The organism is Citrobacter portucalensis, assembly GCF_002042885.1.
GTDB classification, from domain to species: domain Bacteria; phylum Pseudomonadota; class Gammaproteobacteria; order Enterobacterales; family Enterobacteriaceae; genus Citrobacter; species Citrobacter portucalensis.
In genome coordinates this window covers 114,436-171,989 of record NZ_MVFY01000005.1, presented here as the reverse complement: position 1 = coordinate 171,989, position 57,554 = coordinate 114,436, and the positions used below count along the sequence as shown (strand labels likewise).

Sequence of the window (57,554 nt, the reverse complement as noted above, 5' to 3'; positions counted from 1 at the left end):
GCCGAAGTCGCTTTCACTGTAGTTTTTGAACAGGGGGAAATACCAGCTATTGTCGTAGCGCACCAGTAGCGGCTTATCATTGGCAATCAGTTCTGAACACAGGCTAAGACCGAACAGCACCAGAAAAATCCACAGCGACCAGTAGCCGCGACGGTTGTGGCGAAAGCGCGCCCAGCGGGCCTGATTGACGGGGCTTAATCGCGACATTAGCGTCCCTCAAAATCAATACGAGGATCGACCAGCGTATAGCTGATGTCGCTGAGGATATTCAGCAGCAGACCGATCAGGGTGAAGATATAAAGCGTGCCAAACATTACCGGGTAGTCGCGTGATACGGTGGATTCATAACCCAGCAATCCCAGGCCGTTAAGCGAAAACATCACTTCAATCAGCAGTGAGCCGGTAAAAAACATGCTGATAAACGTTGCCGGGAAGCCGGCGATCACCAACAACATGGCATTGCGAAACACATGTTTCCACAGAATATTTTTCTCGCTGACCCCTTTAGCGCGTGCGGTGACGACATATTGTTTGCGCACCTCATCCAGAAATGAGTTCTTGGTCAGCATAGTCAGCGCGGCAAACCCACCAACCACCGTCGCCAGCACCGGCAGGGTAATATGCCAAAGGTAGTCGGTTACTTTCTGATACCAGGGCAGGGAGTCAAAATTGGCGGAAACCAGCCCGCGAAGCGGGAACAGGTCGTAGTAGCTTCCCCCGGCAAAAAAGACGATCAGCAAAATGGCAAACAGAAAGGCCGGTATGGCATAGCCGATAATAATAAATGCGCTGCTCCAGACATCAAACCGGCTGCCGTTATGCACCGCTTTGCGGATCCCAAGCGGTATCGACACCAGATAGATGATGAGCGTACTCCACAGCCCCAGCGTGACGGAAACAGGCAGGCTGTCTTTGATAAGCGTCAGCACCGAGGCGCTACGAAACAGGCTGTCACCGAAATCGAAACGCATGTAATCCCAGAGCATTTTGAAGTAACGCTCATGAATGGGCTTATCGAACCCATAGCGGCGAGTGATTTCGGCGATCACTTCCGGGTCCAGACCCCGGCCGCCTCGATAATTACTGTCGCTGATGTTACCAACGCCGGTTTGCGCGTGGCTGGCGCGAACGCCTTCGCTACCCGCGCCGGGTAATGCCCCGCTTTGCCCGAACTCAATGGCGGCGACGGCCTGTTCAACCGGTCCGCCTGGGGCTATTTGCACGATAAAAAAGTTGATGGTGATGATGGCCCAAAGCGTTGGGATCACCAGCAGTAGACGTCGAATCAGATACGCGCCCATTTATTCTCCCTGTCGTCTGGCAGCGGGCAGTTTCGCCGCTTTGTTGACGTCATACCACCAGTTGTCGAGGCCAATGGTGTAAATTGGGCGAATAGCAGGATGTGAAAATTTATCCCACCAGGCGATGCGATCCTCTGCCATAAACCACATCGGCAACATGTAGTAGTTCCAGGTTAATACCCTGTCCAGTGCCCGGCCCAGTGGGATCAATTTGGCTTTATCACCTTGTGCCGCGATGATTTGGTCGATCAGTTTATCAATCACCGGGCTTTGTACGCCGGGGGCGTTGTAGCTGGAATCAATATATTGAGAGGCCCACAGAATTTGCAGGTCCGAACTCGGCCACGGCATCGCGCGATACAACCTCGGCATCATGTCATAGTCGCGACTGCGCAGGCGGTTCGTGATTTGTGAGTTATCCACCTGGCGGATATTCATGGTAATACCTAAGCGCTGCAGGTTGTGCTGGAACGGCAGCACCCACTGACTGTTGCTGCCCGCCGGGAGCAACAGTTCAAAGCTCAGAGGTTTACCGCTGGCGCTGTTTACGCGCTGCTGACCCTTTAGTACCCACCCGGCCTGCTCCAGTAAGGTATCGGCTTTCAACAGGTTGTCGCGGTCGTAGCCATCGCCTTTTGATTTTGGCGGCTGATAGATTTGGCTAAAGACCTCAGAGGGGAGATCTTTTTTCAAGGGCGCGAGTATCACCAGCTCATCTGCGTCGGGGTATTTTGTCGCGGCATATTCGGTATTCTGAAAATAGCTGTTGGTCCGGCTCCAGGCATTATAGAACAGCGCTTTATTCATCCATTCAAAATCAAAGGCCAGCGTGATGGCTTCCCGCACCCGTCGGTCGTTGAATACCGGGCGCTGAATATTAAATGCCAGCCAGCGGGTATCCTGCGCGGATTCGTTCTTTTGTTCATCTTTGATGATGTAGTGATTCGCGAAATTTTTCCCGGTATAGCGCGTCGCCCAGTTTTTGGCATCATTTTCAAGACGCAGATCAAACGCACCGGCCTTAAACGCTTCAAAGGCGACGTTATCATCCAGATAGTAGTCGTAGCGGATGGTATCAAAGTTCCAGCGTCCACGATTGACGGGCAGATTAGCGGCCCAATAATCTTTGACGCGCGAATAGACAATATACTGGCCCATCTTCCATTTCGTAATACGATAAGGGCCGCTGGCGAGCGGTGGCGATGATAAGGGATCGCTGAGCTTATGATCTTTCCAGTACTTCTCTGGCATCACGGGTAACGAAAACAGGCTGAGCATGTCCTCTTTACCCGGTTTGGCTAATTCAATGCGTACGGTTAATGGCGCGATGGCTTTTACCGTTGTTCCCTTGTAGACCAGACGAAACTGCGGCACGCCTTCAGTCATAAATTTGTGGAAGGTGAATGCGACGTCGCGGGCGGTAATGGGTGAGCCATCGTGAAAACGCGCTCGTGGATTAATGGCAATTTCTACCCAAGAATAGTCGTTAGCATAGCGTGCGCTGTCGGCAATGAGCGGGTAATAGCTACCAGGTTCATCGTCAGAGGTCGTAAACAACGTATCGTAAAGCGTTTCGGTACGTGCGCCGGGGTTACCGCGCATCGCATAGCGGTTAAAGTTGTCAAACGTGCCAATGGCGGACAGGGTGATTTGACCCCCTTTAGGGGCTGCGGGATTCACATAATCGAAATGATTAAAGTTAAATGCGTACTTCGGTTCACCCAGTACGGCAAAAGCATAGCTTTCTTTGATGGATTGCGCCTGGGCGCTAAACCCGATGAGGGTAATAAACAGAAGCAGTACGCGAGGGATCATATAAAAGCGATTTCCTTTTCCTGCCACAACCCGACGGGCATCATGCCTGAAAGATAAGGGATGTAGCGGCGAGTGAGAGTATATGAATCGCATACTGCGATCACCACGTCGGCTTATTGGGCTGTGCCATCCAACGCACAAAATCAGCAAGCTTTAATGGTCGGCTAATCCAGTATCCCTGGAAAAAATGCACCCCACGATCGCGCAGCCAACGGGCTTGCTCAGGAGTTTCTACCCCTTCCGCAACCGTCAGCATATTAAGACGTTTAGAAAGTGTCAACACGGCGTCCAGAACCGGAGAGGTCAGGGTTTCCGTCCCGATGGCGTTAATAAATCCGCGATCGATTTTCAGGTAGTCAACGGTAAAGCGTTCCAGATAAATAAGCGCGCTATGGCCGGTGCCAAAATCATCAATCGCAATTTCAAAACCTGCGGAATGCAGCCATTCAAATAGCTTTGTGGCCTCGTGCTGATTGAGCATATCTCGTTCAGTGATTTCCAGCACTATCTGAAAATAGTTTGCGGGAAGTGAAGCGTGCAGGTGCCGGATGTCGTCTTTAAATGTCTCGCCATGCAGATGCGATGGCGCGATATTGATCCCCAATTTTGCGCCAGCGGGTAACACTTTTTGCAGCGCCGGGGCATCCTGGGCGATCAACTTAAAGAGATGCTGAGTCAGCGGGACAATCATTTTCTGTGATTCAGCGTAATGAATAAAGGCATCCGGTGGGATCTCGCCCGTTGTTGGGTGATTCCAACGTAACAGGACCTCGACGCCTTTCACTTCCAGCGTTTGCATCTCTACGACGGGCTGGTACACCACATAAAACTGGTTATGCTTGATGGCGTTGAGGATATCTTTGCCTGGGCGTAAACGGATGCTGTAGATGTAGTACCAGAGGAGAAGGGCGGCAATAATCCCGGCCATGCATCCCAACAAAATAGAATACCAGACGTCGGTATAGCTCCACTCTTGTGCGTATAAGCGAATTTTAAGCGGGATCCCTTCAAGAGTGGCCTGCCGCCAGGAGGTATGAGGAAGAGCGGAGACATCGATGATTCGCGATGAGAATGTCGAAATTGCGGTATTACCGACGATAATTGCAATACCGTCAAAATCATCCTGCCGGGCGGTATAGAGCAGATAAGGTGCCAGATTGATATTCAGTGAGGTAAATACGCCGCTATCGTTGAACGACGCGTTTCGGTGCCAAATCATGATCGCTGGTTTGTCCGGCATCATGGGCGTACCGGGAAGTAATTCCACATCAATATTTCTGCTGATATCGAGGTTCGGGATCAAATCTAAAATCGGAGTGAACATGGAACCTGTTGCGGAAGAGCAGAAAGCGATACCGTCTTTTACCAGTAAGAAAGCGCGAACGTTCAGGCTAAAGGCTGCACTGGAGGTCAGTTTAGCGCCAACTTGTTGGCAACTGTTGGCAACCAGCGGCTGAAGGGCATCGGTGGTGGTTTTGAGGTCGGTAAAGTAGCTGCTGACGTAATTCTGGATATCGGCAAGGAGCGTGTCGTACTTAACTTCTCGTTTATGCCAGGTGACGAAAAACTGCAGGGTACTCACGAGTATTGCGACGATAAGCCCCGTTAACATACAGGAAAGCAGGATTTTCCGACCGGATGAAGAAGAGCGTCTGAACATAGATCCTTATTTTACCTGATTTAACCGCTTACTCTGTATGAATATAACCTGAAATGACTCATGTTGTGAGATTTTTCTTAGTCGCAGGGGGAAACAAAAAAGCACCGCCGAAGCAGTGCTTTTGGAATGTCTCATCAGGATAGCCAAGGGATAGCTGCCAAACGAAACTAACTGCGGCTCAGAACCCGGCGAGCTTCGTTGTAGCGTTTTTTCCAGTAAGGCTCGTTCATGCTGGAAATGATAACGCCACTGCTGGTCGAGGCATGTACAAACTGGTTGTTACCGATATAAATACCGACGTGACGGCCAGTAGAACCAGCACGGAACAGAACCAGATCGCCTGTGCGCAGATTAGTGCGCGAAACGGATTTTCCCGTTTCCTGTTGTTCATAGGTTGAGCGCGGAAGCTCTAAACCAAATTGCTCGCGGAATGTACGCTGCACGAAGCTTGAGCAATCAATACCTTTTTTGGTGCTGCCGCCAAGGCGGTAACGCACGCCTTTCCAGTCAGCATACTGGTCCATAATACGTGATTTAACATCGATATTACGTACCATATTTTCAAATTCATCCTGAGAGGCTTGCAGTGAAGAGTTATCTCCATTGCCCACAGCATGCGTCTCAGAATGCATATTCTTGGCGGTGTTCGTTGTGCTACATGCAGAAAGCAGAACCGCAACTGCTATCGCGGGTATGCCCCGCAAGATATATCTCAAAATCGGTTGAGATTTGACCATTTTGTTTGTTTTCCCTTGAAGTCCTTAACGATAAATATCGTTATAAAAAATGCCAAACGTGACGAGACTAATTACCATCGCACGATGAGACAATTCCTTAAGGTCAAATCTGTGGCAGAACGCACAAATTTATTCTGAAAGGGAATAATTATCCCGCGAGGCAAAACGAGTTCGAGATTACCCGATCGTTCCGGTCAATGCGAGTGATTTTACGTGATTTCTTATAAGAAAAATTGATACAGAAAGTGAATAAACGGCATTGTCTAAATTAAGAACAATCAGGGTAAAAAATACGCAACCCACTCATTTTAAACATGAATAAGATGACAGGAGAATGACAATCAGAATGATGAAATATTGCCCGGCATCATCAGGGAATCAGAAGTATCCCTGATGATGTTAATTACTCTGCGTTATTTGTTTAAAAATTGTTTGTTTTTGCCGGGTAGATAATTCACGAACAGAGTGACTAATCGGTCGCTTAATGGCGTCATTAGCCACCAGGGAAGGCCAATCAAGACCACCGTCATGGAACCAACCACGATATCGGTGAGCCAGTGGGCGCCAATCATTACGCGCGGGAAGGCAAAAACCACAGCAATAATAAGGCCGATTATTCCTGCGACTTTTCCGAAATAACGCAGCATGAATGCGGAAAAAATAAGCAGCATCATGCCGTGATCGCCAGGAAAACTGTCTTTCGACGCATCTTTGGTCGGAATATGCAGCAGTTCGCTGACGCGATAAATATTATCCAGCATAAGCGTGGGGCTGGCGCGTTTAACGGGAATAAGCGCCTGGCCCAGCTGGTTTAATACTACTGCAGTGAGCAGCATAACCAAACCAATTGCCACAATGCGTCGGCGACCTTCCGACGTCTCTTTGAGCCAAAAGTGCAGCATCAATGCGCCCATAGCCAGCAATGAGCAGCCATCAAATGCCCGATTATTGGTAATAGCAACAACCCATAGGAACAGCGGGCTTTCCACCAGTTTATGATTAAAGAAGCGGAAAACGCCCGTATCGAGTGAAGACCAGAACCCATGCCCGGCTGGAATATACCAGGACAGAAACAGTGCCAGACCAGCAATATTAAGCAGGAGGATTAAAGGGTATCGGGTTTTCATCGTCGTTTACCATTGCTAAAAACGAAGGCAACCTTACGCGCTAGCGTCTAAACGAAGTCTCAACAACGCGCTCTGTAACGCATTCCAGTCAGTCTCGGTATCGGCGATGAGTTCAATACGGCTATCCGGTGGTGCGACGTTTTGCGTCTCTATATGCCAGTCGTCTCCCTGGCGGTTAATGCGTACCAGTCCTTCTTTAATACGCATTACCCCCTTCACGCGCCCAACCGGGGCAAGACGCGACCATTCCAGCAGACCGATGGTATCGAACACCGTATCGGCGTCAAAAATCCAACCGCAGGCCTGATGGCCCTGACCGCTGTTCAGGCTACGACGCCAGCGCTGCTGTGCGGGTAAGCTCAACGCTGCCAGCCCCTTTTTGTTGGCATGGCTATGGTCGTGCTCCGCGCTTGCAGGAAGCTCCGCCAGGTTTAGTCGGGGTAAATCCAGTAGCTGTCCGTCAATTTGCCCATGGTCGGCATGAACCAACTGTCGATTACCGCCGTAGTGTTGCCACCAGCTTTGCAGGGCGTTTTCGCTTTCCGTCGTGGCACGGTCGGTTTTGTTGGCAACAATGATATCAGCAGCGGCCAGCTGATCGCGGAAATTGTCATTGGCGACGCTTTTCTCATCCAGTAACAGGCGAGGATCAAGGATACAAAGGGTTGCGCGCAGATCGATCCACGGCTCATAAACCGGTGCGGTGAGTAAATCCAGAATCTGTTTGGGATGCCCGAGGCCGGTGGGTTCAATCAGCAGGCGGTCGGGTTTCCCCTGACGCAGCAGCGTATTGAGGCCAACCTGCATTGGCAGACCGTTAACACAGCACATACAGCCGCCAGGGATCTCTTTTAGCAGCGCACCGCTGTCGGCCAGCAACGCGCCATCAATGCCAACTTCGCCAAACTCATTAACCAGCACGGCCCACTTCTCAGCAGGGTCTTTGTTTGCCAACAAATGAAGAATAGAGGTGGTTTTGCCACTGCCGAGAAAACCGGTGATGAGATTGGTTTTAGTCACATTTACTCCAGAATCATAAATTACCGTAATGGCATTTAACAATCCTGGCGAAAAACGGGGAAAAAGAGAAGGGGTGAAAGGACGAAGAGGCGCTTCGTCCTGCTTAATGGCAGAAATCGTTAACTTTTTAACGTCTCAATGACAGCCTGATGCGCACCGTATTGGGCAATGCGTTGCCAGGCCTGCTGAATGGCCGCGACAAACTGCGGATTCTGTACGAGATCGGTGGCGAAAATCTCGCGCAGCGAAAGCAGGGCGTTGACGCGTTCTGACTCTGTGCTCTGTTTAACCAGAGCGGCAATTTTCTCACTCAACGGGTCACGAACATCAATAGCGGTGCCTGAATCATCCACGCCGCTCACATAACGCATCCAGCCTGCGACGCCGAGCGCCAGCAGTGGCCACTCACTTTGGCGGGCTAAATGTACGCGGATCCCTTCCAACATGCGCTGGGGTAATTTCTGGCTACCGTCCATCGCGATTTGCCAGGTTTTATGTTTCAACGCTGGGTTGGCAAAACGCTCCAACAGGCTTAGGGCATACTGGTCTAAATCCACATCGGTAATTTGCAGCGTAGGTACCTGTTCGTTGAGCATCAGGCGGTAAGCGGCTTCACGAAATGCGCTGTCCTGCATACAGTCGCTGATGTGCTGGAACCCGGCCAGATAGCCGAGATAAGCGAGAAACGAATGACTGCCGTTCAGCATCCGCAGTTTCATTTGTTCCCACGGCAACACATTTTCGACCATCTGGACGCCCGCCGTTTCCCATTGTGGGCGGCCACACACAAAATTATCTTCAATCACCCACTGGATAAACGGTTCGCAGCTGATTGCGCAAGGATCAGCAACCCCCAGCTCGCGGGCAATTTCGGCCAGTGACTCTTCAGTGGCGGCAGGGACAATGCGGTCGACCATGGTGCCTGGGAAACTGACATGCTCCTGAATCCAGGTTGCCAGTTCTGGTGAACGTTTCTCCGCCATTCCAAGGACGGCGTTTTTTACCACATGACCATTGTCCGGGATGTTATCGCAAGAGAGGACGGTAAACGGCTGTAGCCCGCGTTCACGTCGGCGATGTAGGGCTTCAACAATAATTCCGGGGGCAGAGTGCGGTTCAGTCGGTGTTTGCAGATCGTGAGCAATACGTGGATTACTGAGGTCTAACGAGCCTGTCGCCGGATCGATGCAGTAGCCTTTTTCTGTGATGGTTAGCGAGACAATAGCCACCTGAGGTTCGCAGAATTTTTCGATAATGGCCGCCAGCGAATCCAGCCTGGCGTTGAGACATTCGTTGACGGCGCCGATAACAATTGGCTGGTTGCCGTTGGCCCCTTTTTCCAGCACGGTAAATAAATGATCCTGTTCGCGCAGTTGGCTCATCAGTCGATCGCCGCTGAACAGACTGATCTCACAAATACCCCAGTCTCCACCCTGCGCATTCAGCACCCTGTCGGTTAGTAACGCCTGATGGGCGCGGTGAAAAGCACCGAAACCAAAATGCACAATCCGCGTTTTTAATTGCTGGCGGTCGTATTGCGGCATCATGACATTTTCCGCCAGTGGCGCTGAGGCAATAGTTTTCATTTAATACACCTGATTAACCATAAATTAACAATGGCAGTATAAAGTTATATGACAACAAATTGAATTGGTGTGCCTTATTTATCCGGGGAATGTGAGCTTGATCAACCAATCATCGGCAATGTGTTGATCAGTTGACGGATGCCTGTATGGTAGTCGTCATTAAGATGATTTAATTTGGTATAACAACTTGTGAGGTGAAACAATGGAACAAACCTGGCGTTGGTACGGACCTAACGATCCGGTATCGCTTGATGATGTGCGTCAGGCTGGCGCAACGGGTGTTGTGACCGCCTTGCACCATATTCCTAACGGTGAAGTGTGGTCGGTAGAAGAAATTCAGCAGCGTCAGGCCATTCTGGCTGAAAAAGGGCTGACCTGGTCGGTAGTGGAAAGTATCCCTGTCCACGAAGATATCAAAACGCGTTCAGGTCAATATCAAACGTGGATTGCCAACTATCAGCAGAGTATCCGTAATCTGGCGACCTGTGGTATCGATACGGTGTGCTATAACTTCATGCCGATCCTCGACTGGACGCGTACCGACCTCGAATATCAACTGCCGGATGGTTCCAAAGCGCTGCGTTTTGACCAGATTGCTTTTGCGGCCTTCGAACTTCACATTCTGCAACGCCCGGGAGCTGAAGCGGATTATACCGCCGAAGAACAACGCCAGGCGCTGGACTACTTCAATGCCATGAGCGATGCAGAAATTGAAAAACTGACCCGCAATATCATTGCTGGCCTGCCTGGTGCAGAAGAGGGCTATACGCTGGATCAGTTCCGTGCGCGTCTCGCTGAATACGACGGCATCAGCAAGGACGATCTGCGCGATAATATGGCGGTATTCCTGCGGGCGATTGTGCCAGTGGCAGAAGAAGTCGGCGTGCGTCTGGCCGTGCATCCTGACGATCCGCCGCGCCCGATCCTCGGCCTGCCGCGTATCGTTTCGACTATCGAAGATATGCAGTGGCTGAAAGAAACGGTCGATAGCATTAATAATGGTTTCACCATGTGCACCGGTTCTTACGGCGTGCGCGCTGATAACGATCTGGTGAAAATGATCGAAACCTTTGGCGATCGAATCCACTTCACGCACCTGCGCTCAACCTGTCGTGAAGATAACCCGAAAACCTTCCATGAAGGTGCGCACCTGCAGGGCGATGTGGATATGGTATCGGTGGTGGCTGCCATTTTGAGTGAAGAGCAGCGGCGTAAAAAAGCGGGCGACCTGCGTCCTATCCCGATGCGTCCGGATCATGGACACCAGATGCTTGACGATCTGCACAAGAAAACCAACCCGGGCTACTCAGCGATTGGCCGCCTGAAAGGCCTGGCAGAAGTCCGTGGCGTTGAGCTGGCGCTGAAACAAACGCAGTTCCGCGATCTGCTGTAAGTCTAACAACAGGGATTGCGCGACAGGCGCGATCCCTGTTTTTCATCAAGGTTGCGCGAGCGCCTGCTCCAGCACTGTCAGCACTTTATTGATCTGCTGTATCTGCAATCCACCAAACCCAAAAAACATAACAGCATCGCTGTTCTCTTTGCGCCATGCGGCTTCTGATCCATTTTCTATATCCGGCAGAGTGTCGAAACGGATCCCGGCCAACAGGCAGCATTGCTGCAACCTGGTGATGAGTTCTGCGTGTCTGGCAATGCGTAACGAGAGGTGCAGACCTGCCGTTGCGCCAGCGATTTTCCCTTCGGGAAACAGAGTGGAAAGGCCATCGCGTAACAGGGTGAGGCGCGTCGCATAGCTGCAGGCCAGCTTGCTGATATGCGTATAAAACACCTGATTTTGCATCAGTTCGGCCAAAAATTGCTGCAACAACCACTGACTGCCGTTGTTATTGAGCGCTTTCATATTCTGTACCGCCGGAAGCAATTCATCAGGGCAAATAAGATAGCCAAGCCGTGCGCCTGGCCCCAGCGTTTTAGAAAATGTCCCCATGTAGATAACCCGGTTGTGATAATCCATGGCTTTCAGCGCGGGAAGGGGATTTTCCCCATAGGTAAAAACGGCATCGTAATCATCTTCAATGATGTAAGCGCCGACGCGTTGCGCCCACGTTAATAATGACTGACGGCGCTCCAGTGAAAGCACGCTTCCCATCGGATACTGATGCGCTGGAGTAACATAACAAAGCTGGGTTTCATACTCGGGTAAATTATCTGTTTGCAGTCCGTGGTTATCTACGGCAATTGACGTAATGTCTGCACCGTAATAATTAAAAAGATGCCATGCGCCAGAATAACAAGGGGATTCCGTCACAATATGGCACTTTTTTTGCTGACTGACAGCATGATGAATAATAAATATTTGGCTGAGCAGTGATAATCCTTCCTGAATCCCGTTGGTAATGATGATGTTCTCTGCTCGGGTATTAATTCCGCGGGATAAATTAAGGTATCTGACCAATTGCTCACGCAGTGAAAATAATCCATTTGGTGAATGGTATCGGGTAAATAATTGTTCTTTAAGTATGCTTGGAGCATTATTCCATTTCCGCCAGCTTGACCAGGGAAAAGCGTTGGGATCGGGGACGCCCATCCGACAGTAGCACTCTCGTCCAGGCTCGGCGTAAACATCGGTTGAGACTCCGGCAGCTTTAGGTTTTGTCGGCGGAGAACCCTGGGTAACGGGCACATGCGTTGGTGTTATACGTACAGGCGTGGTGAATATCACTTCATAGCCAATGCCGTGTCGGCTCTTGATTAACCCTGCTGCCATAAGCTTATCATAGGCCATCACTACCGTTATTTTGGCTACGTTCAATACCTGAGCCTGCTCGCGAATAGAGGGAAGCTTATCGCCACAAAGCAAATCTCCCCGCTGAATAGCCTGGAAATAAAATTGGAAAATTTGCAATTGCAGCGGAGTGCGGAGTTCTCTATTGAGCGTTAATGTAAGCATGAGTAATTCCTTATTAATATATGGCCACTATATTACGAATTTCTCGTTTTTACTATTTGATACACCTCATGGAGTAGCGGCTGTTCCTATAGCTTGCCATCGCTGTCTCTATTTTTGATTTTTATTATCCCTTAGCGTGTCACTATTAAAAAAATGGAGGCAAGCATGTCGTGGATAAGAAAGAACGCATTGTGGTGCGTATTGGCTGGGGCGGTGGCAATGGCCCTGGCTATTTGGGGAACGTGGCAAGGCGTTCATTACACAAGTACCACCGAATTTTGTTTATCGTGTCACTCGATGCGCACGGCTGGAGAGGAATATAAAACCAGCGTGCATTTTCGTAACGCATCTGGCGTGCGGGCTGAGTGTAAGGATTGTCATATCCCCCCGGGCGTTGTTCCAACGCTTATTCGTAAAACTGAAGCCTTAAACGACCTCTATCACACCTTTATTTCTCCTTCTATTGATACTCCTGAAAAGTTTGCTGCCAAACGCCCGGAGCTGGCCCAGCGGGAGTGGGCACGCATGAGCGCGAATAATTCAGCGGCGTGTAAATCCTGCCATAGCTATGAGGCAATGGATCATGGCAAGCAATCGGCAAACGCGGCTGCGCAAATGACCGCAGCGGCAGCAAAAGACAGTAACTGTATCGATTGTCACAAAGGAATAGCCCATCACAAACCCGATATGAGCAGCGGTTTTCGCGATCGCTATAAGCAGCTACAGCGTCAGGGAGATACGCCAACGGATGCGACCACGCTGTTCTCATTAAGCGAAAAATCACTGGCGGCAACGGCAGGGAGTCCGGTCGGGAAGGCGCTGTTATTTCCCGCCACCGAGGTCAAGGTGCTGAAAAAAGAAGGCAGTAACGTGCAGCTCGAAATCACGGGCTGGCGAGAAAGCAAAGGGCGTGGACGGGTGATCACCCAGTATATGGGGAAACGCGTTTTCTCCGCCGTTCTCGATGAGCCCCTGATGGCGAACGTAAAAGTGCTACAAACCCAGGTCGATCCTGACTCACATCAGGAATGGCAGCAAGTGAGCGTCACCGCCTGGACCATCGATCAGGACTTTATCAACACGCTTGCGCCAATCTGGGAGTACTCAGATCAAATGCTGCAATCCACCTGTAGCGCCTGTCATAGCACTCCTCCTACAACCCGATATACCGCTAACGGCTGGATCGCCGGACTGAAAGCCATGTCGACCTATTACCGGCTTAATCCGGTGGAGGAACGTACGTTGTTGAAATACCTCCAGACCCACGCCAGCGATGTGTCTGAAACCAACAAAAAGTAAGGATAATGTATGGATATTCATGACTTTAATCCGTCCCGCCGCCGTTTTCTCAACGGAATGCTGGCGGTGGGGGCTGCCAGCGCACTGGCGCCTAATCCGCTGATATCAAAAGTGTGGGCGGCGGGGGAAAATCCCGAGCAGTGGATCCAATCTGGTTCGCACTATGGCGCTTTTGAAGCCAAAGTGGTCAACGGTGAGTGGACCGAAACCCGTCCGTTCAAACATGACAAATACCCCTGCGATATGCTGAACGCGGTGCGTGAAGTGGTCTACAACCCGTCGCGGGTACGCTACCCGATGGTGCGTCTGGACTGGCTGCGTAAGCGTGAGAAGTCAGATCGCAGTCAGCGCGGAGATAACCGTTTTGTTCGGGTCAGTTGGGATCAGGCGCTGGATCTGTTTTACGAAGAGCTGGAGCGGGTGCAAAAAACCTATGGCTCATCAGGCGTATTTACCGGGCTTGCCGACTGGCAAATGGTGGGCAAATACCATAAAGCGGGCGGGGCGATGGATCGGGGACTTGGCCTGCATGGTAGCTATGTGACAACCGTCGGCGACTATTCTGCGGCAGCGGCACAAGTCATTTTACCGCATGTGATTGGTTCGCTGGAAGTTTATGAGCAGCAGACGTCGCTTCCGCTGGTGATTCAAAACAGCAATACCATCGTGCTGTGGGGCTGCGATCCGATCAAGAACTTACAGATCGAGTTTTTGGTTCCCGATCACGATGCGTTTGGCTACTGGCAGCAGATTAAAGAGGCGGTAGCGCAGGGTAAGATGCGCGTTATCAGTGTTGATCCGGTGCGTAGCAAGTCGCAAAACTATCTTGGCTGCGAGCAGTTGGCGTTGCGGCCACAAACCGATGTCGCGTTAATGCTGGCGCTGGCGCATACCTTGTACGAAGAAAAACTGTACGACACGGCGTTTATTACCGATTACACCGTCGGCTTTGAGCAGTTTTTGCCGTATCTTCTGGGCGAAACCGATAAACAGCCGAAAAATGCCGAATGGGCGGCAGAAATCTGCGGCCTGACGGCAGAGCAGATCCGAGACTTCGCCCGCCTGTTGGTGAAAGGCCGGACACAGTTTATGGGCGGTTGGTGCGTACAACGCATGCACCATGGTGAGCAGTATCCGTGGATGCTGGTGGTGCTGGCCAGCATGGTCGGTCAAATTGGTTTGCCCGGCGGCGGGGTAGGATTTGGCTGGCACTACAACGGCGGTGGTACGGTAACATCCGCCGGGCCTGTGCTCTCTGGGCTGGGAGGGATCACGAATCCCCCGCAGGCAAAGTACAACGCGGATTTTCGCGGCGTATCGGAGCATATCCCCACTTCGCGTATCGTTGACTGCCTGCTTGAGCCGGGCAAAAAGGTTGCCTTTAACGGCGAGACGTTAACCTGGCCTGACATCAAAATGGCGATCTACAGCGCGGCGAATCCATTTCATGCGCAGCAGGACAGGAATCGCATGATCGACGCGTGGAAGAAGCTGGAAACCGTGGTGGTGTTGGATCACCAATGGACCGCGTCGTGCCGTTTTGCCGATATCGTCCTGCCCGTTACCACCCGCTTTGAACGTAACGATATTGAGCAGTTCGGTACGCATTCGAATAAAGGGTTGATGGCGTTGCATCAGATCGTCAAACCGCAATATGAAGCGCGACATGATTTTGATGTATTTGCCGGGCTGTGTAAGCGCTTTGACAAGGAAGCGGTGTACCGTGAAAACCGTGATGAAATGCAGTGGATACAGGCGCTTTATGACGAAGGCGTGAAGATGGGGGCATCGCTCGGCGTCTCATTACCGGATTTCACAACGTTCTGGCAGGGTGACGGATATATTGAATATCCGCCGGGTCAGCCGTGGGTACGTCACGGTGAGTTTCGCGACCAGCCAGACCTGAATCCGCTGGGAACGCCGTCAGGTCTGATTGAAATCTACAGTAAAACCATCGCGGGCTTCGCCTACGAGGATTGTCCGGGGCATCCGGTGTGGATGGAACCCTTTGAGCGTACCCATAGCGGCAAAAAAGATAAATACCCGCTGCATCTGCAATCCTGCCATCCGGATAAACGTCTGCATTCCCAACTGTGCTCTAGCGAGGCGTTTCGCAACACCTATGCGGTTGCCGGAAGAGAACCGCTTTATATCAGTGAACAGGATGCCACCGCTCGTGGCTTAAAAGCCGGTGATATCGCCCGCGTCTTCAACGCTCGTGGTCAGGTACTGGCTGGCGTAGTTGTCAGTCCGGATTTTTCCCCTGGCGTGGTCCGTATTCATGAAGGCGCGTGGTACTCCCCGCAGGAAGGGGGGAAAGCCGGGACATTATGCACTTATGGCGACCCGAACGTACTGAGCGCGGATATCGGCACTTCACAGCTGGCCCAGGGGCCTTCAGCGCATACCGTGCTGGTGGAGGTCGAGCGTTATCAGCAGAAAGCCCCGCAGGTGACGGCTTTCGGTGGTCCGCAGATTGTGAAAGAGGAGGGGACCAGTGCAGCATAAGCAAATTCATCAGCAGCGGGCAGCTGTGTACCAGTGGTTTTCGCAACTGCTATTTCGTGAGCTGGATGAAAAACAGCTCGCCAGTCTGGAAAACGGCGATAGCCAGGCTTGGATTGCCTCACTGGCGGCGGTTCCTGGAGTGTCTGCCGAGGTTAAACGTTTTGAGCGCAGCCTGGGCCGGGTTTTGCGGCGCGACTCCCGACAGCTGGAGCTGGCAGCAGATTTTGCCTCGCTGTTTCTGCTGGCCCCGCCGGCTAGTGTTTCTCCCTATGCAGGGCACTATCCACACACGACAGCGGCAGAAGAACGTCGGCAAATGAATGTGCTGCTGATTGAGCAAGGTCTGGCAGCGCGAGAGAATGAACCCTCCGATCATATTGCTGTGCAGTTGGCATTAATGGCGAGGATGGTTGCTAAAGAGGAGAGGCTATCAGCGCAATATTATTTTTTGCATCATCATATTCTGTGCTGGGCACCGTTATTTCGCGACGCTTGTCTGGTGCGGGATAACGAGGGGTTTTATCCTCAGGCGGTGAATCTGATAGTGCGTTTTATGCAAGAGGATGAACAGTATCTGGAGTCGTTGCTGATGGATGATTTTTATTTCAGCAGCCAGCGCTGAAAATGAAAAGGGACAGCTGGTGCTGTAATGCCAGCCAGTCAGCGCCTCAGTTTCAGAAAGCTTCAACCTGTGCTGCCCGAGGTAAAGAACATGCTATCTCGGAGATAGAGTTCCGTTCACCTCATGCTCATCGCTTCAACTCTCTGATTTCCAGTTAAATCTGTTTTGCTGTTTAAACAAAAAAGTAGATGGTCAGGTGTGGCTGGTCCGGCTGAAAATTGCCGACGTGTTTCCGTAAGGCCGGGAGAACCCGCAGGGATGCGGGTTCAGGGCGCGCTTTGCAGGGACGCTACCTCGCGCCCGGCCCGATAGCCTGAAGGAAAAAGCGGAGGGTATTGCGTAGCAACAATTTTCCCGCCGGGAGCCGGGATTGTTAAGGGTACGGCGATAGTACCCTTAACACGTTCACAGGCAGTATCGTTTCAGAGAAGTGATATCACTAAAGTGAACGGAACATTTTGCCAGAGACAACATGTCATTATCTTTGGTTCACCTGTAACGACAGGAGCTTAATCTGCACGGCCCATATAGCGACGTTCTTCGATATGAATACGGATTTTTTCACCCGCACTCAGATACTCAGGAACCTGGATCACCAGACCAGTGCTCAGGGTAGCTGGCTTGTTGCGCGCACTCGCTGAAGCACCTTTAATCCCCGGTGAAGTTTCAACGATTTCCAGGTCTACGGTCTGCGGCAGTTCAAGCGCCAGCAGTTGGCCGTCCCAGGTCAGTACCTGCATGTCCGGCATACCGCCTTCCGGCATGAACAGCAGCTCTTCTTCAATCTGGTCTTTGGTGAAGGTATACGGGGTATAGTCTTCTTTATCCATAAAGATGTATTCGTTGCCATCGACGTAGGAGAAATCAACGCCACGACGGCTCAGAGTGACGGTATCGACGATATCGTCGCCTTTGAAGCGCTCTTCAACTTTCAGACCGGTACGCACATCAGAAAAACGCATTTTGTACAGCGTGGCAGCACCACGTGCAGACGGTGATTGAATATCGATATCTTTTACAATCAGCAGCTTGCCGTTGTAGTTCAGTACCATACCTTTTTTAATTTCGTTCGCTCTTGGCATCGAAAAAATCCTGTAGTGGGGAGTGTCTAAAATATCGCGTAAAACTACTCGCGCCGGGGCATTCAGGCAAGCGGAATTCATGCTTTTGCTGGTGCAAAAAAGGTGGTACTGTGCCCTTCCCGCACAATCCGATGGTTTACGATAAAGAGAGTACTGTATGGAATGCCGTCCGGATTGTGGTGCATGCTGCACCGCGCCTTCAATCTCCAGTCCCATCCCCGGTATGCCTGATGGCAAGCCCGCTAATACGCCCTGCGTTCAGTTGGATGAATCCCTGCGTTGCAAAATTTTTGCGTCGCCGCTACGACCAAAGGTGTGCGGCGGTTTACAGCCCAGTGCGGAAATGTGCGGGCGGACGACGCACCAGGCCATGGTTTATCTCATCGAGCTTGAAGCGCTAACCGCGCCTTAAACGTCCTTGATGCGCGCCAGGCACGCGACGGTGGCGACGATCATCACCAGCGCAAACCAGAACACCGCGTGATAGTTCCAAATTTCAGCGGCAATCCCCGCCAGCGATCCAGCAATGATCCAGCCTACGCGAATGGTATTCGTATAGAGGGTGGTGGCTGAACCCGCCTGTCCCGGCATCAGGTCCTGGAAATAGAGCATACCAATCCCGCCGAGAATACCGATGTAAATCGCGTTCAGCAGCTGTAAGCCAAGCAATATCGCCGGAGAGTGAGCCAGCAGCATACCGGCATAAAAGAAGAATCCGGCAACGACGGCAATTCTCATCAACAGACGTTTACCCAGACGCTTTGCAAAATAGCCAGCAATCAGCATGGTTGGGATTTCCAGTCCGGCTGCGGTGCCCATCATGATGCCCGCCAGTTTTTCCGGCAGATGCAGTTCGTTGATGATAAACAGCGGCATATTAATGATATAGAGACTATTGGTTCCCCACATTAATGTGCAGATAACAAACAGCAGCAACGTGTCGCGTCGATTGCGGCGCGGGGCCTCAACTGCGCCTGTCGCGAGAGGCACGTTTTTACTCATTGAGGGTAAAAACAGCCAGACCATTACGCCGCAGACAACAAACGCCACCGCCGCGCTGAGATACATCACCGTAAAACTGAATCCCATGGCCAGCGCGTAGGCCAGCGGCGGGCCAATTACCCAGGCCAGCGAAACCTGTGCACGTAATATTGAGCTGAACATGACGGCTTCCCGACCTGTGCGGTCGGCGTGTTCACGGGCGAGAGCAAACATTTGCGGGTTGGCGGTCGATCCAAAGCTGCTGAGGAATACCCCGACAAACAGCAAGATAAAATAATTACGGTTCCAGGCGAACAGCACGCAGGCCAGCATCCCCAGCACGCAGCAAAACACAATCAGGTTCTTGCGATCGCCTTTTCTATCTGAACGTCCGGCCAGAAACTGACTTACCAGAATACCGATCACAGCGCTACCGGTAAAAAAGAACCCGACCATGCCGGGACGGGCGTGGACTTCATCCGTCAGAAAAAGGCTGAGCGTTGGCGTCTGCAACGCACCGGCGATACCCGTCAGAAATGCGACAAGCAGGAACGCCGAAGACGTTAAATCAAACGCCTTGGGTGTGGCGGCTACGGGGGTGTTATGCATGTTTTGATATCAATGATGTGAAGAGACGCGGAGTTTACGCCGCTTGTCAGAAAATAAACAGGGAGCCAAATCAAAATCGGCATCAAAAATCAAAATAGCATTTCAGTCAAAGAATGCTGTTTGCTGACGTTGCTGAATCAGTCAAGCTGACGGCGTTTTTGCGTCAGCATTTTTTTCTCCTCCGCAGAGAAAATGTGCGTTATCTCTAAATTCAGCAAGTATTTTGTCAACTTTACTTGTGTGCTGAAGAAAAAAGAGCAAGACTTCTTGAAACGTTTCAGCGTCATCTTGCCTTAACTGATGGAGTCGGGTGACGCCTTTTTTCTCATGTTGGCTGAATCGTTTCAATTCAGCGGGAGAGGAGAATCATGTTCCAGTTATCTGTTCAGGATATTCACCCGGGCGAACAGGCCGGGAATAAAGAAGAGGCTATTCGCCAGGTTGCCGCTGCCTTAGTGCAGGCGGGTAACGTCGCGGAAGGCTACGTCGATGGCATGCTGGCGCGCGAACAACAGACGTCCACGTTCCTCGGCAACGGTATTGCGATTCCTCACGGTACGACGGACACGCGCGATCAGGTACTGAAAACCGGTGTGCAGGTATTTCAGTTTCCGCAAGGCGTGACCTGGGGCGAAGGGCAGGTTGCTTATGTGGCAATCGGCATCGCCGCAAGCTCTGATGAACACCTCGGTTTACTGCGTCAGCTGACACACGTGCTGAGCGACGACTCCGTCGCTGAACAGCTGAAATCTGTGACCACGGCGGAAGAACTGCGTGCGCTGCTGATGGGTGAAAAGCAAAGTGAACAGCTGAAGCTTGATAACGAAACGCTGTCGCTGGATGTCGTGGCCAACTCGCTGGTGACGCTGCAGGCACTCAACGCGGCACGGCTGAAAGAAGTCGGTGCGGTTGACGCCATCTTTGTGGCCAGAGCAATCAATGAGCAGCCGATGAATCTTGGTCAGGGGATCTGGCTGAATGACTGTGCTGAAGGTAACGTGCGTAGCGCCGTTGCGGTCAGCCGTGCAGCAACAGCGTTCGATGTACAAGGTGAAGCGGCAGCCCTGCTGGTGACCGTCGCCATGAATGACGATCAACCGGTTGCAGTGCTGAAGCGCCTTGGCGATCTGCTGCTGAATAATAAAGCTGACCGTTTGTTGAAAGCTGATGCGGCAACGGTGCTGGCGCTGCTGACCAGCGATGACGCCTTAACTGATGATGTACTGAGCGCCGAATTTATTGTGCGCAATGAGCATGGTTTACATGCCCGCCCGGGCACCATGCTGGTGAATACGATTAAACAATTTAACAGTGAAATTACCGTGACAAATCTTGATGGAACCGGCAAGCCGGCGAATGGACGCAGTCTGATGAAAGTTGTGGCGTTAGGCGTGAAGAAAGGACATCACCTGCGCTTTACTGCACAAGGTGAAGATGCTGAACAGGCGCTGAAGGCGATTGGCGAAGCCATCGCGGCAGGTCTTGGGGAGGGCGCGTAATGAGCAGACGTGTTGCTACTATCACCCTTAACCCGGCCTACGACCTGGTGGGTTTCTGCCCAGAAATTGAACGCGGTGAAGTGAACCTGGTTAAAACCACCGGTCTGCATGCGGCAGGGAAAGGGATCAACGTCGCTAAGGTTTTGAAGGATTTAGGTATCGATGTCACTGTGGGGGGCTTCCTGGGTAAAGACAACCAGGATGGTTTTCAGCAGTTGTTCAGCGAGCTGGGCATTGCCAACCGTTTTCAGGTCGTGCAGGGCCGTACCCGTATTAACGTCAAGCTGACCGAAAAAGACGGTGAAGTATCTGACTTCAACTTCTCCGGCTTTGAAGTCACCCCGGCTGACTGGGAACGCTTTGTAAATGATTCGCTGAGCTGGCTGGGCCAGTTCGACATGGTGTGCGTCAGCGGCAGTTTGCCAACCGGCGTGAGCCCGGAAGCCTTCACCGACTGGATGACGCGCCTGCGTAGTCAGTGTCCTTGCATTATCTTTGATAGTAGTCGTGAAGCGTTGGTAGCAGGTCTGAAAGCGGCACCATGGCTGGTGAAGCCAAACCGTCGTGAGCTGGAAATCTGGGCCGGTCGTAAGCTGCCGGAAATGAAAGATGTGATTGAAGCGGCGCATGCGCTGCGTGAACAGGGGATCGCTCATGTGGTGATTTCACTCGGCGCGGAAGGTGCGCTGTGGGTTAACGCCTCAGGTGAGTGGATTGCTAAACCGCCGTCAGTTGAGGTGGTCAGCACCGTCGGCGCGGGTGATTCAATGGTTGGCGGTCTGATTTACGGTCTGCTGATGCGTGAGTCCAGCGAACATACCCTGCGTCTGGCGACGGCTGTTGCCGCCCTGGCGGTAAGCCAAAGTAATGTAGGCATTACCGATCGTCCTCAGTTGGCCGCAATGATGGCGCGTGTCGACTTAAAACCGTTTAACTGACAGCAGGAGAGGCATAATGAAAACGCTGCTGATTATTGACGCTAATCTCGGCCAGGCTCGCGCTTACATGGCGAAAACCCTGCTTGGAGCGGCGGCACAGAAAGCACATCTGGAAATTATTGATAATCCGAATGATGCCGAACTGGCAATTGTTCTGGGCGATACGCTTCCTGCCGACAGTTCGCTGAACGGCAAAAAAGTCTGGCTGGGCGACATTGGTCGTGCGGTTGCGCATCCTGAACTCTTCCTCAGCGAAGCTAAAGGCCATGCAAAACCCTACAGCGCCCCGGTTGCAACAGCACCTGTGGCCAGCAGTGGTCCAAAACGCGTGGTGGCGGTGACGGCGTGTCCGACCGGTGTTGCTCATACGTTTATGGCTGCTGAAGCGATTGAAACTGAAGCGAAAAAACGTGGCTGGTGGGTGAAGGTTGAAACACGAGGTTCTGTTGGCGCAGGTAACGCCATTACGCCGGAAGAAGTGGCTCAGGCTGATCTGGTGATTGTGGCCGCTGACATTGAAGTTGATCTGGCGAAGTTTGCCGGCAAACCGATGTACCGCACCTCTACCGGTCTTGCGTTGAAGAAAACCAAGCAGGAGCTGGACAAAGCGCTGGAAGAAGCAACACCGTACCAGCCAACCGGTAAAGCGCAGACTTCAGCAACCGAAAATAAGAAAGAGAGCGCGGGGGCGTATCGTCACCTGCTGACGGGCGTCTCTTACATGCTGCCGATGGTGGTTGCTGGCGGTCTGTGTATTGCACTCTCGTTCGCTTTTGGTATCGAAGCGTTTAAAGAGCAGGGGACGCTGGCGGCGGCGCTGATGCAGATTGGCGGTGGTTCAGCCTTCGCGCTGATGGTGCCGGTACTGGCAGGTTATATCGCGTTTTCCATCGCTGACCGTCCGGGTCTGACGCCGGGTCTTATCGGCGGTATGCTGGCGGTAAGCACCGGTTCCGGCTTTATTGGCGGGATTATTGCTGGTTTCCTTGCCGGTTATGTGGCGAAGCTTATCAGCACGAAGCTGAAACTCCCGCAGAGTATGGAAGCGCTGAAACCGATCCTGATCATTCCGCTGTTCTCAAGCCTTGTGGTTGGTCTGGCCATGATTTACCTGATCGGCAAACCGGTGGCGGGTATTCTGGAAGGTTTGACTCACTGGCTGCAAACCATGGGTACGGCCAATGCGGTGCTGCTTGGCGCGATTCTTGGCGGCATGATGTGTACCGACATGGGTGGTCCGGTTAACAAGGCGGCGTATGCTTTCGGTGTGGGTCTGCTGAGTACGCAAACTTATGCGCCTATGGCAGCCATCATGGCTGCGGGTATGGTACCTCCGCTGGCTCTGGGTCTGGCAACTCTGGTTGCGCGTCGTAAGTTCGACAAAGCGCAGCAGGAAGGCGGTAAAGCTGCTCTGGTACTGGGCCTGTGCTTTATCACCGAAGGGGCAATCCCGTTCGCTGCCCGTGACCCAATGCGCGTTCTGCCTTGCTGTATCGTTGGTGGTGCGATTACCGGGGCTATCTCGATGGCGGTGGGTGCGAAGCTGATGGCACCACACGGCGGGCTGTTTGTCCTGTTAATCCCAGGCGCAATCACGCCGGTGTTAGGATACCTGCTGGCAATTATTGCCGGTACGCTGGTAGCCGGTCTCTCCTACGCGGTGCTGAAGCGCCCGGAAGCTGAGGTTTTGGCAAAGGCGGCCTGATTTAACGTCAATAGCAGGGGCAGAGAATTCTCTGCCCCTTTTTTTTATGTTTTTACCTATACCGTTGCAGCATCGCCACAATAATCCATCCAGCCTTAATAAAACGGGTCAGGCAATCATTGGCGCAATGATAAAACCAAAGGCAACGCCAGCAATGATCCCACCCAGTCCTGGCAGCATAAATGGATGGTTTAAGACATACTTGCCCACGCGCGTTGTCCCTGTGGTGTCGAACTCCATTGCCGCCAGAGAAGTCGGGTATGTTGGTAGAACAAACACCCCGGTTACCGCCACATAGGAGGCCAGAATTGCCCATGTAGGCACGCCGAGCGCAACGGCCAGAGGGATGATCAGCGGCGTGGTGGCACCTTGCGAGTAAAGAAGCGCGCAGGTACCAAACAGTACCAGTGCCAACAGCATAGGATAAGCCCGTAGGATATCGCCTGCGATATCCTTAATCTCCGCTAAGTGGGCATCAATAAAGGTCGTTCCCAGTGTAACAATCCCGAGAATGACCGCCAGTGAACTCATCCCTGATCGAAACGTGGATGTCAGGACAATAGCATCGGTTGATGTTTTGCATAACACCACCATCAGGCAAGCGGCAGCCAGCATACAGATAATGATGATATCCCGGGTATTCATTGGGTTGCCAGCATCGAATCCAGGGCGTAGCTGCGGGCAGGCGGCAAGAATAACGATGACGACCGTTGCCAGCATAAACAGGGCGACTGAGAGTTTGGCACCCGGCGTGGTGCTGTTTTGCCCTTCATATTTACGCACTAATCCTTTTTGCAGGCGTTCCAGATAGACTTCATCATCCTGAAGCTCGCATCCCTGACGTGAGGCGATAAAAGCGGCAACCATCGCGGCGACAAACGAAGCTGGCAGACATACCGCCATGACCTGAATAAAAGTGATACCGTTGCCTTCCATAATGGTCAGCATAGCCGCCATTGCGGCACTGATCGGCGAACCGGATATCGCCACCTGGGAGGCGACTACGGATCCGGCGAGCGTACGAGAAGGGCGGATACCGGACTCTTTGGCGACTTCGGCAATCACTGGCAGGGTAGAAAATACAATGAACCCTGTTCCGGCCATAATGGTCATCGACCAGGTGATAATCGGTGCAATAATATTGATATATTTAGGGTTACGCCGCATGAAATTACCGGCAACGCGAACCAGATAATCCATACCTCCGGCGGCCTGTAGCGCCGATGCTGCCACGACAACTGTCATAATAATGAGGATAACGTCAACGGGTGGCGAGCCAATTTGCAGATCAAATCCCAACGTTAAAATAGCCAGCCCCAGACCACCGCATAAACCGATACCTATTCCGCCGAGGCGGATACCAAAAAATATTGCACCCAACACGACGATAATTTCTAACCAAACCATAATGGCCTCCGCCAGAGAATAATTTGTTATTAAAATAAGTGGTTGTTTAATGCTTTATTAATCTGGTGACGGCTGTTATTGCGCCAGAAGATGATGTTTGCCAACTCGTTTTTCGTACCATTTAATACCGGCGCGAACTAATGATCCGGTTGAGTCAATATATTTATCTGGAGACTTTCTGACTGCTTCGGCAAGAATGACGGGGACTTCAGTACATCCCAGTACAATGATTTGTGCGCCGCGTGAGAAGAGCACTTCAGCCTGTTCATTCATCAGCGTTTGTGCCCGCTTAAGGTCGCCGGCTTTTAAGCAATAAATACTTTCCATGACCTTTTCCTGACCGGATGAATCAGGACTGATGCAGGTTAAACCAAGAGATTCTATGCCTTTTTGGTAGAGTCCCATGTAAAGGGTGGCGTTAGTAGCAAGTAAACCGATACGTGATTTTCCGCAGTTTTTGACCTCATTCATGGTTGTTTCAACGATACTGAGTAACTCTGTATGACAGCACTCTTTTAATTCATTAAACCAAAAGTGGGCGGTATTACAGGGGATCACAATACACTCCGCACCAGCATCTTCCAGTTTGTGCATATAATCACGCATTGCCGGAAGTGGGGAATGACCATGATGCATTAACGCATCAGTTCGGTCTGGAATATCAGGGATGGATGAAATAATTAATGGGATATGTTCCTGATCGCGTTGTGCTGCGGTAAAGGTGACGAATTTATTAAAAAGATCGACGGTTGCAGCAGGCCCCATACCACCAAGTACGCCAATTAAACCTTTCACGATATATACCTCTATTTACCGATTTTTAATATTCAGAGCTGGTTTCTATCTGGTGCTTATGTTTAACAGCAGAGTGTCGTGAGGAGAAATGCAATAATGTTTGGTTCAATGCAAAAAACGCATGAGTGTGATGTCTTTTACCACCTCGGCAGGTCGGTAATCAGCCAGAGGCCCGTCATTCAGCGGTGGATGAGCGGTCGGGGTCGATGGGTAAAGAAACATGTTAATGTCAAAAACGAAGGTATTATGCAAAAAACGAATCACCAGATGCTGGTGTTGAATATCATCTCCGGGAATATTCAGGCATGATGCTTAAGACTAATCGACATATTTAAACATCCGCGTGACAGGCATGAAAAATATCGAGACAAAATGGTTATATGATTTTCTGACGCTGGAAGCGTGTCGTCATTTTTCTCAGGCCGCAGAGGAGCGCAACCTATCCCAACCGGCATTTAGTCGGCGGATCAAGGCGCTAGAATCCGCTGTTGGGGTGCTGCTGTTTGACCGTACGACAAGTCCACTGCAGCTGACGGAGGAGGGTAAGTTATTCCATTCGCAGACCCGTAGCCTGCTACAACAGCTGGAATGCAATTTAGATGAGCTAAGTGGTCACAACCTGCTTGGCGTTCCCAATATCAAAATAGCGGCGGCACATTCTCTGTCGCTGACGATGTTGCCCAGATTAGTACATTCAATGTCGGCATGGGGCGAAGAATTTGTTTACCACGTCGAAGCGATTGACGTAGTCCAGGCGGTGAATACGCTGCGCGAGGGGAAAAGTGATTTTATTATCTCCTTTCGCGATGAAGACTTAATGCAGTCGCCTTTCTGCGGCTTGAAGGTTTTTGAGTCTGAGCTGTATCCCGTCTGTGCTGCGGATGCACAGGGTAAGGCGTTGTTTGATATCTATCAGCCGCAGGTGCCGATTCTGAACTATACCAGCACTTCCTACATGGGAAGATTGGTTAACCGTCACCTGGCGGAGGTGGGCAGTATTTCAGCGCGTACGCTGTTTATGTCTTCGATGAGTGAGCTATTGAAGAATATGGCATTGGATGGTCATGGTATCGCCTGGCTGCCAGCGTGGACGATCGTGAACGAACTACGGGATAAGCGCCTGGTTTGTCTGGACACGCCGGAGTTGATGGTGCCAATTCAGGCCTATATTTACCGAATGGATACCCGTTTGAATAAAACGGCAGAGCATTTCTGGCGGATTTTGTACAACCATATGCCAGAGGATCTGGTTACGCTCACTTGATACGCGCCAGCTTGTCTGGCGCGCGGAGATCGTTACGCCACTGCTTTTTCTGTTTGCTGGGCTTTCAGCCAGGCGATCTCTTCGGCCCATATATCCGGATTAATGGTTTCCAGTACCAGAGGAATACCGTCAAAACGATTATCCTGCATAATCCAACGGAAGGCATCATGGCCAATATTGCCTTCACCCAGGCTGTGATGACGGTCAACGCGACTACCAAACGCGCTCTTGGCGTCGTTCAGGTGCATACCGCGTAGATACTTGAAACCGACAATGCGTTCAAATTCCGCAAACGTCTTTTCGCACTCTTCTGCGGAACGCAAATCGTAACCCGCCGCGAAAGCGTGGCAGGTATCAATACAAACGCCAACACGGGACTTATCTTCGACGCCGTCGATAATGGCGGCCAGGTGCTCAAACTTGAATCCCAGATTACTACCTTGTCCGGCGGTATTTTCGATAACTGCCGTAACGCCCTGGGTCTGAGCGAGGACGATGTTGATGGATTCGGCAATGCGCGCCAGGCATTCATCTTCCGGGATCTGCATCAAATGGCTGCCGGGGTGAAAGTTCAGCAGGGATAAGCCCAGCAGTTCACAGCGCTGCATTTCATCAAGAAACGCATCACGTGATTTTTCCAGCGCATCGCTGACCGGGTGACCGAGGTTAATCAGATAACTGTCGTGAGGCAGTATTTGTGCGGAGGTGTAGTGGTACTTCTCGCAGGCAGATTTGAAATCATCAATGATTTCGGTGGTTAGCGGCGCAGCACGCCACTGGCGCTGATTCTTGGTGAACAGGGCGAATGCGGTCGCTTCGATTTCTGCGGCTCGAATAGCGGCGTTAGCCAGACCGCCAGCGGCGCTTACGTGCGCTCCGATATATTTCATAAATTTAACCCGCCATACTCAAATACAAAAAGGGAGAGTATAGCGGGTTAATGGAGGTGAGTCGTGATCGTTTATGCCATCAGGGCGTGGACAGCGACGTTAATCGCACCACCACCGACAATCAGCCAGACAAACAGCAGCAGGGCCATCAGTAACGGTTTGGCACCGGCTTTTTTCAGTGCGCTAACGTGAGTGGTTAACCCCAGTGCAGCCATTGCCATTGCCAGCAAAATGGTATCCAGCGTTACCAGCATGTTCACAACCGACTGCGGCAGCAGGTGGAACGAGTTAAAAATCGCGACCACAATGAACAGGATGGCAAACCATGGAATAGTGATTTTGCTTTTCTCACCGCCCGTAGCCGGAGACAACTGTTTAACGCGTGCGGCCAGGAGGATGAGGAACGGTGCCAGCATCATGACACGCAGCATTTTGGCAATAACCGCGGCGTTTTCTGCATCCGGGTTAATGGCGTGCCCGGCAGCCACTACCTGTGCTACTTCATGCATGGTGGAACCAATGTAAATGCCGTAGGTTTCTGGGCTAAACCAGTGTGCCAGCAGCGGATACATTGCCGGATACAGGAAGATAGCGATGGTACCGAAGATCACCACGGTGGCGACAGCGACGGTTACCTTACTGGCTTCCGCTTTCACTACCGGCTCGGTTGCCAGCACGGCGGCGGCCCCACAAATGCTGCTCCCCGCACCAATCAGCCAACTGGTGTGGCGGTCCAGACCAAACACTTTCTGCCCCAGGAAGCAGGCAATCAAAAAGGTACTGCTCAGCGTTAACACATCAATCACGATACCGCTGACGCCGACGTCAGCAATTTGCGCGAAGGTGAGGCGGAAGCCGTAGAGGATGATCCCCAAACGTAATAAATGTTGTTTAGCAAACAGCACGCCGCCGTCACAGCTTTTCCAGATGTGCGGATAGACGGTGTTGCCGAGGACCATCCCCAACAAGATTGCTAAGGTGAGGGCGCTGAACCCGGCACCTGCGACGGCGGGAATGGATCCACCCCATAAGGCGACCCCAGTGATAACTGCACTTAGGGCAAGCCCCGGAATAAAATGCCACGCTGTACGACGATGAGTCTGCAAGGTGAGTTCTGTCATATCCTTCTCCTTTATCTGGGTAAAAGAGTACGGCGAAGTGGTTTAAAAATAAAATTGATTATATATTTATAATTAATCTCTATAAGTGGTAAGTAACGGATATCCGGTGGAAAACGACTATGCATATCACCTTGCGGCAACTTGAAGTGTTTGCTGAGGTACTAAAAAGCGGTTCAACGACCCAGGCGTCTGTCATGCTGGCATTGTCGCAATCGGCGGTGAGTGCGGCACTTACCGATCTGGAAGGGCAACTCGGCGTGCAACTGTTTGACCGCGTTGGCAAACGGCTAGTGGTCAACGAGCACGGGCGTTTGCTCTACCCGCGAGCGTTGGCGTTACTTGAGCAAACGACCGAAATCGAACAGCTTTTTCGCGAAGATAATGGTGCCATTCGGGTCTATGCCAGTAGCACCATTGGTAACTATATCTTGCCTGCTATGATCGCCCGCTATCGGCAGGATTTTCCTGATTTGCCGCTCGAGCTGAGCGTGGGTAACAGTCAGGATGTGATCAATGCGGTGCTGGATTTTAGGGTAGATATCGGACTGATCGAAGGGCCGTGTCACAGTACTGAAATTATCTCTGAACCGTGGCTGGAAGACGAGCTGGTGGTGTTTGCCGCACCGTCGTCACCGCTCACAAAGGGGCCTGTTACGCTGGAACAGCTGGCGGCTTCGCCGTGGATCCTGCGTGAGCGAGGATCCGGTACGCGTGAACTGGTGGATTACCTGCTGTTGTCTCATCTGCCGAGATTTCAGATGGCGATGGAGTTGGGTAACTCAGAGGCCATTAAGCATGCGGTACGCCATGGTCTCGGGATCAGCTGCTTGTCGCGTCGGGTCATTGCGGAGCAGCTGCAGGCGGGAACGCTGAGCGAAGTTCCCGTGCCGCTGCCGCGTTTAGTCCGCACTCTCTGGCGCGTGCATCACAGGCAAAAACACATCTCCAATGCCATTACGCGATTTTTGCATTACAGCGACCAGGTCGAGCTGGGCGAATAGGGCGCTTACAGTCGTAAGGTCATCTCTTTATAGAACGGCGGTTATATCTTAACCGCTGTGCGCCGCAAATTTTCTGCTTTACTTATAATCCGCGGCCAGTCATGAAGGTCTCTTATAACAGCGTATTTGTGCCGGAAGAATGCCATTTCGTCTGCTACAATCGCGCCTCATTTTTTGGATGGATAGCATTTTCACATGGTTTCCGAAACTAAAACCACAGAAGCGCCCACGCTACGTCGTGAACTGAAGGCGCGTCACCTGACGATGATTGCCATTGGAGGCTCCATCGGTACAGGTCTTTTCGTTGCATCTGGTGCAACTATTTCTGCAGCGGGCCCAGGCGGCGCGTTGTTCTCTTATATTCTGATCGGTCTGATGGTGTACTTCCTGATGACCAGCCTCGGTGAACTGGCTGCCTATATGCCGGTTTCCGGCTCGTTTTCCACCTACGGTCAGAACTACGTAGAAGAGGGCTTTGGCTTCGCGCTGGGCTGGAACTACTGGTACAACTGGGCGGTAACGATTGCCGTTGACCTGGTGGCCGCACAGCTGGTGATGAGCTGGTGGTTCCCGGACACGCCGGGCTGGATCTGGAGTGCGCTGTTCCTCGGCGTTATCTTCCTGCTGAACTACATTTCCGTTCGCGGATTTGGTGAAGCGGAATATTGGTTCTCACTGATCAAAGTTACCACCGTCATTATCTTCATCGTGGTTGGTGTGATGATGATTTTCGGTATCTTCAAAGGCGCTCAGCCGGTGGGCTGGAGCAACTGGACGACCGGTGATGCACCGTTTGCCGGTGGTTTTGCTGCGATGATTGGCGTGGCGATGATAGTCGGCTTCTCCTTCCAGGGGACAGAGCTTATCGGTATCGCGGCTGGCGAATCTGAAGATCCTGAAAAGAACATTCCACGTGCGGTACGTCAGGTATTCTGGCGAATCCTGCTGTTCTATGTGTTCGCGATTTTGATTATCAGCCTGATCATTCCGTACACCGATCCAAGCCTGCTGCGTAACGATGTAAAAGACATCAGCGTTAGCCCGTTCACGCTGGTATTCCAGCATGCGGGTCTGCTGTCTGCGGCAGCGGTGATGAACGCAGTTATCCTGACGGCGGTGCTGTCGGCAGGTAACTCCGGGATGTACGCCTCCACGCGTATGCTTTATACCCTGGCATGTGACGGTAAAGCGCCGCGTATTTTCGGCAAACTGTCTCGTGGCGGCGTACCGCGTAACGCGCTGTATGCGACCACCGTGGTGGCGGGGCTGTGCTTCCTGACTTCAATGTTTGGCAACCAGACCGTGTATCTGTGGCTGCTGAATACTTCCGGGATGACGGGCTTTATCGCCTGGCTGGGGATTGCTATTAGCCACTATCGCTTCCGTCGCGGTTATGTGCTGCAGGGTCACGATGTGAAGGACCTGCCGTACCGTTCTGGCTTTTTCCCGCTGGGGCCGATCTTCGCCTTTGTGCTGTGCCTGATTATCACCCTGGGTCAGAACTACGAAGCGTTCCTGAAAGACAGCATTGACTGGGGCGGCGTGATGGCTACCTATATCGGTATCCCGCTGTTCCTGATTATCTGGTTTGGCTATAAGCTGACCAAAGGAACCCGTTTTGTTCGCTACAGCGAAATGAAATTCCCGGGTCGCGTGAAGAAGTAACAGTATAAAAAAGCATAACAAAAACCCCGGTATGATGAGTACCGGGGTTTTTTATTGCGTCAGACTTAGAAGCTGTAAGTCATGCCAACCGTGTAACGACGTCCATCAAGGACGGTGTCGTAGGTATCGTAATCGATTTGTTTATCCAGCACGTTATACACGCCAGCGGTCATCAACAGATCCTTGGTAGCATAGTAACGTAAACCAACGTCGACCTGAGTATAGGACGGGGTGCCCTGTGCCATAGAGGTTCGGCTCAGGTATTCAGACGTTTTCCCGCGCAGATTCAGACGGCTCCAGAAACCGAGATCCTGCGTAGCCTGCCAGTCCAGCGTCGTGTTAAACATATGCTTTGGCATTTTGTTCAACGGCTGGCCAGAGAACTGACCGCTTTTCTGCTCAGATTCCGTGTAGGTGTAGTTCGCGGTCCAGTTGACGTCGGAGGTTATTTTCCAGCCGAAGGTGGATTCTACGCCGCGCATATTGGCTTTATCGACGTTAACGCGATCGCTGACGAAGTCATAATGGGTGCCGCCGATGGTGCAGGCCGGATCGGAACTGCTGTTACAACGGCGAACTTCGGTGATTTTGTTTTTAAAGTCGGTATTGAACAGCGTAACGCCTGCGTTGAGGTCGTTGCCGTTATCCCACAGTAAACCGATCTCTTCGCTGAGGCTTTTCTCTGGCTTCAGATCCGGGTTGCCGACAATGATTCCGTTCAGACGGCCGCCGCCGGTAACCTGTCCCCAGCTGGCAGAGGACTGGCGCAGATCCGGTGCGCGATAGCCCGCGGAAACGCCACCTTTTAAGGTCCACTGATCGCTCAGATGCCATACGCCATAGCCGCGCGGCGTCCAGTTGTCACCGTAGTTTTCATCCTTATCCATACGCAGACCGCCGGTCAGCGTGAAGGTATCGGTAATGGCCCATTCATCTTCAGCAAACAGCGCCCAGCTCCAGCGGGTCAGTTTGTTCAGTCCATCAGCCGCTTGCAGTTGGTTGCCGTTATCGCGCAGTTTTTCATAACGGTATTGTCCACCCAACGTCAGGGTGTGCGCCCCAAGGAAGACCTGGTTCTGGTTATTGAAAATCGTGTTGTAGGACTTCATCTGGCGACCGGGGTTATCGGTTTCTTCCTGCTGGACATAGCTGGTGGAGTTGAAGTCGTCGTAATAACCGCTGTGGGTTATTGAGTACGTGGTGTGCACATACTTGTTTTCGCTTTTACTGTTGGGCTTACAGCTTCCGTTACGGCAGTTTTCCTCTGCCATGGATTTGCCTGGCGTACTGTCGCGATCCTGCAATTCACGTGCGTAATCGAAATCGATGTCGTTTTTATCATCTGGCGTAAAGTTCAGGGTTAATCCCCCGCTACGCATACGCTGTTCATTGTAGCCATTTACGATTTCATCTTCCGCGCGGTGGGAGAATAATCCGGTCACCTTCGCGCCAAGTAATCCGTCAATCAGTGGTCCAGACGCATAGGCGTTGGTCTGGTAAATATCGCCGGAGTCTCTGTCTTCCTGGAAAGTGGCATCGCCGTGCAAAGAGCCGGTCCAGGCTTTAGTATTCGACACTTTTTTGGTGATGACGTTAATGACGCCGCCCATCGCATCGGAGCCGTAGAGGGATGACATCGGGCCGCGGATTACCTCGATACGCTCGATGGATTCCAGCGGCGGCAGCCAACCTTGCTCAATACCTGAGTTGTCGCTGTTAGGACGTGTACCGCGGGTGCTGATGCGTTTACCGTTGACCAGGAAGAGTGTGTATTGCGAAGCCATACCGCGAATACTGATATCGCTACTGCTCCCCCCGCCAGTGACGACGACGCCAGGGACATCTTTTAGCGCATCGGTGACATCTCGATAGGCTTTGTCCTCAATCTGCTGCTTGGTAATAACAGATATTGAAGCCGGGGCATCCTGAATTTTCTGCTCGAAACCGGTAGCGGTAACGACCACGGTGTCTTGTTCAGCGGCATGGCCGAGTGATGGGAGGCAGGCGACGCATACTGCGGCAGCTACAGCCTTAACGTGAGGTATAGTCATTTGTATCATTCCATTTAAATGAATCAAACTGCGCGTCATGTGAAAGGCCATGACAATTGTATGTATTTGTCTTTTAAGGACTCTTTTCAGTAAAGAAGCGGGGGGATTGTACAAAAGTATGAATATTTGTAAACACAAATGATAATAGAAATCATTTGTGTTTGATATGGTTTGGAGTGAAATGCTTTTTTAATCAATAAGATAGTGGGGGAAGAAAAAAGGAGAAAAAGTGAAGGAATGATGGAGAAATGAAGAGGGTGGGAATCATTTTTGATGCTGGAAGAACCTGGCTCAAGGACAGCGGCAATTGCACCGCTGTCCTGTTATGGCTTACTTATAACCGATGGAATTTGGCGAGTAAGGCCAGTGACAAGGTGGTTAACAGGATAGCGATCACGGCATAGAGATAGACTCCAGACCACTCCCAACTGTTCTTCACTAATATCACCGGTACGCCCGCTAGCGCCGCACCAACATAGCTAAACAATCCCCGGAAGCCGGTTATCGATCCCGCCGCATCTTTGTGAGTGACGTCCAGACAACCTACGGCAAAAAGCATATGTGGGCCGTACAGGGCGAAACCCATAATGGTGAAGAGAATGGCCGTAATGGTATATGAAGTATCCTGAACCAGTGGAATTAAGGTAATACATACGCACAACATTAATGCGAATATTAAACCTGTCATCCAGCGATTACTTTTAAACATAAAGTCCGATAAGTAACCTGCCAGTAAACCTCCGGCAAGTCCACCGGCTTCAAACCACGAGATAATGGAGTTGGCTTTAATCAGGCTCCAGCCATGCACCTGAGAATAGTAAATTTGCGGCCAGTCGTTGAGAATAGTGCGGGCAATATAAACCGACATATCACCAATGATGATAATCCACACCAGCGGGTTAATCAGGATATATTTAACGAAAATCTGCCAAAAGGAGAGGTTGACCGGACTGGCCTTAACCTGGGCAAGTTCTGTCGGATCCTTGCGCCATTCGCCAACGTTAGGCAAACCTAAGGTCCCGGGACGGTCTTTAATCGTAAAGAGCGCAATGATCCCCATCAGCAGGGAGATCGCGCCAGGTACATAAAAACCCATTTTCCAACTGCCGCTCCAGACAATCGCAAAACTGGTCAATAGTGGGGCGAGACTGCCGCCAATATTATGTGCCGCCTCAACGACCGCCCACCAACGCCCGCGTTCATTTTTGGAAAACCAGGATGCCATGATTTTTGCCATTGGTGGAAAACTGGTGCCCTGGAGGATAGCATTGAGGCTGTACAACACATAAAACGCGGCAACGCTGTCGGAAAAACCAAACAGAATATTAACGATCCCCACGCCAATGAGAACCGGGCCGGTCATGGCTTTCGGATTGATTTTATCAACCAGCATGCCGCCAACAAACTTCATTGAGCCATACAGGATGTAAAACAGTGAAGACATGATGGCAAAATCTTCTGCGGTCAGAGCGGTATCTGACAGCATGGCCGGCATGGCGGCTGAGAAGTTTTTACGTGTTAAATAAAAGACGGCGTAAGAGATAAAAACCGAGCTAATAATCTCTATCCTGAATTTTTTGTAAGTATGGTCAATCTCTTTTTTTTCTTTTACAACCGGCTTATCAGCCTGGCTGAATATAAATAATTTTAAGCTCATATGATCTTCCCTTCAGACAGTGCTCGTGGGGTTATAATCCATTTTCGATAAAGAACAAAAGCGACTCGAATCCGTGAAAGTTAATCTGATTGGTAATTAAATCCCTGACCGCGGGCTTTGCTTGCCAGGCAATACCTGTTCCAGCATACGTGAGCATGGGGATATCGTTGGCTCCATCACCGCAGGCGATAATATTATGCTGATGTATCAGCAGAGAGTCGGCAAGTCCGGCCAATGTTTTTTTCTTATTTTCTGAGTTCATGATTGGCGTGGAAATATTATCCGTCAGCATGCCATCCCTGATTTCGACAGTATTTGAAAATACATAATCCAGCTGATATTTCTGTTGTAAGCGGTGGGTGAAAATATCCAGGCCGCCGGAAATAATTGCTGTTTTAAAACCTTTCTGCCTGAGGAATGGCAAAATGGTGGTGATGCCGGGAGAGGCCGTCATCCGGTCGCATACGGCATTGATGACATCGATGTGCGTCCCTTTTAACATTCCGATGCGCCGGGTGAAACTGCTATTGAAATCCAGTTTTCCTTCCATCGCCTGCTGTGTCAGTTCCGTTATCCGATCGGTGATGCCTAGCGCGCGGGCTATCTCATCCACACCTTCTTCCTCGATAAACGTCGAGTCCATGTCAAAGGCGATGATTCCGTTCGTCGGGATCTTTTTTGGTTTAAGGAAAAAATCAAATTGCTTAGTGAACGATGTAGCTCTTAGTTTCTTGTATATGTCATCGGTGAATATTTCATCGGCTATTGATAATTTTAAATACGGTTTATTGAATGCGGCTATAGATAACTGTTCCAGTGCGCACGGATATTGTTTGGTCTCGGTATTTAGAAACGTATTGTGCAGCCATGTCTTAAGTTTTTCAGTATCTTTTGCACTAATAAAATAAATAATTGCCATTTTGTCACTCCTGTAAACTGAGGTTATTGTAATAGTGGGGAGTGACGATTCAATCCAGCTTTATCACAGATGTGAATGTTAAAAAAAAGCTAAAATAGTATTGTTTTTTATACCAACAAATAAACAAAGTCTGAAAGGTATCATTTTTGATATACACGTCACGGTCTGTTGCTACTGGCGGTATATTCTATTTTGACTAACAGGGATGGGTCTAAAATGGAAAGTTGTATTGATATTTTTAAAGTCGTCATTGGGCCTTCCAGTTCAAGAACAGTAGGGCCAATGCGTGCCGCGTTTAACTTCATTTCACAATTAAAGCTACAGGAGATCTTACCGCTAACGCGAGAAATCGAGGTTGAGCTATATGGCGCGCTCTCATTAAGCCGCAAGTGTCATAACGTTGATATCGCTCTTTATCTGGGGCTGTTGGGCAATCAGCCGGATGATGTTGAATTACGCCAACAGATGGATCTCATTAAACGTGCTGAACAGGACGGCACCCTGACGCTTTCTCCTTCAGTTACCGTGACGGTCGTAATTAAGCCGAATCAACAACCGCATTCTGGTCATCCCTACGCGATGACGTTTCGCGCCAGGGATGATTATTTTACCTTGTATGAAGAAACATGGTTTTCAACCGGCGCCGGCCAGGTTCGCAAACCCGGCGAGTCGGTGCCCGAGAGAACCGCGCAAAAAAACGCATTTCCTTTTGCGTTTCAAAATGCCGCGCAGCTGCAGGCGCTGTGTCAGCGTAATGGATTGTCCGTTGCGGCGTTAATGATGAAAAATGAGTTACAGATGCATTCTCAGGCGGCGTTGCATGACTATTTCGCGCATGTTTGGGCGATAATGCAGCAGGCAGTCCATCGTGGTCTGCATACTGAAGGACTACTGCCTGGCTCGTATCAGGTGCCGCGCAGGGCCTGCTCGCTCTATAAATTACTGGCAATGAAACCCTCTGCTAACGACTTTCTCACCAACCTCAACTGGGTGAATGCGTTTGCGATTGCCGTCAGCGAGGAAAACGCCGCTGGAGGGCGAGTGGTGACAGCGCCGACCAATGGTGCCAGCGGTATCATCCCAGCGGTCCTCAGTTGGTACGATAAGTTTGTCTGTAAGCTGGATAGCGCATCGGTTATCCGTTTTTTCCTCACTGCTGGCGCCATTGCGCTACTGTTCAAACAAAACGCGTCTATCTTAGGTTCTGAAGTCGGGTGTCAGGGAGAGATCGGTGTGGCCAGTTCGATGGCCGCGGCCGGATTAGCGGAACTGATGGGAGCGTCAGTTGCTCAGGTGCTGAACGCTGCAGAAATCACCATGGAGCACCATCTTGGGCTGACCTGCGATCCGGTTGGCGGGCAGGTACAAATTCCCTGTGTCGAACGAAACGCGATTTCGTCCGTAAAAGCGATTAATGCCGCAACGATGGCGATGAGCCGTGTCAGCGAGCCATGTGTTTCGCTCGATGAGGTGATTGCAGCCATGTATGAAACGGGTAAAGACATGAGTGCGAAGTACCGTGAAACGTATCACGGCTGCCTTGGGAAAATTCAGCCAAAAAATCGGGGAGGGCGGCATGAAATATCACACCATGAATAATGATGAAATCATCTTGTCATTATGCGCTCGCATCAGAGAAACGCGGATTTCTCTGGCGCTAACGCAGCAGCAGCTTGCTGACCGCGCGCAGGTGGGCATTGCGACCATTAAACGCATTGAGAAAGGCGGCGGCCTCAATCTGGACACGCTTATCTCCCTGCTGCGGGCACTGAATAAGTTGCACCATCTGGATGCAATCTTATTCGAGTCTGAAGTGCGTAATTTTAACGAAGGTCATGAAGGCGGTGAGAGCGTGGGGCGATTACAGGTACGCCAACAGGCGGCCGATCTAAATCGTAAAGCATCCGCGCCGCAATCAGAAGAGATGAGCTACAGCGCGGCAATAGAAAACACTCTTTACTGGTGATTACTTCAGCAAATACTGGGCATGGAAGCGCAGGTGATCCTCAATAAACGACGCAATAAAGTAATAGCTGTGGTCGTAACCAGGCTGGATGCGTAGCGTCATTGGCCATGCGGTCTGACGGGCAGTTTCGGCCAGTACCGCGGGCTGCAGCTGATCGGCAAGAAACTGATCGCTGTCTCCCTGATCGATTAACGTCGGGATCGCGTCTGCGGGTTTGCTGGCCAGCATTAACGCGCAGCTATCCCACTCTGCCCACTGTGTTTTATCTTCGCCCAGATAAGCGCTAAAAGCCTTCTCACCCCACGGAACGCGACAAGGGTTTACGATCGGCGCAAAGGCGGAAACGCTGGTGTATCTCCCGGGATTTTTCAGCGCCATAATCAATGCGCCGTGGCCGCCCATGGAGTGTCCGCTGATGGCGCAGCGATCGCTGACGTTAAACTGCGACTGAATCAGTGCCGGAAGCTCATCACGCAGATAGTCATACATACGAAAATGCGTTGCCCACGGCTGCTGGGTGGCATTGAGGTAAAATCCGGCCCCTTGACCTAAATCGTAGCCATCATCATTGGCAACCTGCTCGCCGCGCGGGCTGGTGTCCGGCATCACGAGAACAATACCCAGCTCAGCTGCAATGCGCTGCGCGCCTGCTTTGGTGGTGAAGTTTTCATCATTACAGGTCAGGCCCGACAGCCAGTACAGCACCGGAGGTGCGGCGTTATCACGGGGTGGTGGAAGAAAAATACTGAAGGTCATGGCGCAATTTAACGTGGCGGAGTCGTGACGCCAGCGTTGCTGCCAGCCTTCAAAACAGCGGTGCTCTTCAAGCATTTCCATGCGTGGCTCCTTGTTGTGTTGAACCTGAATGTGTTTGCGAACTCATCATAATACAGATTATTCATAGCACTGTGAGTAACTTTCACTTCCGCATTGAGCAAACATACTTCATCATCTATATAACTTTACATTAACACTCGACGTCACCGGGCTGAACGACAAGTGAAATCAGCAACGCTGAAAGGCTGTGCCAATTTCAATAATTATCACGGTGAATACTGGATTATGTGCGCCGCCTCACGCACAATGTTCTGGCTGTGACACAGCCTAAAAACTTTGCCCCATGCAGGGCAGAGGCGCCCCACCTGCAGGAGAAGAAGAAATGTCATCACTCAGTAAAGAAGCGGCACTGGTTCATGAAGCGCTGGTTGCGCGTGGTCTCGAAACCCCGCTGCGCCCGCCCGTGCAAGAGATGGATAACGAAACACGCAAACGTCTTATCTCTGGCCATATGACCGAGATTATGCAATTGCTCAATCTCGATTTGAGCGATGACAGTCTGATGGAAACTCCGCATCGCATTGCGAAAATGTATGTCGATGAGATTTTCTCCGGCCTCGATTACGCCAACTTCCCGAAAATCACCGTCATTGAAAACAAAATGAAGGTGGACGAGATGGTCACGGTTCGTGATATCACGCTGACCAGCACCTGCGAACACCACTTTGTCACTATCGATGGCAAAGCGACGGTGGCGTATATTCCGAAAGATTCGGTCATTGGTCTGTCGAAGATTAACCGCATTGTGCAGTTCTTTGCGCAACGTCCGCAGGTACAGGAACGTCTGACTCAGCAAATTCTCACCGCGCTGCAAACGCTGCTCGGGACGAATAATGTGGCGGTATCGATTGATGCGGTGCATTACTGTGTGAAAGCGCGCGGCATTCGCGATGCGACCAGTGCGACCACCACCACTTCTCTTGGCGGATTGTTTAAGTCCAGCCAGAACACGCGTCAGGAATTTCTGCGCGCAGTACGTCATCACAACTGATTAGGGCAGGAACCATGGAGCGTAATGTCACGCTGGATTTTATTCGTGGCGTCGCCATTCTTGGTATCCTGCTTCTCAATATTAGCGCCTTTGGCTTGCCAAAGGCGGCATACCTCAATCCCGCCTGGTATGGCAACATCACCTTATCCGACGCCTGGACTTGGGCGCTGCTCGATCTCTTCGCGCAGGTAAAATTCCTCACGCTGTTTGCTCTGCTGTTTGGTGCTGGTCTGCAAATGCTGCTCCCGCGTGGTAAACGCTGGATCCAGTCGCGGCTTACGTTGCTGGTGCTGTTGGGATTCATTCACGGTTTACTCTTCTGGGATGGCGATATCCTGCTGGCATATGGCTTGATCGGCCTGATTTGCTGGCGGCTGATCCGGGATGCGCCGTCGGTGAAAAGCTTGTTTAACACCGGCGTGGTGCTTTACTTGGCGGGCGTTGGTGTATTGCTGCTGTTGGGTGTGATCTCCGGGAGCGAAACCAGCCGCGCCTGGACACCGGATGCTTCAGCGTTGCTGTATGAAAAATACTGGAAAGTGAACGGCGGAATGGAAGCAATCAGCAATCGCGTGGATATGATGTCCAATAGCTTGCTGGCGCTGGGTGCGCAATACGGTTGGCAACTGGCGGGAATGATGCTGCTCGGCGCGGCATTAATGCGTAGTGGCTGGCTAAAAGGGCAGTACAGTTTGCAGCATTATCGACGCACTGGCGTTTTGCTGGTTATTATCGGCATGGCGATTAACCTGCCTGCTATCGTCGCCCAGTGGCAACTGGACTGGTCCTACCGCTGGTGTGCCTTCCTGTTACAAGCCCCGCGAGAGTTGGGTGCGCCTTTGCAAACCATTGGTTATGCCGCGCTGATGTTTGGTTTCTGGCCGCAGCTTAGTCGCTTCAAATGGGTCATTGCTATCGCCTGTGTGGGGCGCATGGCATTAACCAACTATCTGTTACAAACCTTAATCTGCACCACGTTGTTTTATCAGGCCGGTTTATTTATGAAATTTGACCGGCTGGAGCTGCTGTTTTTCGTCATCCCTGTCTGGGCGATTAACTTACTTTTCTCTGTCATATGGCTGCGTTTTTACCGCCAGGGCCCGGTGGAATGGCTGTGGCGTCAATTAACCCTGCGTGCTGCGGGGACATCATTACCGCGAACATCCAGATAACGATCTGGATCACATTCATTAACAAAATGGATGTAAGCGCTTTCATTCCTGTGACATCACTCACGCAGTCCGTTTCATTGTGCTGACAAAATACCCAGCCTGGGGTGTCTGTGGGCAGCCGCAATCTAAAACAGGGCAGTGAATATGGTAACCATTCGTGATGTGGCACGGCAGTCTGGCGTTTCTGTAGCGACCGTTTCCCGCGTACTGAACAACAGTGCGCTGGTGAGTCCCGATACGCGTGAAGCGGTAATGAAGGCAGTCACTCAGCTTGGCTATCGACCTAATGCCAACGCACAAGCACTGGCGACGCAGGTAAGCGACACGATTGGTGTTGTCGTCATGGATGTATCAGATGCGTTTTTTGGCGCGCTGGTAAAAGCCGTGGATATGGTTGCCCAGCAGCATCAGAAGTATGTCCTGATTGGCAACAGCTACCATGAGGCGGAAAAAGAACGTCATGCCATTGAGGTGTTGATTCGCCAACGCTGTAACGCGCTGATTGTACATTCTAAAGCACTGAGCGATCGGGAGCTGGCCGAGTTTATGGATCAAATTCCCGGCATGGTTCTGATCAACCGCCTTGTTCCTGGCTACGCACACCGTTGCGTCTGCCTGGATAACATCAGCGGTGCCAAAATGGCTACCCGAATGCTGCTAAATAATGGTCATCAACGCATCGGTTATCTGGCATCAAGCCACCGTATTGAAGATGACGCCATGCGCAAAGAAGGGTGGTTAACTGCCCTGAAAGAGCAGGGGATTGTTGCGGCAGAAAGCTGGGTCGGCACTGGTTCGCCCGATATGCAGGGCGGAGAGTCCGCGATGGTGGAACTGCTGGGGCGTAACTTACAACTGACGGCGGTCTTTGCTTACAACGACAATATGGCAGCCGGCGCGCTGACTGCGCTAAAAGATAACGGCATCGCTATTCCATTACACCTTTCTATCATTGGCTTCGATGATATTCCCATCGCGCGTTACACCGATCCGCAGCTAACCACTGTGCGCTATCCCATTGCCTCAATGGCAAAAATGGCGACGGAGCTTGCGCTACAGGGGGCGGCTGGCACGTTGGATCCGCAGGCGTCACATTGTTTTATGCCAACGCTGGTGCGTCGCCATTCAGTAGCGCTGCGGCAGAATGCGGCACCGATCACTAACTCATAACGTTGCGCGATGTAACCGCTTTCAATATGTGAGTAAATTCACAGTATATTAACAATGCGATAGCTATGATGACACTGTTTGTTGCGCTGTAACTACTATGTAACGGTGAATAATCACTTTCATCGAGGTATAGGTGCCTTAAACAAAAATTAAAGCCTGTTTTTGGAGCGTTGCCAGACACGGAAGAAATATTTTTTAAAAGTGAGCTTCGGCGTTCAGTAACACTTCAGTAACGTTCTGCCTGCCGAGCATTTATCTCAAGTACTACCCTGCATAATAAAACCGGAGATACCATGAATAAGAAGGTGTTGACCCTGTCTGCTGTAATGGCAAGCATGTTATTCGGCGCGGCTGCGCACGCTGCTGATACCCGCATTGGTGTGACTATCTATAAGTATGACGATAACTTTATGTCTGTAGTACGTAAGGCTATTGAAAAAGATGCCAAAGCGGCACCAGATGTACAGCTGCTGATGAACGACTCGCAGAACGACCAGTCCAAACAAAACGATCAGATCGACGTGCTGCTGGCAAAAGGCGTTAAAGCACTGGCGATTAACCTGGTTGACCCGGCAGCTGCTGGCACGGTCATTGAAAAAGCACGCGGACAGAACGTACCGATCGTATTCTTCAACAAAGAACCTTCTCGTAAAGCGCTGGACAGCTATGACAAAGCGTATTACGTCGGTACCGACTCTAAAGAGTCCGGCATTATTCAGGGTGATTTGATTGCCAAACACTGGGCAGCTAACCCGAACTGGGACCTGAACAAAGACGGCAAAATTCAGTTTGTTCTGCTGAAAGGCGAACCGGGACACCCGGATGCTGAAGCACGTACCACTTACGTGATTAAAGAGCTGAACGACAAAGGCATTAAAACTGAGCAGCTGCAGTTAGATACTGCAATGTGGGATACCGCTCAGGCGAAAGATAAGATGGATGCGTGGATGTCTGGTCCAAACGCGAACAAAATTGAAGTGGTTATCGCTAACAACGATGCGATGGCAATGGGTGCAGTTGAAGCGCTGAAAGCGCACAACAAAACCAGCGTACCAGTATTTGGTGTGGATGCGCTGCCAGAAGCGCTGGCTCTGGTGAAATCTGGCGCCATGGCCGGTACCGTCCTGAACGATGCCAACAACCAGGCGAAAGCCACCTTCGATCTGGCGAAAAACCTGGCTGACGGCAAAGGTGCGGCAGATGGCACTAACTGGAAAATTGAGAACAAGATTGTTCGCGTTCCGTACGTAGGTGTCGATAAAGATAATCTGGCAGAGTTCACCAACAAATAAATACTCCGTATGTGGGCGCAATTTCATTGCGCCCTTAATAACGCACTCTGCAAGGCCAACAAGGTATAATTATGGTCAGCACACATACTCAGTCGTCAGGCGAATACTTGTTGGAAATGACCGGCATCAACAAGTCCTTCCCCGGCGTTAAGGCGCTTGATAATGTCAATTTAAAAGTCCGCCCGCATTCTATTCACGCCCTAATGGGAGAGAATGGCGCGGGGAAATCAACATTATTGAAATGTCTTTTCGGCATCTATCAAAAAGATTCCGGCAGTATTTTATTTCAGGGTAAAGAAATCGATTTTCATTCTGCGAAAGAAGCGCTTGAAAATGGTATTTCGATGGTACACCAGGAATTAAACCTGGTATTACAACGTTCTGTAATGGACAACATGTGGCTGGGACGCTATCCCACCAAGGGCATGTTTGTCGATCAGGAAAAAATGTACCGTGATACCAAAGCGATATTTGATGAACTGGATATTGATATCGATCCGCGTGCGCGTGTCGGCACATTATCCGTTTCACAAATGCAGATGATTGAAATTGCGAAAGCATTCTCCTATGACGCCAAAATCGTCATCATGGATGAGCCAACTTCATCGTTAACCGAAAAAGAAGTTAACCATCTGTTCACCATCATCCGTAAGCTGAAAGAGCGTGGATGCGGTATTGTTTATATCTCTCACAAAATGGAAGAAATCTTCCAGCTGTGCGATGAAATTACCGTTCTGCGCGATGGCCAGTGGATTGCGACCCAGCCGCTGGAAGGGCTGGATATGGATAAGATCATCGCCATGATGGTCGGACGTTCACTGAACCAACGTTTTCCGGATAAAGAAAACAAACCTGGTGAAGTCATTCTGCAAGTGCGTAACCTGACCTCGCTGCGCCAGCCGTCGATTCGTGATATCTCGTTTGATTTGCACAAAGGGGAGATTCTTGGGATTGCAGGTCTGGTAGGCGCAAAACGCACGGATATCGTTGAAACGCTTTTTGGTATTCGTGAGAAATCATCAGGTACGATTACGCTACACGGCAAAAAAATTAATAACCACAGTGCAAATGAAGCCATCAACCATGGTTTTGCACTGGTCACGGAAGAGCGCCGTTCAACCGGTATTTATGCGTATCTGGACATTGGTTTTAACTCGTTAATCTCCAATATCCAAAACTATAAAAACAAAGTTGGTCTGTTGGATAATTCCCGCATGAAGAGTGATACCCAGTGGGTAATTGACTCCATGAGGGTAAAAACACCGGGTCATCGTACGCAAATCGGTTCACTTTCTGGCGGTAATCAGCAAAAGGTGGTTATTGGTCGTTGGTTATTAACCCAGCCAGAAATTCTGATGCTGGATGAACCGACACGTGGAATCGATGTTGGCGCGAAATTTGAAATTTATCAGTTGATTGCCGAACTCGCGAAAAAGGATAAGGGGATTATTATTATTTCCTCTGAAATGCCGGAGCTGCTGGGTATTACCGATCGTATTCTGGTGATGAGCAATGGTCTCGTTGCTGGAATTGTTGACACTAAAACAACAACGCAAAACGAAATCCTCCGTCTTGCGTCTTTGCACCTTTAAGATTAGGGGCTCCTCATGAGTGCGTTAAATAAGAAAAGTTTTCTTACTTACCTGAAAGAAGGCGGAATTTACGTTGTTCTTTTGGTTTTGCTGGCGATTATTATTTTCCAGGATCCCACTTTCTTAAGCTTACTGAACCTGAGTAATATTCTCACGCAATCCTCGGTGCGTATTATTATCGCATTGGGTGTGGCTGGACTGATTGTTACCCAAGGGACCGACCTGTCGGCGGGGCGTCAGGTTGGCCTGGCGGCAGTGGTGGCGGCAACTCTGTTGCAGTCGATGGAGAATGCCAACAAGGTGTTCCCGGAAATGGCGACGATGCCGATCATTGTAGTGGTGCTGATTGTCTGCGTGATTGGCGCCATTATAGGTCTGGTGAACGGTATTATCATTGCTTATCTGAACGTAACGCCGTTTATTACCACACTGGGTACGATGATTATCGTTTACGGGATCAACTCCCTGTACTACGACTTCGTCGGCGCATCGCCAATTTCTGGCTTTGACAGTGGATTCTCAACCTTTGCGCAGGGCTTTATTGCACTGGGCAGTTTCCGACTCTCCTACATCACTTTCTATGCGCTGATTGCGGTGGCTTTTGTGTGGGTGCTGTGGAACAAGACCCGCTTCGGTAAAAACATTTTCGCCATCGGCGGAAACCCGGAAGCTGCGAAAGTGTCCGGTGTAAACGTTGCGCTGAACCTGCTGATTATCTATGCGTTGTCTGGCGTGTTCTATGCCTTCGGTGGTTTGCTGGAAGCAGGGCGTATCGGCTCAGCGACCAACAACCTCGGCTTTATGTATGAGCTGGATGCGATTGCGGCGTGCGTGGTTGGCGGCGTGTCGTTCAGCGGCGGGGTAGGTACCGTGTTTGGCGTAGTGACCGGTGTGATCATCTTCACCGTCATCAACTATGGTTTGACCTACATCGGCGTGAACCCTTACTGGCAGTATATTATCAAAGGCGGCATTATCATCTTCGCGGTCGCGCTGGACTCACTGAAGTACGCGCGTAAGAAGTAATCTGGGAAGAGAAAAATAAAACCGGTGCAGAGGCGTTCTGCATCGGTTTTTTTATTTGATAAAGAGTAACCAGATACCAGTGAACAGTGCACCAATGGCCATACCGAAATAAACGATGATATAGCTCCAGTAAGTGCTGGGTTCTTTAGCGCGAGAAATGATCATTGGCGTCTGCGAACTTTTCACTGTTTTCTCGACGATACCGGAACGCAGTCCCTTCAGGCCTTCTCTGCACGTCCAGAGAACAATCATCAGTACGCCAATAACGATAAAGATCGTTTTTCCTTCCATGCTTATTTTCCTTGTTTCTTTTGTAATTCGAGTAATTGTTCAGGCGTGACCGCCGGATACCCCTGCGCATCGTCCGGTACCTGATGCATGGTAGGGATGGGCACCAGTGGACCTAAAAAACGGGGCTCACGTTTGAAAATGTAGAGATCGGCGAGTGCGCCAAAACGGGCGCCAAATTCACGAACCCGCACGGTGAGCATATCTTTTGGCGAAGGTACGGCGTAGCACTGGGCCTGAATACCCATATGCAGCGCAATAAACAAGGCGCGCTCACAGTGGAATCGTTGAGTAATAATGATGAAATCGTTGGTATCGAACACCTTGCGGGTACGCACGATGGAGTCAAGCGTCCGAAACCCGGCGTAATCAAGCACGATGTCAGCGGGATCGACGCCTGCGGCAATCAGATCCTTACGCATCGTCATGGGTTCGTTATAGCTTTGCTGGGCATTGTCGCCGCTTAACAGCAGATAGTTTACCTTCCCGCTGTTATAGGCGTTCAATGCGCCCTGAATACGGTAGCGGTAATACTGATTGATGACGCCGGTGCGGTAATACTTCGCCGTGCCCAGAACCACACCTACCTGGCGGTAGGGCAAATCCTGCAGTTCGTCGTAAATGTAGGGAGCCGTCTTCCAGCTCATCCAGCGATCGAGTCCAAGCACAGTCAAAAGCAGCAAGCCTAGCAGGACTAACAGGCTGTAAAACACGCGCTTTAACATGCAGAAAACTCGTTATTTGGATGGAATTTCAATCAGGCTACTGTACCGGAAGACGTAGCGCAAGAAACAGCAGTCTGATTGAGGGGATTTTAGGCATTCTGCATAGTGCCGGATAGCGGTGTAAACACCTTATCCGGCCTACGAACTGGCGTTATTGAGTCGATTAACCCAGGAGAACGCGCTCAATATTATTGCAGCCCAGTGCTTTCAGCGTGGCGGAGGTCGCATCCCACTGAATCAACGGCGCGTCGGCTTTTTCAGCCAGCACGGCGCGTTGGATATCTGGATAATCATAACCGTTCAGATTCAACAGGTTTAACGCGCCCTGCAGCGGTGGCAGGGTCGGGTTAAAGGCGGCATTTTCAGCATAGCTGCCGCTAAAAATACGGCCATCTTTACACTCCAGCGCCACGCCGCTTGGGGATTTGCTGTACGGCATATGACATCTGTTGGCAGCAGTGATTGCCGCTTGGGTCAACGCATCGCCCTGCAGCGCGAAGCCGTGATCCTGATCGTCCATCAGCAGCGTTTTAATCTCCAGATCTTTCGGGCCGAAGGCATCTGGCAGGTAATCACGCAGCACGTGTGGCGCACGTCCCGGCAGATGAATCCGTAAATCCAGTCCGCTGTTCAGTTCGTTCATAAACTGGCGACAGTGGCCGCATGGCGTGTAGTTGACGGTGATGGCGGCGAGCCCTTTTTCACCGCGCAGCCAGGCGTGGCTGATAGCGCTTTGCTCGGCATGAACAGTTTGCTGCATGGTCGCGCCCAGGAACTCCATGTTCCCACCGAAGTACCAGTTGCCGCTGATGCCGCGAGAAATTGCCCCAACGTTGAAGTTGGACAGCGGAGTACGTGCGCAGGCCGCAGCCAGCGGCAGCAGAGCGAATGCCAGCGCGTCTTCGTCCAGTCCCGATTCGCGTTTTAGCAAAGAGACCTGCTCAGCAGTCAGCATGGCGGGGAAATGTGCATCCGCCAGAACAGGGGCCAGGGCTGATTGCAAGTTATCCGCGAGTTGGGCAAAAGCAGTTTGAAAACGTGGATGCATGGCGATGCCTCATAACAATGTAATGGAATCGTAGTTTACGGGCCTGTTATGGCTTTATATGTGATCCAAATCTCATTGTGTATGCAACTTATGAAACTTAAATGAAAAATGTGCAACGCATCGCAAATAAATAGCTAAAAAATGAAGATTAACCCACCACTGCCAGAATAATCGGGAACAGGAACGGGGCTACCAGCGAGGTAATAATGCCGCAAATGACCAGCGCCAGTGAGCTAAACGCACCTTCCTGATAGTCCAGTTCCGCACAGCGTGCGGTGCCCAGGGCGTGAGACGCGGTGCCCATTGCCAGCCCACGAGCGGCCTTAGTGCGAATACGCATGGCATTGAGTAACGTATGTCCAAATACCGCCCCGAGAATGCCGACAAAAATGACGCATACGGCGCTGATCGCCGGAATGCCGCCAATACTGCCTCCCACGGCCATAGCGATAGGCGTGGTGACCGATTTTGGCATGATAGACGCGGCAATTTGCGGCGATGCGCCCATCAACAAGGCGATTGTTGTACCTGTAACCATCGCCACAACGCTCCCGGCAAAACAGATAGCAATGATTGATTTCCAGCGGGCGCGAATCTGGTGCAACTGTTCGTATAACGGATAGGCCAGCGCGACCACGGCAGGCTGCAGCAAATCGTTCAGCACTTCGCTGCCTTTGAAATAGTGATCGTAGGGAATACCTGTCAGCAGCAGAATGGGAATGATCACCACCATGGCAACAAGCAGCGGATTCAGCAAAGGCATTTTAAAGCGAGCTGCCAGCTTACGTGCGCCAAAAAATACCGCCAGCGTAAGAGGTAACGACCACCAGATATACGACATCATTTTTTTGCTTTAGCCTCTTTTTGCCCAACGATTTTGCGCTCACCGTGCACAATGTGCGAGCTCCAGCTCACCACCAGGAAAACGACCAGCGTACTGATGGTACAAGACACCACCACCGGACCAAATTGCGCGCGCAGCAGGTCAAAGTACTGCATGATCCCCACGCCAATCGGGACAAACAACAGGGCCATATAGCGAATCAGCACGTAGCAGCCGGGGTTAACCCATTTTGCCGGTAACACCTGCAAAGCCAGTAAGACAAATAGGATCAGCATGCCGATAATGCTGCCCGGAATGGTGATGGGGAGTAGCGATGCAAGAAAAATACCTGCATAGAGGCAGGCATAAATCAGGACGAATGCGCGCAAATATTGCCAGATAACGTTCAGTGCTTTGCTCATAGTTGAAACCCTTGACGAGATTCATTCATCATACAATTAAACTTAAAAACGTGCTACCGATCACATCATGAATTCTAAGCATAGAGGAAATAGATATCTGGAACATCGGGCGATGGCCCTAACTCTCCGCGCTAAACTTGTGCCAGGTAGTACAGAAAACGGTTCAGGGCGGTAGTAGGCGTTTCGTTGTTGCGCCAGAATACGCCGACGCTGCCTTTTTGTTCAATCTTTGGCAGATTCAGGATAACCAGTTGTCCCTGGGCGGCATACCGTTGTGCCAGCCGTAGAGAAAGAATAGAGATCATGTCGCTACTTTGCAGCAGGTTGGTACTGACGTTGATTGATGCCGATTCAATGATGTTTTCCGGCAACATTACGCCGTTATCAACCAGCGCGTTATCAATGCTTATCCGGATAGGGGTTCCTGTCGGCCAGACAATCCAGCGCCAGTTAGCCAGATCGTGCCAGGTGAGCAGGGGATATTTTGCCAAGGGATGATCGGGGCGGGCGACGAAACAGACCGGCTCGGTATACAGCACCTGATAATTGAGCGGCAACTGAAGCGCCCGACCGCCGACGCGACCGACGACGACATCCACCGAACCCGCGAGCAGATCGTGCAGCAGCGGGGTCATCACCTTCTCTTCAATATTAAGATGCAGGGTTGGCAGTTCTGTGAGCAAACCCAGTATTGCCTGTGAAACACAATCGGTCGCTACCGGCGAGCAGCCAATCTTCAGACTCCCTACAAGGCCGCCTTGCTTAAAACGGGCGATTTCATACTGCGAACGCTCCATATCATTGATCAGGCGTTGGGCATGTTGCAGTAGCAACTTGCCGCCTTCGGAAGGACGCAAGCCTTTACTGTGACGTTCAAAGAGCGTGATGCCAATCTCATCTTCGAGCTGTGATAACCATTTCGACAACGCGGGCTGGGTGATATTCATCATCCGGGCGACGTGCGTCAGATTTCCCTGTTCGCCCAGCGCGATAAGCGTTTGCAGGTGTTGCAACTTCAGTTTCTGCGCCCAGTTTGCCATTTGCTATAACCTCCAGGTTATGCCTCTGCATGAAAAGCCATTGTACATTTCATCTCCAAACATACAAAGTCGCAACATACCTAAAACAAAACAGACATCTACTCTACCTGCACTGAGGCATTCACTATGACTCAACAACGTGATCTACAAGCACTGATCGATTCCGCCCCCGTCGGTAAGACCCAGTGGCGCGTTATCATCTGCTGTTTTCTGGTTGTCATGCTCGACGGATTTGATACCGCGGCGATTGGTTTTATCGCACCCGATATTCGCACTCACTGGCAGCTGACTGCTGGCGATCTGGCACCGCTGTTTGGTGCAGGTCTGCTGGGGCTGACCGCTGGCGCGCTGCTCTGTGGCCCGCTGTCCGACCGTTTTGGCCGCAAACGAGTGATAGAACTCTGCGTGGCGCTGTTCGGTGCGCTTAGTCTAATTTCGGCTTTTTCACCCGATCTGCAAACGCTGGTTATTTTGCGCTTTCTTACCGGCTTAGGGCTGGGCGGCGCGATGCCGAATACCATTACTATGACCTCGGAATACCTGCCCGCGCGTCGGCGTGGCGCACTGGTCACCATGATGTTCTGTGGCTTTACTCTGGGATCGGCAATGGGCGGTATCGTCAGCGCACAGCTGGTGCCGGTGATTGGTTGGCACGGCATTCTGGTGCTGGGAGGCGTTCTACCGCTAATGCTGTTTGTTGCTCTGCTGTTTGCGCTACCGGAATCCCCGCGCTGGCAGGTTCGTCGTCAACTGCCGCAAAACGTGATTGCCAGAACCGTCAGTGCCATCACCCGGGAACGTTATGACAATACCCATTTTTATCTCAACGAAGGTGCCGCGATAGCTAAAGGCAGCATTCGCCAGCTGTTCGTTGGGCGACAGCTGCCTATTACTCTGATGCTATGGGTAGTGTTCTTTATGAGCCTGCTGATTATTTATCTGCTCTCCAGCTGGATGCCAACGCTGCTTAACCATCGTGGAATTGATCTGCAGCATGCCTCCTGGGTAACTGCCGCCTTCCAGATTGGAGGAACGCTGGGGGCACTGGCGCTGGGCGTGCTGATGGACAAATACAATCCTTTCCGCGTGCTGGCCGTGAGTTATGCGCTGGGCGCAGTGTGCATCGTCATGATTGGCCTGAGCGAAAACGGTCTGTGGCTGATGGTACTGGCTATTTTTGGCACCGGCATCGGCATCAGCGGTTCTCAGGTTGGTCTTAATGCGTTAACCGCCACGCTTTATCCGACACAAAGCCGGGCGACGGGCGTCAGCTGGTCTAATGCAGTGGGGCGCTGCGGCGCGATTGTCGGCTCGCTTTCCGGCGGGGTGATGATGGCGATGAATTTCTCATTCGATAACCTGTTTTTCATTATTGCCGTCCCGGCGGCCATCAGCGCGGTAATGCTTACGCTGCTGACGGTTGTTATCCGCCAGTCGGCCTCTGCCTCAAATACTCTGCCACGCGCAGGTGTTGTGAATGAATAAGGAGAATCCCTATGTCTGAACTGAATCAGGACGTTAAGAACAGCCGTCAGCAGTTTTACCAGCATATTTCCGGGCAGAATCTGACCCCGCTGTGGGAGTCGCTGCACCGCCTGGTGCCGCCAACACCGAACGCACATTGCGCGCCTGCGTACTGGAACTATCAGGAGATCCGCCCGCTGCTGCTGGAAAGTGGCGATCTGATTGGCGCGAAAGAGGCGATTCGCCGCGTGCTGGTGCTGGAAAACCCAATGCTGCGTGGACAGTCTTCAATCACCCCAACGCTGTACGCGGGATTGCAGTTAATTATGCCGGGCGAGGTTGCGCCGAGTCATCGTCATAATCAATCTGCGCTGCGCTTTATTGTCGAAGGGAAAGGGGCATTTACCGCTGTGGACGGTGAGCGCACCCAGATGCATGAAGGCGATTTTATTCTGACGCCGCAGTGGCGCTGGCACGATCACGGCAACCCGGGCAGTGAACCGGTGGTGTGGCTGGACGGTCTGGACCTGCCGTTGGTGAACCTGCTGGGCTGTGGCTTTGCGGAAGACTACCCGGAAGATCAGCAGCCGGTCACGCGCAAGGAAGGGGATTACTTACCGCGCTACGCGGCCAATATGCTGCCGCTGCGTCATCAGAAAGGTAACTCATCGCCGATTTTTAACTATCGCTACGATCGCAGCCGTGAAGCACTGCATGACCTGACCCGCATGGGCGACGCCGATGAGTGGGACGGTTACAAGATGCGTTACGTCAACCCGGTAACCGGCGGTTATCCCATGCCTTCAATGGGAACCTTCCTGCAACTGTTGCCGCAGGGCTTTTCCTCACGAATGGCGCGTACCACCGACAGCACTATCTACCACGTGGTGGAAGGAAGTGGGCAGGTCACCATCGGCAATGAGACCTTCAACTTTTCGCCAAAAGATATCTTTGTGGTGCCAACCTGGCACGGCGTGTCGTTCCAGACCCACGAAGATACCGTCTTATTCAGTTTTTCGGACAGACCGGTTCAGGAAGCACTGGGGTTGTTCCGCGAAGCACGCTATTAATTTGGGAGAGAGAAAATGACGCAATACGTATTTGAACCACAAGTGCCTGTTACCGTTCCGGTTGTTGGCTGTGATGAACAATTTCCTGTGCGCCGTGTTTACTGTGTGGGCCGTAACTATGCCGCTCATGCGCGTGAAATGGGCTTTGATCCGGATCGTGAACCACCGTTCTTCTTCTGTAAACCTGCCGATGCGGTAGTCCCGGTGGCGGCTGGTCAGATCCTTGAACTGCCGTACCCATCGCAAACCGATAACTATCACTATGAGATAGAGCTGGTGGTGGCGATTGGCAAAAAGGGCAGTGATATTCCGCTGGAAAAAGCGCACGAATATATCTGGGGCTATGCCACCGGTCTGGATATGACTCGCCGTGACCGGCAGATGGAGATGCGCCAGATGGGGCGTCCGTGGGAAATCGGCAAAGCGTTTGATCTCTCTGCGCCCATCGCGCCGCTGCATAAAGCCAGCGAAAGTGTGGATGTTAACCATGCGCCAATCTGGTTGCAGGTCAACGGCGACGATCATCAGCGGAGCGATATTCGCCATCTCATCTGGTCTGTGAATGAAACCATCAGCTATTTGTCAGGCTTTTTCGAACTGCAGCCGGGCGATCTGATCTACACCGGTACACCCGAAGGCGTGGGGGCGGTAGTGAAAGGGGATGTGATCACCGGAAACGTAGACGGTTTAACCCCCATCGCCGTGAAAATTGTCTGAGGTGGATGATGAAGCTGTACAGTTTCTTTAATAGCTCGGCGTCATATCGGGTGCGCATTGCGCTAGCGCTGAAGGGGCTGGATTACCAGACGGTGGGCGTCAACATTCGCATCGGTCAGCAGAACGAACTGGCCTACAGACGGATGAACCCGGTGGGACTGGTGCCGACTCTGGTGACCGATGACGGAGAATCACTTGGGCAGTCGCTGGCAATAATTGACTGGCTAGATAGCCACTTTCCGCAGTCGCCGCTGCTGCCTGCTGACTTTCCGATGCGCAGTAAGGTGCTGGAAATAGTCTATGCCATCGCCTGTGATATCCACCCGGTGAATAACATGCGGGTACTGCGCTACCTGAGCGAAGAGTTAAAGGTCAGTGAAGAAGATAAAAAACGCTGGTATGCGCACTGGATCCAGCAGGGGCTAAGCGCGGTGGAACAGATGCTGCGCCAGAGCCATTCGGGGACGTTCTGCGTGGGTGATGCGCCAACGCTGGCGGATTGCTGTCTGATCCCACAGTGGGCGAACGCGTTACGTATGGGCTGCGATCTGAGCGGATATCCGCGCTGTAAGGCGGTATATGATGCCTGTACTCAGCTTCCGGCGTTTATCGCAGCCGCGCCCGAGAATCAACAAGATAAAATTCCAGCCTGATAAGGAGAACGACAATGGCTAAAGTGACACGCGCAATTATCGTGGGTGGCGGGATTGGCGGCGCGGCGACCGCGCTATCGCTGGCCCGTCAGGGCATTAAAGTGATGTTGCTGGAGAAAGCGCACGAGATTGGTGAAATTGGCGCGGGTATTCAGCTCGGGCCGAATGCATTCTCTGCTCTGGACAGCCTTGGCGTGGGGGAAATCGCCCGCCAGCGCGCCGTTTTTACCGACCACATCACGATGATGGATGCGGTAAATGCGAAAGAGGTGGTCCGCATTGAAACCGGCCAGGCGTTCCGCGATCACTTTGGCGGTCCTTATGCGGTTATCCATCGGGTTGATATTCACGCCAGCGTTTGGGAAGCGGCGCTGGTGCATCCTAACGTTGAGTATCGCACTTCAACTAACGTGGTTGATATCCGCCAGACAGAGAATAACGTGACGGTATTTGACGAGCACGGCAACAGCTGGACGGCGGATATTTTGGTCGGCTGTGACGGTGTGAAGTCGGTTGTCCGCCAGTCTCTGATTGGCGATGCGCCACGGGTTACCGGACACGTGGTCTATCGCGCCGTGATTGATTGCGATGATATGCCGGAGGATTTACGCATTAACGCACCGGTGCTGTGGGCCGGACCACACTGTCACCTGGTGCACTATCCGCTGCGCGGCGGTAAGCAATATAACCTGGTGGTGACCTTCCACAGTCGTCAGCAGGAAGAGTGGGGCGTGAAGGATGGCAGCAAAGAGGAAGTGCTCTCCTATTTTGCGGGTATCCATCCGCGCCCGCGCCAGATGCTGGATAAACCGACATCATGGCGGCGCTGGTCCACTGCCGACCGCGAGCCGGTAGAAAAATGGGGAACCGACCGCATCACGCTGGTGGGGGATGCCGCTCACCCGGTGGCGCAATATATGGCGCAGGGTGCCTGTATGGCGTTGGAAGACGCGGTAACGCTCGGTAAAGCGCTACAGCAGTGTGATGGCGATGCGGCTGATGCCTTTGCGCTGTATGAGTCGGTGCGTATTCCGCGTACCGCACGCATCGTCTGGTCAACGCGTGAAATGGGCCGTGTCTACCACGCCGCAGGCGTCGAGCGTCAGGTACGTAATCTGCTGTGGAAAGACAAATCGCAGGCGGAGTTTTATCGCGGTATGGAATGGCTGTACGGTTGGAAAGAAGATAACTGTCTGTTGCCGCGCTGAGCCTCTTTAATCTCCCGAACGGAGGCGCTACCATAGCGCCTCTTTTTTTGCGGGTGACGATATGCGTGTTTTACTGGCACCGATGGAAGGCGTGCTCGACTCACTGGTGCGCGAGCTGCTGACTGAAGTGAATGATTACGATCTGTGCATCACCGAGTTTGTGCGCGTGGTGGATCAGCTCCTGCCGGCAAAAGTATTTCATCGACTCTGCCCGGAACTGCATAACAACAGCCGGACGCCATCCGGCACGTTGGTTCGCATTCAGCTGTTAGGACAGTATCCGCAGTGGCTGGCGGAGAATGCCGCACGCGCGGTAGAACTGGGCTCGTACGGTGTCGATCTAAACTGTGGCTGTCCATCGAAGCTGGTGAACGGTAGCGGCGGTGGCGCAACATTATTGAAAGATCCTGAGCTTATCTACCGGGGCGCAAAAGCTATGCGCGAGGCGGTCCCGGCTCATCTTCCGGTGACGGTGAAAGTTCGTCTGGGCTGGGACAACAGCGACCGGCAGTTTGAAATTGCCGATGCCGTCCAGCAGGCTGGTGCCAGCGAACTGGCGGTGCATGGCCGAACCAAAGAGCAGGGCTACAAGGCGGAACATATCAACTGGCAGGCGATTGGCGAGATCCGTCAGCGGCTGTCCATTCCGGTTATTGCGAATGGCGAAATCTGGGACTGGCAGAGCGCCCAGGATTGTATGGCCATCAGCGGATGCGATGCGGTGATGATCGGACGTGGCGCATTAAATATTCCGAACCTGAGCCGCGTGGTGAAATACAACGAGCCGCGTATGCCGTGGCCTGAAGTCGTGACGCTGTTGCAAAAATATACCCGCCTTGAAAAGCAGGGGGACACCGGGCTGTATCATGTAGCGCGGATTAAGCAGTGGTTAGGGTATTTGCGCAAAGAATATTCAGAGGCAACAGAACTGTTTCAGGAAATTCGTGCGTTAAATAATTCGCCGGATATCGCACGTGCGATTCAGGCTATCGAGATTACTGCCTGATCTCAGTTCCAGTAGGCCGGATAAGGCGTTTACGCCGCCATCCGGCATCAGAGAGAAGAATAGCCTGAGATTTCTGCTATCAGGCCTGGGCGAAATGACGACATCAGAAAATCATCTTAAACACGCCTGTTACCACCAATAGCCCAATCAGAAAAATAATCAGAATTACCCACAGCAGAATTTTCATTAACTTTCCTTTTTTTGGTAAGTTCAGATTGAGTATAGGAAAGTATCAATCATTCTGCCTGGAGGCGTTGTTATGCAGGTTTACGTGCGCTGAGCAGAAACACCATCGGCCGCTCTTTTTCTTCATCTAAAGCCGGGTTTTCAGCAATCTGTTGCGCGGACGGTCCCCATTCATCGACACAAACGATCTCGAATCCGGCGGCAATCAGCGCATTAATCCAGGTCGCCAGCTTACGGTGCTGTTTTTTGACGCCTTCAGCAAACCAGTTACTGATGCGCTCACCTTCCTGCTGATAATGATTAACCGGCCAGGACAGCTGCCCAGTTTTATCTTTTATCCAACCCTGATTAAGCGGTGCGGTATAAATTGGATGCTCGGCAGAGAAAACTAACATACCGCCTGGTGTTAATGACTGGTAAATGGTTACGAATAATCGTTCTATATCGTGCAAATAGTGCAGGGCAAGCGAGCTATAAACCAGGTCAAAAGAATTTGGGGACAGGGTTAGCGTTTCGAGATCTTCACGCTGATAAACGATGCCATTACCCTGCGTCATACTGTGTGCCTGGGTTAACATCTTTTGTGAAATATCCAGTCCCATTACACTGGCTGCCTGATTATCGCGCGCGTAGCGGCAAAACCAACCATATCCACAGCCCAAATCAAGAATATTTTTGCCTTGAAGAG

Annotated in this window: 52 protein-coding genes (2 of these 52 only partly in view); 25 read left to right on the top strand and 27 right to left on the bottom strand. The window is 51.6% G+C overall.

Annotated elements, in window-relative coordinates; all coding sequences use genetic code 11:
- From BZK40_RS09530 to BZK40_RS09490, 8 genes are all read right to left on the bottom strand, one after another.
- Positions 1-207, bottom strand: partial view of an ABC transporter permease gene (locus BZK40_RS09530; RefSeq protein ID WP_079934551.1) — the start only. It extends 819 nt beyond the left edge of the window; 207 of the gene's 1,026 nt are visible here — the first part of the coding sequence; its start codon is at positions 205-207; its stop codon lies beyond the left edge, outside the window.
- Positions 207-1,301 carry a microcin C ABC transporter permease YejB gene (locus BZK40_RS09525; protein ID WP_079934550.1) on the bottom strand — a complete coding sequence of 365 codons (1,095 nt, stop codon included), beginning with the start codon at positions 1,299-1,301 and terminating at the stop codon, positions 207-209. The genes BZK40_RS09530 and BZK40_RS09525 overlap by 1 nt, the downstream gene beginning before the upstream one ends.
- The gene (locus BZK40_RS09520) at positions 1,302-3,116 is read right to left on the bottom strand and encodes an extracellular solute-binding protein (RefSeq protein WP_079934549.1); all 1,815 of its coding nucleotides are present in this window, start codon (positions 3,114-3,116) and stop codon (positions 1,302-1,304) included.
- Positions 3,117-3,216: 100 nt separating this feature from the next.
- Positions 3,217-4,776, bottom strand: coding sequence for a cyclic di-GMP phosphodiesterase (locus BZK40_RS09515; RefSeq protein ID WP_008785287.1), 1,560 nt, complete (start codon positions 4,774-4,776; stop codon positions 3,217-3,219).
- 167 nt (positions 4,777-4,943) lie between these two features.
- Positions 4,944-5,513, bottom strand: coding sequence for a bifunctional murein DD-endopeptidase/murein LD-carboxypeptidase (gene mepS / locus BZK40_RS09510; RefSeq protein WP_003834567.1), 570 nt, complete (start codon positions 5,511-5,513; stop codon positions 4,944-4,946).
- Between the two features lie 413 nt (positions 5,514-5,926).
- Positions 5,927-6,640 (bottom strand): phosphatase PAP2 family protein, encoded by a 714-nt coding sequence (locus BZK40_RS09500; RefSeq protein WP_032944023.1) that lies wholly within the window; start codon positions 6,638-6,640, stop codon positions 5,927-5,929.
- A 33-nt stretch (positions 6,641-6,673) separates the two neighbouring features.
- A complete protein-coding gene (locus tag BZK40_RS09495; protein WP_048215900.1) occupies positions 6,674-7,660 on the bottom strand; it encodes a CobW family GTP-binding protein in 987 nt (328 codons plus the stop codon).
- A 119-nt stretch (positions 7,661-7,779) separates the two neighbouring features.
- Entirely contained in the window at positions 7,780-9,246 is a 1,467-nt protein-coding gene (locus BZK40_RS09490; protein WP_079934548.1) for a mannitol dehydrogenase family protein, read from the bottom strand.
- Between the two features lie 202 nt (positions 9,247-9,448).
- Here BZK40_RS09490 and uxuA point away from each other — a divergent pair, with 202 nt between their 5' ends.
- Entirely contained in the window at positions 9,449-10,639 is a 1,191-nt protein-coding gene (uxuA, locus tag BZK40_RS09485; RefSeq protein ID WP_079934547.1) for a mannonate dehydratase, read from the top strand.
- A gap of 45 nt (positions 10,640-10,684) precedes the next feature.
- On the opposite strand, the gene pdxR is transcribed toward uxuA, so the two are convergent.
- Complete coding sequence (gene pdxR, locus BZK40_RS09480; protein WP_079934546.1) at positions 10,685-12,157, bottom strand: MocR-like pyridoxine biosynthesis transcription factor PdxR; 1,473 nt, start codon at positions 12,155-12,157, stop codon at positions 10,685-10,687.
- Positions 12,158-12,322: 165 nt separating this feature from the next.
- On the opposite strand from pdxR, the gene torC reads away from it, so the two are divergent.
- The 3 genes from torC to torD are packed head-to-tail and all read left to right on the top strand — an operon-like array spanning position 12,323 to position 16,586.
- Entirely contained in the window at positions 12,323-13,456 is a 1,134-nt protein-coding gene (gene torC, locus BZK40_RS09475) for a pentaheme c-type cytochrome TorC (RefSeq protein ID WP_032944018.1), read from the top strand.
- A gap of 9 nt (positions 13,457-13,465) precedes the next feature.
- The gene (gene torA / locus BZK40_RS09470) at positions 13,466-15,964 is read left to right on the top strand and encodes a trimethylamine-N-oxide reductase TorA (protein ID WP_079934545.1); all 2,499 of its coding nucleotides are present in this window, start codon (positions 13,466-13,468) and stop codon (positions 15,962-15,964) included.
- Positions 15,954-16,586: a molecular chaperone TorD gene (gene torD / locus BZK40_RS09465; protein ID WP_008785279.1), complete on the top strand. Its 633-nt coding sequence runs from the start codon at positions 15,954-15,956 to the stop codon at positions 16,584-16,586. Before torA ends, torD begins: the two co-directional genes overlap by 11 nt.
- A 509-nt stretch (positions 16,587-17,095) precedes the next feature.
- On the opposite strand, the gene yeiP is transcribed toward torD, so the two are convergent.
- A complete protein-coding gene (yeiP, locus tag BZK40_RS09460) occupies positions 17,096-17,668 on the bottom strand; it encodes an elongation factor P-like protein YeiP (RefSeq protein WP_003027452.1) in 573 nt (190 codons plus the stop codon).
- A gap of 157 nt (positions 17,669-17,825) precedes the next feature.
- On the opposite strand from yeiP, the gene BZK40_RS09455 reads away from it, so the two are divergent.
- Entirely contained in the window at positions 17,826-18,080 is a 255-nt protein-coding gene (locus BZK40_RS09455) for a YkgJ family cysteine cluster protein (protein WP_008785278.1), read from the top strand.
- Here the strand turns inward: BZK40_RS09455 and setB are convergent.
- Complete coding sequence (gene setB, locus BZK40_RS09450) at positions 18,077-19,258, bottom strand: sugar efflux transporter SetB (protein WP_003834548.1); 1,182 nt, start codon at positions 19,256-19,258, stop codon at positions 18,077-18,079. The two genes, BZK40_RS09455 and setB, sit on opposite strands and share 4 nt — an antisense overlap.
- Positions 19,259-19,626: 368 nt before the next feature.
- Here setB and fruB point away from each other — a divergent pair, with 368 nt between their 5' ends.
- From fruB to fruA, 3 genes are read left to right on the top strand one after another with little or no spacing between them, the layout of a single operon-like run.
- Positions 19,627-20,757 (top strand): fused PTS fructose transporter subunit IIA/HPr protein, encoded by a 1,131-nt coding sequence (gene fruB / locus BZK40_RS09445; protein ID WP_032944011.1) that lies wholly within the window; start codon positions 19,627-19,629, stop codon positions 20,755-20,757.
- Positions 20,757-21,695, top strand: a complete 939-nt coding sequence (gene fruK, locus BZK40_RS09440; protein WP_003834544.1) for a 1-phosphofructokinase — start codon at positions 20,757-20,759, stop codon at positions 21,693-21,695. The genes fruB and fruK overlap by 1 nt, the downstream gene beginning before the upstream one ends.
- A 16-nt stretch (positions 21,696-21,711) precedes the next feature.
- On the top strand, positions 21,712-23,400 hold the full coding sequence (gene fruA, locus BZK40_RS09435; protein WP_079934544.1) for a PTS fructose transporter subunit IIBC: 1,689 nt from the start codon (positions 21,712-21,714) through the stop codon (positions 23,398-23,400).
- A gap of 108 nt (positions 23,401-23,508) precedes the next feature.
- Here fruA and BZK40_RS09430 read toward each other — a convergent pair whose 3' ends face one another.
- Both BZK40_RS09430 and cuyB read right to left on the bottom strand, forming a co-directional pair.
- Entirely contained in the window at positions 23,509-24,807 is a 1,299-nt protein-coding gene (locus tag BZK40_RS09430) for an anaerobic C4-dicarboxylate transporter (protein WP_008785273.1), read from the bottom strand.
- Positions 24,808-24,882: 75 nt separating this feature from the next.
- Positions 24,883-25,602, bottom strand: a complete 720-nt coding sequence (gene cuyB, locus BZK40_RS09425) for a cysteate racemase (RefSeq protein WP_048234902.1) — start codon at positions 25,600-25,602, stop codon at positions 24,883-24,885.
- Between the two features lie 352 nt (positions 25,603-25,954).
- Between cuyB and hypT the strand changes: the two genes are divergently transcribed.
- Positions 25,955-26,866: a hypochlorite stress DNA-binding transcriptional regulator HypT gene (gene hypT / locus BZK40_RS09415; RefSeq protein WP_020996669.1), complete on the top strand. Its 912-nt coding sequence runs from the start codon at positions 25,955-25,957 to the stop codon at positions 26,864-26,866.
- A 32-nt stretch (positions 26,867-26,898) separates the two neighbouring features.
- Here hypT and nfo read toward each other — a convergent pair whose 3' ends face one another.
- Positions 26,899-27,756 carry a deoxyribonuclease IV gene (gene nfo / locus BZK40_RS09410; protein ID WP_032944004.1) on the bottom strand — a complete coding sequence of 286 codons (858 nt, stop codon included), beginning with the start codon at positions 27,754-27,756 and terminating at the stop codon, positions 26,899-26,901.
- A gap of 71 nt (positions 27,757-27,827) precedes the next feature.
- Positions 27,828-28,877: a YeiH family protein gene (locus tag BZK40_RS09405; protein ID WP_008785269.1), complete on the bottom strand. Its 1,050-nt coding sequence runs from the start codon at positions 28,875-28,877 to the stop codon at positions 27,828-27,830.
- Positions 28,878-28,996: 119 nt separating this feature from the next.
- Between BZK40_RS09405 and yieE the strand changes: the two genes are divergently transcribed.
- Both yieE and lysP read left to right on the top strand, forming a co-directional pair.
- On the top strand, positions 28,997-29,878 hold the full coding sequence (yieE, locus tag BZK40_RS09400) for a DNA-binding transcriptional regulator YeiE (protein ID WP_003834519.1): 882 nt from the start codon (positions 28,997-28,999) through the stop codon (positions 29,876-29,878).
- A 195-nt stretch (positions 29,879-30,073) separates the two neighbouring features.
- A complete protein-coding gene (gene lysP, locus BZK40_RS09390; protein ID WP_003834517.1) occupies positions 30,074-31,543 on the top strand; it encodes a lysine-specific permease in 1,470 nt (489 codons plus the stop codon).
- Between the two features lie 65 nt (positions 31,544-31,608).
- Here lysP and BZK40_RS09385 read toward each other — a convergent pair whose 3' ends face one another.
- The 3 genes from BZK40_RS09385 to serB form a co-directional block, all read right to left on the bottom strand.
- Positions 31,609-33,594 (bottom strand): ligand-gated channel protein, encoded by a 1,986-nt coding sequence (locus BZK40_RS09385; RefSeq protein ID WP_079934542.1) that lies wholly within the window; start codon positions 33,592-33,594, stop codon positions 31,609-31,611.
- 334 nt (positions 33,595-33,928) lie between these two features.
- Entirely contained in the window at positions 33,929-35,251 is a 1,323-nt protein-coding gene (locus BZK40_RS09380) for an MFS transporter (protein ID WP_079934541.1), read from the bottom strand.
- Between the two features lie 31 nt (positions 35,252-35,282).
- Positions 35,283-36,170 carry a phosphoserine phosphatase SerB gene (gene serB, locus BZK40_RS09375; RefSeq protein WP_079934540.1) on the bottom strand — a complete coding sequence of 296 codons (888 nt, stop codon included), beginning with the start codon at positions 36,168-36,170 and terminating at the stop codon, positions 35,283-35,285.
- Positions 36,171-36,386: 216 nt separating this feature from the next.
- On the opposite strand from serB, the gene BZK40_RS09370 reads away from it, so the two are divergent.
- Together BZK40_RS09370 and BZK40_RS09365 are read left to right on the top strand one after the other, a co-directional pair.
- The gene (locus BZK40_RS09370; protein WP_095533120.1) at positions 36,387-37,769 is read left to right on the top strand and encodes an L-serine ammonia-lyase; all 1,383 of its coding nucleotides are present in this window, start codon (positions 36,387-36,389) and stop codon (positions 37,767-37,769) included.
- Positions 37,747-38,136: a helix-turn-helix domain-containing protein gene (locus tag BZK40_RS09365; RefSeq protein WP_048224602.1), complete on the top strand. Its 390-nt coding sequence runs from the start codon at positions 37,747-37,749 to the stop codon at positions 38,134-38,136. Before BZK40_RS09370 ends, BZK40_RS09365 begins: the two co-directional genes overlap by 23 nt.
- Here the strand turns inward: BZK40_RS09365 and fghA are convergent, their stop codons facing one another.
- On the bottom strand, positions 38,137-38,973 hold the full coding sequence (gene fghA / locus BZK40_RS09360; RefSeq protein WP_008785267.1) for an S-formylglutathione hydrolase: 837 nt from the start codon (positions 38,971-38,973) through the stop codon (positions 38,137-38,139).
- Between the two features lie 322 nt (positions 38,974-39,295).
- Between fghA and folE the strand changes: the two genes are divergently transcribed.
- The 6 genes from folE (at position 39,296) to mglC (ending at position 46,216) form a co-directional block, all read left to right on the top strand.
- Positions 39,296-39,964: a GTP cyclohydrolase I FolE gene (folE, locus tag BZK40_RS09355; protein ID WP_003027410.1), complete on the top strand. Its 669-nt coding sequence runs from the start codon at positions 39,296-39,298 to the stop codon at positions 39,962-39,964.
- A gap of 14 nt (positions 39,965-39,978) precedes the next feature.
- Positions 39,979-41,136 (top strand): DUF418 domain-containing protein YeiB, encoded by a 1,158-nt coding sequence (yeiB, locus tag BZK40_RS09350; RefSeq protein WP_079934539.1) that lies wholly within the window; start codon positions 39,979-39,981, stop codon positions 41,134-41,136.
- A gap of 144 nt (positions 41,137-41,280) precedes the next feature.
- Entirely contained in the window at positions 41,281-42,306 is a 1,026-nt protein-coding gene (gene galS / locus BZK40_RS09345; RefSeq protein ID WP_032943995.1) for an HTH-type transcriptional regulator GalS, read from the top strand.
- A 293-nt stretch (positions 42,307-42,599) separates the two neighbouring features.
- Entirely contained in the window at positions 42,600-43,598 is a 999-nt protein-coding gene (mglB, locus tag BZK40_RS09340) for a galactose/glucose ABC transporter substrate-binding protein MglB (protein WP_003027399.1), read from the top strand.
- A 71-nt stretch (positions 43,599-43,669) separates the two neighbouring features.
- Entirely contained in the window at positions 43,670-45,190 is a 1,521-nt protein-coding gene (gene mglA / locus BZK40_RS09335; protein WP_003027396.1) for a galactose/methyl galactoside ABC transporter ATP-binding protein MglA, read from the top strand.
- 15 nt (positions 45,191-45,205) lie between these two features.
- A complete protein-coding gene (mglC, locus tag BZK40_RS09330; RefSeq protein ID WP_003027393.1) occupies positions 45,206-46,216 on the top strand; it encodes a galactose/methyl galactoside ABC transporter permease MglC in 1,011 nt (336 codons plus the stop codon).
- Between the two features lie 51 nt (positions 46,217-46,267).
- Here the strand turns inward: mglC and BZK40_RS09325 are convergent, their stop codons facing one another.
- From BZK40_RS09325 to BZK40_RS09300, 6 genes are all read right to left on the bottom strand, one after another.
- The gene (locus tag BZK40_RS09325; RefSeq protein WP_079934538.1) at positions 46,268-46,507 is read right to left on the bottom strand and encodes a DUF2542 family protein; all 240 of its coding nucleotides are present in this window, start codon (positions 46,505-46,507) and stop codon (positions 46,268-46,270) included.
- Between the two features lie 2 nt (positions 46,508-46,509).
- Positions 46,510-47,229: an outer membrane permeability protein SanA gene (sanA, locus tag BZK40_RS09320; protein WP_003027383.1), complete on the bottom strand. Its 720-nt coding sequence runs from the start codon at positions 47,227-47,229 to the stop codon at positions 46,510-46,512.
- A 163-nt stretch (positions 47,230-47,392) separates the two neighbouring features.
- Positions 47,393-48,277: a cytidine deaminase gene (gene cdd / locus BZK40_RS09315; RefSeq protein WP_079934537.1), complete on the bottom strand. Its 885-nt coding sequence runs from the start codon at positions 48,275-48,277 to the stop codon at positions 47,393-47,395.
- A gap of 148 nt (positions 48,278-48,425) precedes the next feature.
- On the bottom strand, positions 48,426-49,121 hold the full coding sequence (locus BZK40_RS09310) for a CidB/LrgB family autolysis modulator (RefSeq protein ID WP_003027380.1): 696 nt from the start codon (positions 49,119-49,121) through the stop codon (positions 48,426-48,428).
- Positions 49,118-49,522 (bottom strand): CidA/LrgA family protein, encoded by a 405-nt coding sequence (locus BZK40_RS09305; RefSeq protein ID WP_003834497.1) that lies wholly within the window; start codon positions 49,520-49,522, stop codon positions 49,118-49,120. The genes BZK40_RS09310 and BZK40_RS09305 overlap by 4 nt, the downstream gene beginning before the upstream one ends.
- Before the next feature lie 131 nt (positions 49,523-49,653).
- Positions 49,654-50,562, bottom strand: a complete 909-nt coding sequence (locus BZK40_RS09300; RefSeq protein ID WP_071444684.1) for a LysR substrate-binding domain-containing protein — start codon at positions 50,560-50,562, stop codon at positions 49,654-49,656.
- A 126-nt stretch (positions 50,563-50,688) separates the two neighbouring features.
- On the opposite strand from BZK40_RS09300, the gene mhbT reads away from it, so the two are divergent.
- The 6 genes from mhbT (at position 50,689) to dusC (ending at position 56,680) form a co-directional block, all read left to right on the top strand.
- Positions 50,689-52,047 carry a 3-hydroxybenzoate transporter MhbT gene (gene mhbT, locus BZK40_RS09295; RefSeq protein WP_079934536.1) on the top strand — a complete coding sequence of 453 codons (1,359 nt, stop codon included), beginning with the start codon at positions 50,689-50,691 and terminating at the stop codon, positions 52,045-52,047.
- A gap of 11 nt (positions 52,048-52,058) precedes the next feature.
- A complete protein-coding gene (gene gtdA, locus BZK40_RS09290) occupies positions 52,059-53,096 on the top strand; it encodes a gentisate 1,2-dioxygenase (protein ID WP_048234914.1) in 1,038 nt (345 codons plus the stop codon).
- Positions 53,097-53,111: 15 nt separating this feature from the next.
- Positions 53,112-53,813 carry a fumarylacetoacetate hydrolase family protein gene (locus BZK40_RS09285; RefSeq protein ID WP_079934535.1) on the top strand — a complete coding sequence of 234 codons (702 nt, stop codon included), beginning with the start codon at positions 53,112-53,114 and terminating at the stop codon, positions 53,811-53,813.
- Between the two features lie 8 nt (positions 53,814-53,821).
- Positions 53,822-54,466, top strand: coding sequence for a maleylacetoacetate isomerase (maiA, locus tag BZK40_RS09280; protein WP_079934534.1), 645 nt, complete (start codon positions 53,822-53,824; stop codon positions 54,464-54,466).
- A gap of 14 nt (positions 54,467-54,480) precedes the next feature.
- Positions 54,481-55,674: a 3-hydroxybenzoate 6-monooxygenase gene (locus BZK40_RS09275; protein ID WP_079934533.1), complete on the top strand. Its 1,194-nt coding sequence runs from the start codon at positions 54,481-54,483 to the stop codon at positions 55,672-55,674.
- A 61-nt stretch (positions 55,675-55,735) separates the two neighbouring features.
- Positions 55,736-56,680 (top strand): tRNA dihydrouridine(16) synthase DusC, encoded by a 945-nt coding sequence (gene dusC / locus BZK40_RS09270; protein WP_048215919.1) that lies wholly within the window; start codon positions 55,736-55,738, stop codon positions 56,678-56,680.
- A 103-nt stretch (positions 56,681-56,783) separates the two neighbouring features.
- On the opposite strand, the gene yohP is transcribed toward dusC, so the two are convergent.
- Both yohP and BZK40_RS09265 read right to left on the bottom strand, forming a co-directional pair.
- Positions 56,784-56,867, bottom strand: coding sequence for a small membrane protein YohP (gene yohP / locus BZK40_RS25060; RefSeq protein ID WP_015572324.1), 84 nt, complete (start codon positions 56,865-56,867; stop codon positions 56,784-56,786).
- A 70-nt stretch (positions 56,868-56,937) separates the two neighbouring features.
- On the bottom strand, positions 56,938-57,554 hold the 3' portion of the coding sequence (locus BZK40_RS09265; protein WP_008785256.1) for a class I SAM-dependent methyltransferase. The gene runs 118 nt beyond the window's last position; only the last 617 of its 735 coding nucleotides appear in the window; its start codon lies off the right edge, out of view; the stop codon is at positions 56,938-56,940.

What these genes read in the sequence shown, in the direction of transcription:
- dusC (WP_048215919.1), top strand. Translation starts at nt 55,736, where the DNA reads ATGCGTGTTTTACTGGCACCGATGGAAGGCGTGCTCGACTCACTGGTG.
- BZK40_RS09490 (WP_079934548.1), bottom strand. Translation starts at nt 9,246, where the DNA reads ATGAAAACTATTGCCTCAGCGCCACTGGCGGAAAATGTCATGATGCCG.
- BZK40_RS09380 (WP_079934541.1), bottom strand. Translation starts at nt 35,251, where the DNA reads ATGAGCTTAAAATTATTTATATTCAGCCAGGCTGATAAGCCGGTTGTA.
- fruB (WP_032944011.1), top strand. Translation starts at nt 19,627, where the DNA reads ATGTTCCAGTTATCTGTTCAGGATATTCACCCGGGCGAACAGGCCGGG.
- torA (WP_079934545.1), top strand. Translation starts at nt 13,466, where the DNA reads ATGGATATTCATGACTTTAATCCGTCCCGCCGCCGTTTTCTCAACGGA.
- BZK40_RS09370 (WP_095533120.1), top strand. Translation starts at nt 36,387, where the DNA reads ATGGAAAGTTGTATTGATATTTTTAAAGTCGTCATTGGGCCTTCCAGT.
- BZK40_RS09300 (WP_071444684.1), bottom strand. Translation starts at nt 50,562, where the DNA reads ATGGCAAACTGGGCGCAGAAACTGAAGTTGCAACACCTGCAAACGCTT.
- fruA (WP_079934544.1), top strand. Translation starts at nt 21,712, where the DNA reads ATGAAAACGCTGCTGATTATTGACGCTAATCTCGGCCAGGCTCGCGCT.
- BZK40_RS09500 (WP_032944023.1), bottom strand. Translation starts at nt 6,640, where the DNA reads ATGAAAACCCGATACCCTTTAATCCTCCTGCTTAATATTGCTGGTCTG.
- setB (WP_003834548.1), bottom strand. Translation starts at nt 19,258, where the DNA reads ATGCATAACACCCCCGTAGCCGCCACACCCAAGGCGTTTGATTTAACG.
- mepS (WP_003834567.1), bottom strand. Translation starts at nt 5,513, where the DNA reads ATGGTCAAATCTCAACCGATTTTGAGATATATCTTGCGGGGCATACCC.
- lysP (WP_003834517.1), top strand. Translation starts at nt 30,074, where the DNA reads ATGGTTTCCGAAACTAAAACCACAGAAGCGCCCACGCTACGTCGTGAA.
- pdxR (WP_079934546.1), bottom strand. Translation starts at nt 12,157, where the DNA reads ATGCTTACATTAACGCTCAATAGAGAACTCCGCACTCCGCTGCAATTG.
- BZK40_RS09275 (WP_079934533.1), top strand. Translation starts at nt 54,481, where the DNA reads ATGGCTAAAGTGACACGCGCAATTATCGTGGGTGGCGGGATTGGCGGC.
- BZK40_RS09520 (WP_079934549.1), bottom strand. Translation starts at nt 3,116, where the DNA reads ATGATCCCTCGCGTACTGCTTCTGTTTATTACCCTCATCGGGTTTAGC.
- fghA (WP_008785267.1), bottom strand. Translation starts at nt 38,973, where the DNA reads ATGGAAATGCTTGAAGAGCACCGCTGTTTTGAAGGCTGGCAGCAACGC.
- mglA (WP_003027396.1), top strand. Translation starts at nt 43,670, where the DNA reads ATGGTCAGCACACATACTCAGTCGTCAGGCGAATACTTGTTGGAAATG.
- cdd (WP_079934537.1), bottom strand. Translation starts at nt 48,277, where the DNA reads ATGCATCCACGTTTTCAAACTGCTTTTGCCCAACTCGCGGATAACTTG.
- fruK (WP_003834544.1), top strand. Translation starts at nt 20,757, where the DNA reads ATGAGCAGACGTGTTGCTACTATCACCCTTAACCCGGCCTACGACCTG.
- BZK40_RS09305 (WP_003834497.1), bottom strand. Translation starts at nt 49,522, where the DNA reads ATGAGCAAAGCACTGAACGTTATCTGGCAATATTTGCGCGCATTCGTC.
- yeiB (WP_079934539.1), top strand. Translation starts at nt 39,979, where the DNA reads ATGGAGCGTAATGTCACGCTGGATTTTATTCGTGGCGTCGCCATTCTT.
- nfo (WP_032944004.1), bottom strand. Translation starts at nt 27,756, where the DNA reads ATGAAATATATCGGAGCGCACGTAAGCGCCGCTGGCGGTCTGGCTAAC.
- mglC (WP_003027393.1), top strand. Translation starts at nt 45,206, where the DNA reads ATGAGTGCGTTAAATAAGAAAAGTTTTCTTACTTACCTGAAAGAAGGC.
- BZK40_RS09515 (WP_008785287.1), bottom strand. Translation starts at nt 4,776, where the DNA reads ATGTTCAGACGCTCTTCTTCATCCGGTCGGAAAATCCTGCTTTCCTGT.
- BZK40_RS09405 (WP_008785269.1), bottom strand. Translation starts at nt 28,877, where the DNA reads ATGACAGAACTCACCTTGCAGACTCATCGTCGTACAGCGTGGCATTTT.
- yeiP (WP_003027452.1), bottom strand. Translation starts at nt 17,668, where the DNA reads ATGCCAAGAGCGAACGAAATTAAAAAAGGTATGGTACTGAACTACAAC.
- serB (WP_079934540.1), bottom strand. Translation starts at nt 36,170, where the DNA reads ATGGCAATTATTTATTTTATTAGTGCAAAAGATACTGAAAAACTTAAG.
- folE (WP_003027410.1), top strand. Translation starts at nt 39,296, where the DNA reads ATGTCATCACTCAGTAAAGAAGCGGCACTGGTTCATGAAGCGCTGGTT.
- gtdA (WP_048234914.1), top strand. Translation starts at nt 52,059, where the DNA reads ATGTCTGAACTGAATCAGGACGTTAAGAACAGCCGTCAGCAGTTTTAC.
- BZK40_RS09310 (WP_003027380.1), bottom strand. Translation starts at nt 49,121, where the DNA reads ATGATGTCGTATATCTGGTGGTCGTTACCTCTTACGCTGGCGGTATTT.
- BZK40_RS09385 (WP_079934542.1), bottom strand. Translation starts at nt 33,594, where the DNA reads ATGACTATACCTCACGTTAAGGCTGTAGCTGCCGCAGTATGCGTCGCC.
- yieE (WP_003834519.1), top strand. Translation starts at nt 28,997, where the DNA reads ATGCATATCACCTTGCGGCAACTTGAAGTGTTTGCTGAGGTACTAAAA.
- BZK40_RS09455 (WP_008785278.1), top strand. Translation starts at nt 17,826, where the DNA reads ATGGAATGCCGTCCGGATTGTGGTGCATGCTGCACCGCGCCTTCAATC.
- galS (WP_032943995.1), top strand. Translation starts at nt 41,281, where the DNA reads ATGGTAACCATTCGTGATGTGGCACGGCAGTCTGGCGTTTCTGTAGCG.
- uxuA (WP_079934547.1), top strand. Translation starts at nt 9,449, where the DNA reads ATGGAACAAACCTGGCGTTGGTACGGACCTAACGATCCGGTATCGCTT.
- maiA (WP_079934534.1), top strand. Translation starts at nt 53,822, where the DNA reads ATGAAGCTGTACAGTTTCTTTAATAGCTCGGCGTCATATCGGGTGCGC.
- BZK40_RS09365 (WP_048224602.1), top strand. Translation starts at nt 37,747, where the DNA reads ATGAAATATCACACCATGAATAATGATGAAATCATCTTGTCATTATGC.
- mhbT (WP_079934536.1), top strand. Translation starts at nt 50,689, where the DNA reads ATGACTCAACAACGTGATCTACAAGCACTGATCGATTCCGCCCCCGTC.
- yohP (WP_015572324.1), bottom strand. Translation starts at nt 56,867, where the DNA reads ATGAAAATTCTGCTGTGGGTAATTCTGATTATTTTTCTGATTGGGCTA.
- BZK40_RS09325 (WP_079934538.1), bottom strand. Translation starts at nt 46,507, where the DNA reads ATGGAAGGAAAAACGATCTTTATCGTTATTGGCGTACTGATGATTGTT.
- sanA (WP_003027383.1), bottom strand. Translation starts at nt 47,229, where the DNA reads ATGTTAAAGCGCGTGTTTTACAGCCTGTTAGTCCTGCTAGGCTTGCTG.
- BZK40_RS09525 (WP_079934550.1), bottom strand. Translation starts at nt 1,301, where the DNA reads ATGGGCGCGTATCTGATTCGACGTCTACTGCTGGTGATCCCAACGCTT.
- torC (WP_032944018.1), top strand. Translation starts at nt 12,323, where the DNA reads ATGTCGTGGATAAGAAAGAACGCATTGTGGTGCGTATTGGCTGGGGCG.
- BZK40_RS09285 (WP_079934535.1), top strand. Translation starts at nt 53,112, where the DNA reads ATGACGCAATACGTATTTGAACCACAAGTGCCTGTTACCGTTCCGGTT.
- mglB (WP_003027399.1), top strand. Translation starts at nt 42,600, where the DNA reads ATGAATAAGAAGGTGTTGACCCTGTCTGCTGTAATGGCAAGCATGTTA.
- BZK40_RS09430 (WP_008785273.1), bottom strand. Translation starts at nt 24,807, where the DNA reads ATGGTTTGGTTAGAAATTATCGTCGTGTTGGGTGCAATATTTTTTGGT.
- hypT (WP_020996669.1), top strand. Translation starts at nt 25,955, where the DNA reads ATGAAAAATATCGAGACAAAATGGTTATATGATTTTCTGACGCTGGAA.